Source organism: Pedobacter jeongneungensis, assembly GCF_000633455.1.
GTDB lineage: Bacteria > Bacteroidota > Bacteroidia > Sphingobacteriales > Sphingobacteriaceae > Pedobacter > Pedobacter jeongneungensis_A.
On the sequence record NZ_AYMG01000013.1, the window covers coordinates 230687 to 288357 of the forward strand.

Annotated in this window: 41 protein-coding genes and 1 tRNA gene (2 of these 42 running past the window's edge); 28 read left to right on the top strand and 14 right to left on the bottom strand. The window is 39.4% G+C overall.

Going from position 1 to position 57671, the window contains the following annotated elements:
* Positions 1–674, bottom strand: partial view of an O-antigen ligase family protein gene (locus U859_RS0113095; RefSeq protein ID WP_025143816.1) — the 5' portion only. 931 nt of this gene lie to the left of the window's left edge; only the first 674 of its 1605 coding nucleotides appear in the window; it begins with the start codon at positions 672–674; the stop codon falls past the left edge of the window.
* Positions 675–1199: 525 nt separating this feature from the next.
* On the opposite strand from U859_RS0113095, the gene U859_RS0113105 reads away from it, so the two are divergent.
* The 6 genes from U859_RS0113105 to U859_RS0113130 all read left to right on the top strand — a co-directional run bounded on the left by U859_RS0113105 (position 1200) and on the right by U859_RS0113130 (position 10140).
* The gene (locus tag U859_RS0113105) at positions 1200–1406 is read left to right on the top strand and encodes a helix-turn-helix transcriptional regulator (protein ID WP_025143817.1); all 207 of its coding nucleotides are present in this window, start codon (positions 1200–1202) and stop codon (positions 1404–1406) included.
* A 445-nt stretch (positions 1407–1851) separates the two neighbouring features.
* Complete coding sequence (locus U859_RS0113110; RefSeq protein ID WP_025143818.1) at positions 1852–2571, top strand: ferritin-like domain-containing protein; 720 nt, start codon at positions 1852–1854, stop codon at positions 2569–2571.
* Positions 2572–2580: 9 nt separating this feature from the next.
* Positions 2581–3501 (top strand): ferritin-like domain-containing protein, encoded by a 921-nt coding sequence (locus tag U859_RS0113115; protein ID WP_025143819.1) that lies wholly within the window; start codon positions 2581–2583, stop codon positions 3499–3501.
* A 32-nt stretch (positions 3502–3533) separates the two neighbouring features.
* Entirely contained in the window at positions 3534–6698 is a 3165-nt protein-coding gene (locus tag U859_RS0113120) for a SusC/RagA family TonB-linked outer membrane protein (protein ID WP_025143820.1), read from the top strand.
* Between the two features lie 10 nt (positions 6699–6708).
* On the top strand, positions 6709–8574 hold the full coding sequence (locus tag U859_RS0113125; protein WP_025143821.1) for a RagB/SusD family nutrient uptake outer membrane protein: 1866 nt from the start codon (positions 6709–6711) through the stop codon (positions 8572–8574).
* 93 nt (positions 8575–8667) lie between these two features.
* Positions 8668–10140: a sulfatase family protein gene (locus tag U859_RS0113130; protein ID WP_162799928.1), complete on the top strand. Its 1473-nt coding sequence runs from the start codon at positions 8668–8670 to the stop codon at positions 10138–10140.
* A 112-nt stretch (positions 10141–10252) separates the two neighbouring features.
* On the opposite strand, the gene U859_RS0113135 is transcribed toward U859_RS0113130, so the two are convergent.
* Positions 10253–11437, bottom strand: a complete 1185-nt coding sequence (locus U859_RS0113135; RefSeq protein WP_025143823.1) for a heparin lyase I family protein — start codon at positions 11435–11437, stop codon at positions 10253–10255.
* A 345-nt stretch (positions 11438–11782) separates the two neighbouring features.
* On the opposite strand from U859_RS0113135, the gene U859_RS0113140 reads away from it, so the two are divergent.
* The 10 genes from U859_RS0113140 (at position 11783) to U859_RS0113180 (ending at position 32423) form a co-directional block, all read left to right on the top strand.
* The gene (locus tag U859_RS0113140; protein WP_025143824.1) at positions 11783–14743 is read left to right on the top strand and encodes a polysaccharide lyase family 8 super-sandwich domain-containing protein; all 2961 of its coding nucleotides are present in this window, start codon (positions 11783–11785) and stop codon (positions 14741–14743) included.
* Between the two features lie 79 nt (positions 14744–14822).
* Positions 14823–16025 carry a glycoside hydrolase family 88 protein gene (locus U859_RS0113145; protein ID WP_240183049.1) on the top strand — a complete coding sequence of 401 codons (1203 nt, stop codon included), beginning with the start codon at positions 14823–14825 and terminating at the stop codon, positions 16023–16025.
* A gap of 36 nt (positions 16026–16061) precedes the next feature.
* On the top strand, positions 16062–17387 hold the full coding sequence (locus U859_RS0113150) for a sulfatase-like hydrolase/transferase (RefSeq protein ID WP_025143826.1): 1326 nt from the start codon (positions 16062–16064) through the stop codon (positions 17385–17387).
* A 155-nt stretch (positions 17388–17542) separates the two neighbouring features.
* Positions 17543–18907, top strand: coding sequence for a sulfatase (locus U859_RS0113155; protein ID WP_025143827.1), 1365 nt, complete (start codon positions 17543–17545; stop codon positions 18905–18907).
* Positions 18908–19181: 274 nt separating this feature from the next.
* Positions 19182–19640, top strand: a complete 459-nt coding sequence (gene tnpA / locus U859_RS0113160; protein WP_025143828.1) for an IS200/IS605 family transposase — start codon at positions 19182–19184, stop codon at positions 19638–19640.
* 427 nt (positions 19641–20067) lie between these two features.
* Positions 20068–22380: a DUF4962 domain-containing protein gene (locus U859_RS30425; protein WP_205314393.1), complete on the top strand. Its 2313-nt coding sequence runs from the start codon at positions 20068–20070 to the stop codon at positions 22378–22380.
* A gap of 21 nt (positions 22381–22401) precedes the next feature.
* Positions 22402–22746, top strand: a complete 345-nt coding sequence (locus U859_RS32195; RefSeq protein ID WP_205314394.1) for a hypothetical protein — start codon at positions 22402–22404, stop codon at positions 22744–22746.
* 145 nt (positions 22747–22891) lie between these two features.
* Positions 22892–27022 (top strand): hybrid sensor histidine kinase/response regulator transcription factor, encoded by a 4131-nt coding sequence (locus U859_RS0113170; protein WP_240183050.1) that lies wholly within the window; start codon positions 22892–22894, stop codon positions 27020–27022.
* A gap of 651 nt (positions 27023–27673) precedes the next feature.
* On the top strand, positions 27674–30658 hold the full coding sequence (locus U859_RS0113175) for a SusC/RagA family TonB-linked outer membrane protein (RefSeq protein ID WP_051584699.1): 2985 nt from the start codon (positions 27674–27676) through the stop codon (positions 30656–30658).
* A 4-nt stretch (positions 30659–30662) separates the two neighbouring features.
* Positions 30663–32423, top strand: coding sequence for a RagB/SusD family nutrient uptake outer membrane protein (locus U859_RS0113180; protein ID WP_025143831.1), 1761 nt, complete (start codon positions 30663–30665; stop codon positions 32421–32423).
* 109 nt (positions 32424–32532) lie between these two features.
* Here the strand turns inward: U859_RS0113180 and U859_RS0113185 are convergent, their stop codons facing one another.
* Together U859_RS0113185 and U859_RS0113190 are read right to left on the bottom strand one after the other, a co-directional pair.
* On the bottom strand, positions 32533–32760 hold the full coding sequence (locus tag U859_RS0113185; protein WP_025143832.1) for a cold shock domain-containing protein: 228 nt from the start codon (positions 32758–32760) through the stop codon (positions 32533–32535).
* Between the two features lie 206 nt (positions 32761–32966).
* On the bottom strand, positions 32967–33689 hold the full coding sequence (locus U859_RS0113190) for a class I SAM-dependent methyltransferase (RefSeq protein ID WP_025143833.1): 723 nt from the start codon (positions 33687–33689) through the stop codon (positions 32967–32969).
* Between the two features lie 91 nt (positions 33690–33780).
* Here U859_RS0113190 and U859_RS0113195 point away from each other — a divergent pair, with 91 nt between their 5' ends.
* From U859_RS0113195 to U859_RS0113205, 3 genes are all read left to right on the top strand, one after another.
* Positions 33781–34629 carry a LysR family transcriptional regulator gene (locus tag U859_RS0113195; RefSeq protein ID WP_029985739.1) on the top strand — a complete coding sequence of 283 codons (849 nt, stop codon included), beginning with the start codon at positions 33781–33783 and terminating at the stop codon, positions 34627–34629.
* Between the two features lie 272 nt (positions 34630–34901).
* Complete coding sequence (locus U859_RS0113200; protein WP_025143834.1) at positions 34902–35189, top strand: hypothetical protein; 288 nt, start codon at positions 34902–34904, stop codon at positions 35187–35189.
* Between the two features lie 324 nt (positions 35190–35513).
* Positions 35514–36551 carry a bestrophin family protein gene (locus U859_RS0113205; protein ID WP_025143835.1) on the top strand — a complete coding sequence of 346 codons (1038 nt, stop codon included), beginning with the start codon at positions 35514–35516 and terminating at the stop codon, positions 36549–36551.
* Positions 36552–36664: 113 nt separating this feature from the next.
* On the opposite strand, the gene U859_RS0113210 is transcribed toward U859_RS0113205, so the two are convergent.
* The 5 genes from U859_RS0113210 to U859_RS0113230 form a co-directional block, all read right to left on the bottom strand.
* Positions 36665–38140, bottom strand: a complete 1476-nt coding sequence (locus tag U859_RS0113210) for a redoxin domain-containing protein (protein WP_025143836.1) — start codon at positions 38138–38140, stop codon at positions 36665–36667.
* Positions 38141–38170: 30 nt separating this feature from the next.
* Positions 38171–39544 carry a RagB/SusD family nutrient uptake outer membrane protein gene (locus tag U859_RS0113215; RefSeq protein ID WP_025143837.1) on the bottom strand — a complete coding sequence of 458 codons (1374 nt, stop codon included), beginning with the start codon at positions 39542–39544 and terminating at the stop codon, positions 38171–38173.
* A gap of 10 nt (positions 39545–39554) precedes the next feature.
* Positions 39555–42944, bottom strand: coding sequence for a TonB-dependent receptor (locus U859_RS0113220; RefSeq protein ID WP_051584694.1), 3390 nt, complete (start codon positions 42942–42944; stop codon positions 39555–39557).
* 176 nt (positions 42945–43120) lie between these two features.
* Positions 43121–44146 carry a FecR family protein gene (locus tag U859_RS0113225; protein ID WP_025143839.1) on the bottom strand — a complete coding sequence of 342 codons (1026 nt, stop codon included), beginning with the start codon at positions 44144–44146 and terminating at the stop codon, positions 43121–43123.
* A gap of 93 nt (positions 44147–44239) precedes the next feature.
* Positions 44240–44830 carry an RNA polymerase sigma factor gene (locus U859_RS0113230; protein WP_025143840.1) on the bottom strand — a complete coding sequence of 197 codons (591 nt, stop codon included), beginning with the start codon at positions 44828–44830 and terminating at the stop codon, positions 44240–44242.
* 291 nt (positions 44831–45121) lie between these two features.
* On the opposite strand from U859_RS0113230, the gene U859_RS0113235 reads away from it, so the two are divergent.
* Positions 45122–45337 carry an Lrp/AsnC ligand binding domain-containing protein gene (locus U859_RS0113235; protein WP_262496793.1) on the top strand — a complete coding sequence of 72 codons (216 nt, stop codon included), beginning with the start codon at positions 45122–45124 and terminating at the stop codon, positions 45335–45337.
* Between the two features lie 7 nt (positions 45338–45344).
* Here the strand turns inward: U859_RS0113235 and U859_RS0113240 are convergent.
* Positions 45345–45416 (bottom strand) — tRNA-Arg (locus U859_RS0113240).
* 291 nt (positions 45417–45707) lie between these two features.
* Between U859_RS0113240 and mgtE the strand changes: the two genes are divergently transcribed.
* Positions 45708–47084 carry a magnesium transporter gene (mgtE, locus tag U859_RS0113245; RefSeq protein ID WP_025143842.1) on the top strand — a complete coding sequence of 459 codons (1377 nt, stop codon included), beginning with the start codon at positions 45708–45710 and terminating at the stop codon, positions 47082–47084.
* Between the two features lie 9 nt (positions 47085–47093).
* Positions 47094–47708, top strand: coding sequence for an HAD hydrolase-like protein (locus U859_RS0113250; protein WP_025143843.1), 615 nt, complete (start codon positions 47094–47096; stop codon positions 47706–47708).
* 371 nt (positions 47709–48079) lie between these two features.
* Here U859_RS0113250 and ychF read toward each other — a convergent pair whose 3' ends face one another.
* Complete coding sequence (gene ychF, locus U859_RS0113255; protein ID WP_025143844.1) at positions 48080–49180, bottom strand: redox-regulated ATPase YchF; 1101 nt, start codon at positions 49178–49180, stop codon at positions 48080–48082.
* A 313-nt stretch (positions 49181–49493) separates the two neighbouring features.
* Here ychF and U859_RS0113260 point away from each other — a divergent pair, with 313 nt between their 5' ends.
* Positions 49494–49955 (top strand): hypothetical protein, encoded by a 462-nt coding sequence (locus U859_RS0113260; protein ID WP_025143845.1) that lies wholly within the window; start codon positions 49494–49496, stop codon positions 49953–49955.
* Positions 49956–50026: 71 nt separating this feature from the next.
* On the opposite strand, the gene U859_RS0113265 is transcribed toward U859_RS0113260, so the two are convergent.
* Positions 50027–50350 (bottom strand): DUF3276 family protein, encoded by a 324-nt coding sequence (locus U859_RS0113265; protein ID WP_025143846.1) that lies wholly within the window; start codon positions 50348–50350, stop codon positions 50027–50029.
* A gap of 79 nt (positions 50351–50429) precedes the next feature.
* Entirely contained in the window at positions 50430–52220 is a 1791-nt protein-coding gene (locus tag U859_RS0113270; RefSeq protein ID WP_025143847.1) for an ABC transporter ATP-binding protein, read from the bottom strand.
* A gap of 523 nt (positions 52221–52743) precedes the next feature.
* Between U859_RS0113270 and U859_RS0113275 the strand changes: the two genes are divergently transcribed.
* The 4 genes from U859_RS0113275 (at position 52744) to yajC (ending at position 55683) form a co-directional block, all read left to right on the top strand.
* On the top strand, positions 52744–53832 hold the full coding sequence (locus tag U859_RS0113275) for a Glu/Leu/Phe/Val family dehydrogenase (RefSeq protein ID WP_025143848.1): 1089 nt from the start codon (positions 52744–52746) through the stop codon (positions 53830–53832).
* 50 nt (positions 53833–53882) lie between these two features.
* Positions 53883–54833, top strand: coding sequence for a transcription antitermination factor NusB (gene nusB, locus U859_RS0113280; RefSeq protein ID WP_025143849.1), 951 nt, complete (start codon positions 53883–53885; stop codon positions 54831–54833).
* A 2-nt stretch (positions 54834–54835) separates the two neighbouring features.
* Positions 54836–55294, top strand: a complete 459-nt coding sequence (locus tag U859_RS0113285) for a DUF1573 domain-containing protein (protein ID WP_025143850.1) — start codon at positions 54836–54838, stop codon at positions 55292–55294.
* A gap of 71 nt (positions 55295–55365) precedes the next feature.
* Positions 55366–55683: a preprotein translocase subunit YajC gene (gene yajC / locus U859_RS0113290; protein WP_025143851.1), complete on the top strand. Its 318-nt coding sequence runs from the start codon at positions 55366–55368 to the stop codon at positions 55681–55683.
* A gap of 48 nt (positions 55684–55731) precedes the next feature.
* On the opposite strand, the gene U859_RS0113295 is transcribed toward yajC, so the two are convergent.
* On the bottom strand, positions 55732–56676 hold the full coding sequence (locus tag U859_RS0113295) for an energy transducer TonB (RefSeq protein ID WP_025143852.1): 945 nt from the start codon (positions 56674–56676) through the stop codon (positions 55732–55734).
* Positions 56677–56847: 171 nt separating this feature from the next.
* Here U859_RS0113295 and U859_RS0113300 point away from each other — a divergent pair, with 171 nt between their 5' ends.
* Positions 56848–57671, top strand: the 5' portion of a protein-coding gene (locus tag U859_RS0113300; RefSeq protein WP_025143853.1) for a CdaR family protein. 124 nt of this gene lie beyond the right edge of the window; 824 of the gene's 948 nt are visible here — the first part of the coding sequence; its start codon is at positions 56848–56850; its stop codon lies off the right edge, out of view.

Below are 57671 nucleotides of genomic sequence, written 5' to 3' on the forward strand. Positions count from 1 at the left end.
AACATCTGAAAGCTAACCTTCCATATTAAGATCCTGCCTTGTACGGAAAGTGGGTTTAATTTATACAATTGAAATAGTAGGAAAAGGGTTACGCATAGAATCAAAATTATCATTATCCAGGCGTACCTGTTTTTAATCATTCTTGACCAAGGAACGTAATATATAATAAAAGGCACTGTTGAAGCGATGTAGGCTGCACGTGATGAACTTAGGAATAACGTCACAGCTAAAACAAGAATAAAAATACCTTTGATCCATTTTGACATCTGGATAGGCAAATTCAATGTAATTATAAGGGGGAGAACACTGGCTATAAACCCACCTAAAGATCCCGGGTTAACAAAAAAACCGCTGACGATTCCCAGATTGTTAGATAGTGGTGTAATTCTAAAAAACTGTAATACTACAAGTATCACGTTTGCCAAGGCTACAAAAAGGATTGTGTAGATTACCCCTCGATTCAATCGAGCTGGTCTAGAAGTTATTCTTATTATAATGTAGATGCTGGCATAAGAAATATAGTCATAAAATTGAGTTTGGTCCACAAATGGATAGGAGTCTTTTATTGCACGGCATAAAATATACCCAATAAAAAACATCACATAAATATCAAGAATTTTAATAGAGATTACACCAATTTTAAAAAGCCAAAGAAAGCTAACTATGGCTCCCATTGTAATGCATGTTAAATAAAAGAAAGATCCATGCAGTTGCTTTTCCCATATGTCGCTTCCCAAATTGAATAAAAATGTTGAGGATATGCATGCCGCTAATGCCGCAATACATAAAAATTTTGTAAAGCAAAATGAATCCTTCGTTAGCCCAAGCATTATTATCCTCCAGGTTTCCGCTACATATATGTATTGATAAGTTTAATAAAATGAATGGGTGTAACTGTTTGAAATAAAATTCTTTATGTTAGTTTTTGAATAATTGCATGTTCTCTTATAGAACGCCCCCAACTGGTGATTACATATTACAATTTCATTTCTTTCAGGCCCACATTCTGTTAAAGAAAATTCCCAGCCTCGGTGGTTTCCATATCGTTTAAGCTTAAATTTCTTCTCAACAAAAATGAGTTTAAATCTCTAACCAAAAGTGATACTTTTCTTTACATCACTGATATTATTTTTTACATCAGACACTATTCTTTTATATTTGGAAACATCCCTGACAATATTTTATCATCATGAATAACTATGAATAAAAAATTAGGGAAAACTTTAAAGCGATTTAGACTAAAATCAGGTCTTACACAGCAAGAAGTAGCAGAATTATTATCAGTGAGCAGGCCCACTTACATTAAATGGGAAAACGACTTTGGCTCTCCAAGCTTTCTGCAGGTATATATGCTAATCAGAACCTATAATATTACTTTTGATGATTTTGTAATTGATTTAAAATAATAGTTATAATTCTAATATTAGTATAACAGGCACAATGCAAAAAAGGATATTCTAAAAGCTAGAATATCCTTTTTTTGTGTCAGATAATGTAGGATATTGCTTACAGGGGAACGCAGAATAGTCTGTTTTTACACTTTGCATTAGCTCAAAATGAGCGGAAAAACGGTCAAAAAAGACTGTTTAAAGCACTGTTGTTCAAATTTGATAGTATTTTAAACAAATTTGAAACTCTTTTTCTTTGCCTAATGCTAAATTCGTTACCAGTAGATGAATGGATGGGCGTGAAGAGATCAACGCCTTATATTCCACAATAACCTACAGACTAAACAAACCTGAAAAGGTTTAAAATATTTAACCAATTAATATTAACCAATGGCTGGCACTTAACCAAACCAGTTATCGGTATGCATTGCAACTAACCAAACTTGATAAATCAACTAACACAATGATTAAAAATAATTCTGAGGCAAGCGCTGAAAAAAAGCTTTTTTCAGTTAGCACTATACAGCGAAGGCAATTTTTGCAGCTAACGGGGGCATCTGCATTGGCAATCGGCATCATCGGCTGTAAAAAGGAAGAAACGCCTTCGTTAACACCTTATATTAATACAGATAATACAGTTGATTTTAAAGACGATACTGGTCTGTTAAACTATATTTATGCATTAGAGCAGTTGGAAGCTGCTTTTTATATCAAGGTTGCTGCAGGTTTTCCGGCAAATTTTACCGATTTACAAAAAAAGCTGTTTACCGACATCAAACTCCAGGAAATTGCACACCGCGAATTTTATAAAAGGTTTTTAGGCGCTACAGGGATCGGGACACTTGAACTGGATTTTTCAGGCATCGATTTTACTGATGCGACTTCGGTATTAACGGCAGCCAAAACATTCGAAGATTTAGGCACGGCTGCTTATAATGATGCCATAGTGAGAAGTAAAAACGATTACAATCTGGTTATTTTTAGTCAGATTGCCTCGGTAGAGGCACGTCATGCTGCGGTGGTGCGCAGCCAGATTAATGTTAACCTTTTCGCCGATTTAAATGAACTGGCCGCATTGGGTGCAGTAAACGCCGATGGCCTGGATGTTATTTTATCGCCTGATAAGGTATTGGCTCAGGCCTCGAAATACATCAAAACCAAATTAAATGTGATTAACCTTTAAACTATTGATATGAATATTTTAAATATACTTAATGAAATAGAAAAGGTTGACGGAGAAATTTACGAGCGTTTAAATCCGCGTAGAAGCGCCATTAAAGACTTTTTAAATGTTGGTAAAAAAATATCGATAGCCGCATTGCCTCTGGCCTTAAGTTCGATGTTACAAAAAGCATACGGGCAAACAGCGCCAAATACAGCCGTAATCGACGCGCTTAACCTGGCATTGGTTTTAGAGTACATGGAATTTCAGTTTTATAACAATGCTTTAACCGTTACTCCAAATTTAATACCCGATGCCGATAAACCGGTTATTACGACCTTAAGAGATCATGAACAGGCACATATTAACCTGTTAACCAAAACCATTACCGATTTGGGCGGCACAGCTAAAGCAGTAATGCCTTATGCCAATTTCGATTACACTAAAGTTAATGCCAATGTAAATACCAATTATGGTACATTTTTAAGAACAGCCGTGGTACTGGAAGATCTGGGGGTGAGGGCCTATAAGGGACAAGCTATATCCTTAATTGGCAATAATGCTGTATTATCTGCAGCAGTAAGAATCCATTCGGTAGAAGCCAGGCATTCGGCACAACTGAGGTTAATGGTAAATAAACTTCAGGTTGCAACGCTTAAACAATTGCGCCCATGGATTGGCGTAAGAAGAAATGATGATGGAACAGCTGTTGTGCCCACAACCACCAACGATTCGATGATCGGTGCACTATCACCCGTATATGATAAAGACAGTACAGTAGCCAACAGCGAAACCAAAACGATACAGGCAGGAATGGAGTTAACCGGCATAAATGGTTTTACTGAAATTACCGTTGAACCGGCAGCAGAGTGTTTTGACGAATATTTATTAACGGCAACAGTTAAAACAGCTGCCAATTTATTCATCAAAGCGGCTTTTCAACTCACTTAATAAAAAATTAATTCACTGATAAGGGAAATCACATGAAACGAATTATAATCTTATTCTTATTGCTCAGTACCTGTAAAATACTTTTTGCGCAAGAAGTTATTACTGTAAAAGGAGTGGTAAGAGATGAAACAAATTTACCATTACCTGGGGCTACCGTAAATGAAAAGGGTACAGCCAATACCACCATAACAGGTAACGATGGAGGATTTACCATTAAAGTAAAACCAGGCAGCCGATTGGTTTTTTCTTACCTGGGTACCAAAACGGTAGAACAACAGGTAAACAATAGAACCACCATTAATGCAAAGTTAATAAATGATACCAATAACCTGAACGAGGTTGTGGTTACGGGATACGGACAAACCGTAGCCCGTAAAGATTTAACAGGGGCAATATCATCTATAAAAGGTGATGAACTTGCGAAAGTACCTGTACAAAACATTGCACAGGCTTTGCAAGGCCGTATTGCGGGTATGCAGGTTACCATGGGCAGTGGAGATCCGGGTTCAGAACCTTCTATTAAAATAAGGGGAGGTACTTCTATTACGCAGAGTAATGAGCCTTTATATGTTGTTGATGGGGTACCGCAAACAGAAGGGCTTGCATTTTTGGATCCAACAGATATAGAATCTATTGATGTACTTAAAGACGCTTCTGCAACTGCCATTTATGGTGCACGTGGTGCCAATGGAGTTGTTTTAGTAACCACCAAAAAGATGAAAAGCGGAAAAACGACCATCAGTTACGATGGTTATGTAGGTGCTAAAACGATCAGTAAATATTTACCTGTTTTAGATCCCTACCAATATGTACAATATGTTTATGAAAATGCATTGTCTAATCCAGCCAGGTTAGCTACTTTTCTTAAAACTTATGGTTCCTACGATTCTTTGCAGATCAGGTACGGAAACAGGCCTGGTGTAAACTGGCAAAAGGAAGTAATGGGTAAAACGGTGATGAGCCAATACCATAAGGTTAGCATCAATGGAGGCTCTAATGAAATTAAATATAACCTTTTTTACTCCAAAAATAACAATGATGGTATTTTATTAAATAGCGGGGCAGATAAAGATATCGCCAAACTTACGGTAGTCAACAATATCGGTAGCAAGGCTGTGGTAACCGGTATCGTAAACTATTCCAATCAATTTATTTATGGTACAGGGGGTACCGAAACGGGTGGCAATGCAAGGTTAAGCTTTTTACAGACTTTGCTGCAATACCGCCCTATCAATGGAAAAAATGATAACGATTTAGATCTGCTGGATGATACAACAGATCCATTGGATAATCAAAGTAATCCGGCATTTCAAAGCCCGGTTATCTCGTTAAATTCACGTAAAATCGAACAGTCGATTAAAAGTTTAAATGCCAGTGCAACAGTTAGGTATAGTTTCCTGAAAAATTTAACCTATAACGGCTTGGTGAGTTTCAACAGCCAGACCAATAAAATAAAAACCTTTATCGATGCAACCAATATCCAGGCTATACGCGCTGGTGGTCCAAACGGAGGGATAAGCGATGCGTTAACTAAACGGTTGTCGTACAACAATGTGATTACCTATGCCAATGTTTTTGCAAAAGATCATAAATTCGATGCATCAATTGGGCAAGAGTATATTTATAACTATACAGAGCGGTTTGCGGCCAGCGCAGGCGGTTTTCCGACGGTTAATAATGGTGTCGACGATTTAGGCGCAGGAACAGTAGCCAATTTTCCCAGCTCTTTTGCCGAAGATGATAAATTGTTGTCATTTTTTGCCAGGGCAAATTACGCTTACAAAGGCCGTTATCTCTTTAGTGCTTCAATCAGAAGAGACGGTTCTTCTAAGTTCGGTGATCAGAATGTTTTCGGATACTTTCCCTCAGGTGCATTCGCATGGAAAATTGCTGAAGAGTCTTTTATGAAAAACGTTAAGGCGGTTTCCGACCTGAAGTTAAGGATGAGTTACGGACATTCGGGTAACAACCGCATTGCCAATTATGCTGCTTTGAGTACTTATGTAATGGGCAATTATCCGCTTAATAACAGGATTATTAATACTTTATATCAGGCTAACCTGGCCAATCCGTTTTTAAAATGGGAAACCGTTGTACAGGGTAATATTGGATTGGATGTGGGTTTGTTTAAGCAAAGAATTATGCTTACTGCCGAATTATATGATAACCGTTCGAAAGATTTGCTGTATAATACCAGGATTCCGGCCAGTTCTGGCTTTACTACCCAGCTTCAGAATATTGGTGAAACCTCAAGCAAAGGGATCGAATTGACATTAAGCACGGTTAATATTAAAAACAGCAATTTCTTGTGGAATACAAGTTTCAATATCGCCTTTAACAAAACTAAAGTGCTAAAATTAAGCAATGATGAGAATTCTTTGCTGGTGAATAGTTATAATCCGGCAATTAACGACTATATCGTACAGGTAGGGCAACCTGTTGGTATTATGTATGGCTATATTAACGATGGTCTTTACCAGGTTAATGATTTTAATTACAATACCACAACGGGTACCTATAGTTTAAAAGCCGGGGTGGTTAATAATGGTAATCCGGCACAGCCTGGTTACGCAAAGTATAAGGATATTAGCGGTCCAAATGGTGCACCGGATGGCGTAATCAATGAATTTGACCGTACAGCAATTGGAAACGCCAATCCAAAATTTACGGGTGGTATCAACAATAATTTTAGCTATAAAGGCTTCGATCTGAGTATTTTCTTAGACTTTACTTATGGTAATGATATCCTGAATGGTAATTTCCAGAATAACCTCGGCATATCTGGAGATTTTAACAGCAATCTGGCTTTTCAGGCAGACAGGTGGACAAATGTAAACGCCGCTGGGCAATTGGTAACCAGCCCTGTAGAGCTTGAGGCCTTAAACCGGGGCAAGAATCAAGTGGCTTCAATAGGTGGCACAGTAGGCCGGTTAACAAGTCTCTCGATTGAAGATGGCTCCTTTTTAAGAATAAATAACGTGAGTTTAGGCTATACCATACCTAAAAAATGGCTGAGTAAACTTAGCATTGCCAATGCCCGTTTTTACTTTACGGCATACAACCTGCACGTGTTTACCAACTATTCAGGCTACGATCCGGAAGTTAGCGTAATCAGAAATCCATTAACCCCGGGTGTTGATTTTAGTGCCTATCCAAGAGGTAAATCTTTTGTGGCAGGCTTGAATTTATCACTATAAAAATATAAAAATGAAAACAAAGCTTATTTATATCAGCAAAATGGCATTAGTTGGTTTAATCATACTAACCTCATTTATTTCATGCAAAAAATCGGTAGAAACCACACCATATTCTTCTTTTACATCAGCTAGCATTTTCAAATCCGTTGCTGAGGCCTATTCGGCCACGTTAGGGGTATATGAAACGATGAAAACGCCTGATACTTACGCCTGGTACATTCCGCTGGTGTACGATGCGGATACTGATGTTGAATTTTTAAGTCCCGGAAATACCGTTAACGATTGGAGAGAAGTTTCGCACTACTACTATACGCCAGGGAATTCATTGTTTTACAGTACATGGAGTGCCTTATATAATGGTATAGATCGTGCCAACGTAGTGATTGAGCGCATTCCGCAAATGGATTTATACAACAATGGAACCGAAGCGCAAAAAACAGATTTGAAACGGATGCTGGGCGAAGCTAAATTTCTGCGTGGGTTTTATTACGCCGAACTGGTAAGGCTTTGGGGTGATGTACCCTTCAAAATTAAAAGTTCGGTCACCGGAGATGAATTAAGGTTGCCATTAACAGACCGCTATGAAATTTATGGTCAAATCATCAAAGATATGCAGGAGGCTATTGAAGTTTTACCAGCAACTATTGCAACCGATGAAAGGATAAATAAATTTGGCGCTAAAGCCATGTTGGCGAGGGTAGCCTTGTTTGCCGGTGGATACTCGTTAAGGGCCGATGGAACCATGCAGCGACCTGCTGATTATACCAGGTTTTATCAAATTGCCCAAACGCAGGTAAACGATGTAATTGCTTCAGGACTTTACCAGTTAAATCCAAGCTATAGCCAGGTTTTTAAAAACCAATCTCAGCAAGTTTTCGAGCCAAAGGAAAGTTTGTTCGAAATGTCGTTTTATACCCCTGCAATTACCACCACAAGCAGCTCAAGTTTTGGTTTCTTTAACGGGCCATCAACAGTGGTGGGCGTTTACGGCGGTTCATTATACCGAACTTTTGTACCTGCATCATTTTACACCAGTTTTGCAGATGGAGATTTAAGGCGCGATTTTTCGATAGCAAGATACAGCTTGGATGTTAACGGAAACCGTGTACCCTTATTAACTGCCAGACAGGACGAACAATGGGCACCACAAAAATGGAGCAAAGAATACCAGAAAAACTCATCGCTCGAAAAATCATATACCAATGTAAATTACGTTGCCATGAGGTATGCCGACGTATTGTTAATGAAGGCTGAAATTGATAACGAATTGAACAATGGCCCAACACCTGATGCTTATAATGCGGTTAATACCGTTAGGAGAAGAGCTTTCGGTACCAATACACCGGGCAGTGGCATTAACATTACGCTTGGTGCCGGTGGAACAGGATATACCGCTGCAACAAGCATAACCATTAACGGAGCTGGTACAGATGCCTATGCAGCCCCTGTTATCACATCAGGTAAAATAACAGCCATTACCATACTTAACCAGGGTGGAGGATACACTTCTGTGCCAACAGTCACCATTAATGGTGCAGGTACTGGTGCTACGGCAACTGCAACACTTTTGCCTAAAAAGAATAACAGCGACGCAGATTTGCCTGCCGGCTTAAGTAAAGCGGATTTTTTACAAAGGATCCAAAATGAAAGATCATGGGAACTTTGTTTTGAGGGCATGCGACGTGCAGATTTGATCAGATGGAACCTGTTGGGCGATAAAATAAAAGCTACTCAGGATGCTTTGAAAGCCATTCGCCCTCAATATGCTTATGTTGCAGGTACAAATTTCGTTAAGGGGAAACATGAATTATATCCTTTTCCTCAAAATGAGAAAGATGTTAACAAAAATATAACCAGGCAAAACCCAGGTTTTTAATTAATGCCAGGCTAAAAAATAATCCCGTTTAGTTCTTTCGTAATGATGAAAAAGGTACAACAAAATACAGTCAAGCTGATAATCAGCTTACTTATGGTTTTGTGCATTATTCCAGGTACAGGTGATGCACAACAAAAAGCCAAAACATCTAAAAAACCTAACATTATCATCATTTTGGCTGATGATTTAGGCTATGGAGATTTAAAAAAGCTTAATCCCGATGCGCAGATAGAAACCCCGAATTTGACCCGGTTGGCCAATAACGGTTTAATTTTTACCAATGCGCACACACCCTCTGCAGTATGCACACCTACACGTTATGGTTTATTAACCGGGCGTTACTGTTTCAGAAGCATTTTAAAACAAGGCGTGTTGAGGAGCTTTTCGCCGGCATTGATAGAAGATGACCGGTATACCATTGCCGATGTAGCAAAAAATGCAGGCTATAGCACTGCTGTAATAGGTAAATGGCATTTAGGCATTAACTGGAAGCCAATTGATGCTTCGAAACCTGCAATTTTAAATGCAAATACCGATACTGCAGATGCTACCAACGCAAACTTTAAATTGCCCTATCAAAATGGCCCCCATACCATAGGATTCGATTATAGTTACATCATTCCCGCATCAGCTGATATGGCACCGTATAGCTTTTTCGAAAATGGTTTAAGCGTTGATTACCCTTTTTCTACCGTAGCACCAAGGGATAGCGAAAGAGGTGTTTTTTATAGAGGGGGGTACGCTTCTCCTTCTTTTAAATTTGAAGAAACACTTGATCATTTTATCACCAAAACCAATCAGTATATAGCTGATCAGAGCAAAAAAAATGATCAGCCATTTTTTCTTTATCTCCCGCTTACTTCACCTCACACCCCTTGGTTTCCGGGTGATAAATTTAAAGGCAAATCTGGTGCCGGGCTATATGGCGATTTTGTGATGCATACTGATGATGCGGTTGGCAGGGTGATGCATTGCCTTAATAGTTTAAAATTAACAGAAAATACCATTGTTATTTTTACCTCAGATAATGGAGCCGACTGGCGACCGCAGGACCAGAAAAAATATCCGGCCCACCAAGCCAATTATATCTCCAGAGGACAAAAAGCAGATATATGGGATGGTGGACATCATGTTCCGCTACTCATTAGCTGGCCGGGTAAATTGGCTAAAAATAAAGAGGTTAAAGAAATAATTTGCTTAACTGATTTTATGGCTACACTTGCAGGATTTACCGGACAAAAATTGCCAGAAAATGCCGGACCAGATAGCTTTGATTTTTCCGGATTGATTTTTGGCAATAAAAAAATCTCCCGACCAGATATTATCCATCACTCTATGTACGGCATGTTTGCCATCAGAAAAGACAAATGGAAATTTATCGATGGAAAGGGAAGTGGAGGCTGGTCGGAAAAGAATTTGAAAACGGATATACCCGGACAATTGTATGATATGGAAAAAGATGAAAAAGAAACCACCAACTTATATCATGCATATCCAGAAGTGGTGAGAGAATTAAAACAACTGCTTGATCAGCAAAAAGAGCAGGGATATAGTCTTAAACATTAAGAATAATCATTTATTGGCCTGTTAATCATGTCTTATTTATACAAAAAGCCCGCTCCTTTCAAATTGGAAAAAGCGGGCTTTATTAATTAATTACCTGATCATTAAAAAACAATTATCGTTGGGTTTGCGAGAAACCGGCCATATTTACAACAAATGGCTCAGTACTGCTTGGACGGTAAATTCCGAATTTAAAATAGTAACCGGTAGCATCATTACGGCCAATGTCAACAGATGCGTCAGTTACAATGATATTGTTTTCCAGCTTATCTTCTTTATTCTTATAGCTCCAGGCCACGTTTATTTTTCCAGGAGAAGTTATTTGGTTAAGTGGTCCATTATAGGTACAATAATCAATATCCATCGTGTAAGTAACCCAGGTATCTTTTGGGTAATCGGCAAAGGGAATCTGGAATACATTTGTAGCCACTTTAAATTTTTCCTTAGAGATAACAGGTTGCATTGGCCCAACCCTGGTAATATTAGCACCACTACGGTCATCAATATTAGTAGCCCATTTACGATCTGATGAAACAGAAATATAAAATTTTTTATTGGCAAAGCCCATTTCCATCTGCGGGTCTCCATTGGTATCCATTTTCCATCCATTGCGTTCACCCATTACGTTATTTACTTTTGAATAACCAATGCCGGTATCGAATATCATCGTTTCGCTCTTTGCCAAAAATTCGTCTTTTGTAAGCATAGTCTGTGTGCCATCAGGAGATACTACCAAGGTACGATCGCACATGCCGTGTATTTGTGCGAAAATAGCAGTAGCCTTCTCGTCTGTTGAAGAAGGTATGTATGCAGAAAAAACGTAGCGCCATTTGCTGCCTTGAGGAGAAATACCCTTGCCGTGCTCACTAACAGTAAAAAGTTTTTGATCTTTTATATAATCAGCAGATGAAACACCGGCGTAATTAAGCGCTGTAGCATAGGTATATTGTAGTTCGATACGATCTCTTGTTTTGCCATCCTTCTTAAGCTCAAAGCGATAGGAGTAATTGTTGTTAAAAAGTAAGGTGTTGTCTTTTTGCAGGGCATCAGGATTTTTATTGCCAATGGCCACCCATTGGTTATCTATAATATCGGACATTTTTGCGGTATCCTTTTCTACGAACACCCGGTTTGGAATAGGCAAAAGGGTGAACGACTGAACACCATTTGTGGTAGATGAACCAACCGCTTTACCAAAATTTAGCGCCGGTTCTGGTGCTTTTTTACAGCCCATTGCCGTATACAATGAGATAATGAAAAATAGTTTGGATAATTTTTGATAAGATAATTTAAAGTCCATAATTGTCTGTTTTTTAATAGTTAAACATTTAAATATAGACTTAGTATCTCAGTAAAGGCTTTTGATTTTAGCTAAATAACTTTAACATTTGATGAATGCTGTTTTGTGCTTATTTGGCTGATATTGAGTGTTGTATGTGAAGTAGGGAAATCTTGCTTTACAACAATAAGCTTTTTTCTGTACATCATTCAGTTTTTTCTTAAAAGCACGTATTCATAATAATATTTTGCCTTATTAGTCAAAATTGCAAGTAATTTAAACATCTGTTAAACTGCCTTTAGTAATATGGGGCTAATTTCGTTATCAGTAATAATTGTTTGATTAGTACTAACCAAAAATAACCAAATGAAAAAAATAACAATATTGCTGGTTTTTACACTGCTATTTTCAATGTTTAACAATGCCCGTTCACAGGAAAAAATATTTGCCGGCTATTTTGATATTGAAGCAAATAGCCCCGAAAATACTGAAGTAACGGGGCGGATCCATTTAGAACGGAACAAAGATGTGCTTACGAAGCCCATTCCCAAAAGTTATCAGTTTGCCATTGCCAGCCAAAAAGATAATCTGTTTACCATTAACACCCGGTTTGATCCTGCCGGAAGAATTATGGGTATACTGAGCACCAAACAAAACCTGGACGGAAAGTTTTTGGGCGACCAACAACTCACTGTGGTTTTAAAAGATGGCACCAATCAACTTAATTCTTTTTCCGTAACGGTAAAAGTGGTTAAAGAAACCTTATGGCAAACCTTGTTTAACCGTTATAAAGACAAAACGCTAACTACAGCAAATGGAAGAATGTTTGGGCGTAAAAAACCGACAGATGCCCAGGTTGAAAAAACCATTGCAAGTTTAGAATCGACAAATGGCGAATTTACCCAATATAGCTTTTACCATAAAAATCCTGCAGCTTATAAACCCGCAGGCAAAAGTATAGAATACGATTGGGAAGCTGTTTCAAACAATATTGGAGGTTTGGGTTATGCCTATGCCACCTCAAAAAAATATGGGCCTGAAGGAAATGCTGCGGACAGGGAAAAGTTAAAAAAAGCACTTTACAATGCCATTATCGCTTATACCGAAGCCATTCCGGTAGAGGGAAAAGATGTAATTATAGATGGAAAACCAATAGGTAATTGTACGGGCGATGGATTTTCTAACTTAAAACTGCACAACCTTCTCGAAGAGCAGGTGGTAACCCACCAGTGGGTAATCTCTGATGCACTGATTGTCCCGGTGATACATTTAATGCCCAAAATAATTGCAGAAATGAAGCAAGGCGATAAACAGGCCGAACGTGTATACTATGATCTGGTACGCTTTTTTCAAACCGCCATGGCAGAAGTAGCCAATAGAAGAGCTGTAAATGATCCATCCGAGCGATGGGGAAAAATTACCGATACGTTACGTTCATCGGGTGCATGGGGCGATGCCAACCTGGGGCACCGTAGCCGGATGATGCTGGCATTACCAATTATCTGGGCCGATTATAATCGCCCAATGACCTATGTACAATACTGGTACAGCGATTATTATAAAGATCAGCCTTTTAAGGGGATGAGCTTTTCGCCGGGATGGAGCCCGAACGGGGTGGTGGCTGATGTAGCTCGCTGGATGACAAAGTACAAAGTACCGGCACACCAGTATGTACAATCTGGTTTTCAGCCAGACGGTACAGTATCACATCATATTGCTAATGCTACAGATGCGGCCATGGTTGCATATGGTTTCGAGTGGTTAACCGATGCTTTGGCAGGCTTTGCCCAGTTTAAAAATACCGATTTTAAGCTGCCTAATAGTGCTTATCAGTTTCCGGCAGATCGATTGGAAAGCGTATATCCTAAGATAATTTATAAAAACAGGTTCGATTTTTTAATTAGCGGAAGGTCTTATGGTGAGGATCTGCAAAAATTTGTTACCCAAACTTACCTGCAAGCAATTAAAGATTTGAAAACTTCGGAAAGTGACAACACAAAAATCAATAATCAATCTGCACTTGATGATATCTACAAAAAAATCAAAAGCAATAATCACGAATACTCAGGTACCGATGCCTATTGGGTTAACGAATTTTTGGTACACCGCCGTGGCGAAAATGAAAAACCCTTTTATGTATCGTTAAAATTAAAATCAAAACGTACAGTAGGGGCCGAAGATTTTGGAACCGTCCGCAGATCGTGGTATGCAGGTTATGGTATTCTTCCGCTCAAAATTAAAGGTGATGAATATTCGGAAAAAGTACTGGCTAATTTAGATTGGCATGCTTTACCCGGCCTAACCGAAGAATGGCGCAGCGATGCTATTCCCGGCGGGCATGCGCAGGCATCATTACCTGGCAATAATGAGGTGGCGGGCGTTACAGCCGACGGGCAATCGGGCGTCGGGATTTATCAGCATTTACCGGGCGAAACCTACAGTTCTGCCACGGCTCAAAAAAGTTATTTTTTCATTGCCGATAAAATTATTGCTCAAGGCAACCAGATCAAACGCTTTCGCCCGGGACAGCAAAAAGAGATCATCACCACCGTTGATCAATCTGCGTTTTTGCAACCTTTAACGGTTTTTGCCAATGGTAAAACCGAAATTATTGAACCCTCGCAATCTGTTGATCTTGTTTTTGAAAGCAATCAGCCCATCTGGTTACAAACGGGCGATAAAGGATACATCATTTATCCTGAAGGGAAACAACATATAGTAATCAAAACAGGTGCTAAAATCAACATCACCGATCCGGCAAATGCCAATAAAACACCGGGTTACATTGTAGCAATCAATCATGGTTTTGAACCGGTTGCTGATCAGGGTTATACCTATTTCCTGGTGCCCAATGTTACTGCCAATGATATGCCTGCTGTTCTGAGCCGTTATGCGAAAGATATCCAGTTGAAAAAAGATGGAGAGGCTCATGGCGTATATGCCCGTGAGGATAAGACCTGGCAAACAGCATTTTTTAAGGACGCCACAATTACGGTTGGGGGTTTAACGGTTAAAGCAGAAGCACCGGCACTGATGATACTAAAAGATAATGGAAGCAGCTGGAAACTCACCATGAGCAATCCATCGCCATCGATCGATAAAGAACAATTGGTATTGCATCTTTCACAGGCCTTAAAACCCGGGAAATATGCCTATAAACTGGGCGGTATTTATCCGCGCGATGGGGAATATGTAACCATTACCGCCGAAGGCAAAGGCAGTAAAATTGTAGCCGAACTGGCCGATAAAAGGGATGAATCCTTTTATAACTACCAGGCTGCTTTATACAATGCGGCACCAATAAGTATTGAAATCCCTAAATTGTAAATAAGGATTAATAAAACAGTTTCCGGTGGGCAAAAACACTTACCGCTAAGGGGCTATGCCATAAAATTTACCTATAGAAATGATGAGTAAACATAAAATTCTTTTTGCATCAATGGTGATGCTGATGCTGGCAATTGGCATTGTAACCTCGGTACGTGCCCAAACGCTCAGCGATGAAAAAATCGCTTCGATTTTTGCCCTCGAAAAAATATACCTGAACCGGGCTTTTGATACTGTAAAAAAAACACATAAAATACCCCGTTCCATTGAAAAAGGCTTCCAGCCGATTACCGATTGGACGAGTGGTTATTATCCTGGCAATTTATGGTTGACTTACGAGTTTACAAAAGATAAAGAAATACTGGAAAAAGCAAAATATACCACTGCACTGGTAGAAGCTAATAAACACTTTAGCACTGATCATGATATTGGTTTCATGATCTATTGCAGTTATGGTAATGGCTACCGTTTAACTCATGATCCAAAATATAAAGCCGTAATTATAGAGGCCTCAAAAACAGCCATTAAAAGGTATAATCCAGTGGTAAAATCCATCATGTCGTGGAACCCGGATGAGAAACGCGATTGGAAATTCCCGGTGATTATTGATAACATGATGAACCTTGAACTGTTATTGAATGCCACGAAATTTACAGGCGACAGTACTTATTATCAAGTAGCTGTACAGCACAGTAACACCACTATGAAAAACCAGTACCGGGCCGATTACAGCTGCTCGCACGTGGTAGATTATAATCCTGCTAACGGCCAGATGCGTAAACGCGATTGGAACAATGGCAACAGCGATCCGGCTACGGCAGCCTGGAGCCGCGGACAGAGCTGGGGATTATATGGCTTTAGTTTTATGTATCAATATACCCGTAAAAAGGAATATTTAAATCAGGCAGAAAATATTGCCAGCTACATTTTAAACAATCCGAATATGCCAAAAGACATGGTGCCTTACTGGGATTATAATGTGCCAAAATACCCTACAGTTAAAGATGCCTCAGCGGCAGCTTTACTGGCTTCTGCTTTGATGCAACTGGCAACGCTTTCGCCCAAAAACGGGAAAAAATATTTTAACGCAGGGCAGAAAATCCTGTTGAGCCTGGCTTCTTCAAAATATTTAAACGAAAGCGGTAAAGGCATTTATTTATTGAAACATGCTACCGGTAATTATTTAAGAAAATCGGAAGTAGATGGCGGTTTAATTTACGCCGATTATTATTTTTTAGAGGCTCTGTTGAAGTATCAGAAATTGAAGGGAAAATTTAATTAACGTAGGCGTATTCATTAAAATCAGCTAGAAATTAAGATGTTAAAAAAAATATATAAAGGTGTATCTGCACTGTTGCTGTTTGCTGCCTTGCAGTCGTCCGTGTTTGCACAGAAAAAGCCAAATGTAATTGTTGTGCTTACCGATGATATGGGCTATAGTGATCTTTCCTGTTACGGCAATCCGTTAATTAATACCCCATTTATTGATGGGATGGCGCGGAAGGGTGTTTTAGCCACCAATTTTGTCACTACATCACCCACATGCTCACCCTCACGGGCCTCCTTAATTACAGGCCGGTATTGTACCCGCACCGATCTGGTTTGGCCGGTTGGTCCGGGCGAAAAACCCTGTTTAAAAGATGCTGAGATAACCATTGCCGAAATGCTGAAACCTGCTGGTTATAGAACGGCCTGCATAGGCAAATGGCACATGGGCGATTATGGTACAGCGTTGCCCAATAAGCAAGGTTTTGATCTGTTTTATGGCATGTTGTATAGTCACGATTACCGTGCCCCTTATGTGCAAACCGATACCGTAATCAAAATTTTTAGAAATACCCGGCCGGAGATTTATAAACCAGAAGATACCACACTTACCGATTTATACACCAAAGAGAGTATTAAATTTGTAAATGCATCCGCCAAGGAAAAAAAGCCCTTTTTTTTATACCTTACCTATAACATGCCGCACTTACCGGTGGGTTTGGCAGCTAAGAAAAATGGTTTGCACTCTGCCGGAGGCGCATTGGGCAATGTAATTGAGGATATGGACGGAGCAATGGCCAAACTTTGGAAAATCCTCGAAAAAAACGGACAGGCGGATAATACCATTTTTATTTTTACCAGTGATAATGGCCCTTGGCTAAATGCGCCAAAAAGGATGTTTGAGGATGGAATTACCCAGCCTTACCACATTGGCACGGCAGGTATTTTTAAAGGTTCGAAAGGGATATCTTACGAAGCCGGACATCGTGTACCTTTTATTGTTTATTATAAAGGCCATACGCTTAACAATGGGGTAATCAGAACACCTTTATCCAATATTGATATTTTGCCTACCATTGCCGACTGGGTGCAGGTAAAATTGCCCGCCAATACATTGGATGGAGAATCAATTAAAAATGTTTTAAGCATTAAAGGTTATAATAAGCCACATCAGCCCATTTATTATGTAAACCGTGTTTTAGAAGGGGTAAAAGACGGCGACTGGAAATTAAGGGTAACGGTTAGCGAAGGGAAAAAATTAAATGAGCTGTATAATCTTTCTGAAGATCCTGCAGAGCGCGTAAACTTATACGATAATCCGGTTTACCAGGCACAGCAAAAACATTTGATCAAACTATTAGCACAATATCCAGGTTAATGAGCTGCTTTTAATAATATGACTTTTGATCCCAACCGATAAGGATATCGCATGATATTTACTGTTTTTCATCAAAATTGAATCTATTTTAACCATATTCTAAACTTGTTATAAGTAGGGATGGCTAAATTCGTTATCCGAAACGATTCGAAAATATGAAGTATATCATCCTGTTCCAGTTGCTTTTGTTAACCGCAATAGCCAATGCTCAAAATGGTAATAAGCCAAACATCCTGATCATTATGACCGATCAGCAAACGGCAGAAGCGATGAGCATTGCAGGGAATAAAGAGCTAAATACCCCGGCTATGGATAAACTGGCTAATAATGGAATCAGGTTTACCAAAGCTTACTGTGCACAACCTTTATGTACCCCATCGCGCACAGCGATTTTTAGTGGCAAAATGCCATTCGAAACAGGTTTTGTAGGCAATGCACCCGAAAAAGATGGCCAATGGCCTGATAGTTTATTAATGATGGGCAAGATTTTCCAGAACGGGGGTTATCAAACAGGTTATGTAGGAAAATGGCATCTGCCCTTACCTGCTACAAAAATCAGTCAGCACGGATTTGAGTATATCCAGAATACTAATTTTCTCGATTATAACGATGCGGGTACACCGGCTTATTGTGCGCGTTTTATCAAGGAAAATAAAGACAAACCCTTTTTGTTAGTGGCATCGTTTTTAAACCCTCACGATATCTGTGAATGGGCCAGAGGCGAAAGCTTAAAGATGGATTTACTGGCCGATGCGCCTCCTGCAGATCAATGCCCGCCATTGCCTGCCAATTGGAAAATTCCGGCTAATGAACCTCAGATTGTGCGCGAGCAACAAAAAAAAGTGGGTTTGCGCACTTATCCATCCGTTAACTATAGTCCTGAAAAATGGCGACAATACCGCTGGGCTTACAACCGCCTGGTAGAAAAAGTAGATGGTTATATTGAAATGGTATTGGCCTCATTAAAAAAGTATGGAGTAGAAAAAAATACGATCATCATTTTTACAGCCGACCATGGCGATGGTTATGCGGGCCATAGCTGGAACCAGAAACAGATTTTATACGAAGAAGCTTCAAAAGTACCTTTTATCATTTCGAAATTAGGAGAGTGGAAAGGGCGTACCGACGATATGCTGGTATGTAACGGTACCGATATGATCCCAACAATTTGCGGTTTGGCCGGCATACAAAAACCACGTTATTTAAAGGGAATAGACATTAGTAAGAAACTGGCAGAACCCAATAAAAACCTGCGCGATACGCTGGTAATCGAAACCGATTTTGCGGATAATGAGGACCTGCTGGGCATTAATGGACGTGCGGTAATTACGAAAGATTTTAAATACATCGTTTATAATAAGGGGGAGCAAAAAGAACAATTATTTGATTTGACCAAAGACCCCGGAGAAATGAATAACCTAGCCGTAAATGCGGCTTATAAAAAGAAACTGATAACAATGAGGGCTTATTTAAAACAATGGTGCAAAACGAATGGGGATCAGTTTACAGCCGGGTTATAGGTTTGGAAGGGATTAAGAAATTTGAAATCTCTTGCATTGTTATAGTGGAAAAATCATATCCCCAAGCCCTGTAAGGGTGAAATTTGAACAAACTACTTAGCCCTGTAGGGGCGATATTATGGTAAATAATAAACCCACTGCGCTCAGCCCTGTAGGGGCGACATTATGATAAATAAATAAACTTACTGCGCTCAGCCCCGTAGGGGCGACATTATGATAAAATAAATAAACTTACTGCGCTCAGCCCCGTAGGGGCGACATTATGATATAAAAAATGGCAAATACGTATTCACAAATTTCGATACACGCAGTGTTTGCTGTAAAAGGCAGACAGAATTTGATTGTAAAGCCGTGGAGGGATGAGCTGCACAAATACATTACAAGTATTATTTCAGCAAATGGAGCAAAGTCTTTAGCTGTGGGAGGCTGGTTAGATCATGTTCATATTTTTTTCGGGATGCCAGTTACCACCTGCATTTCTGATTTTATGGCGATTGTAAAAGCCAGTAGTAGCAAATGGATTAACGAACAGGGATTTGTTACAGGTAAATTTAGTTGGCAAGCGGGTTATGGCGCTTTTTCGTATGCCAAGAGTCAAAGAGATAATGTAATTAATTACATCATTAATCAAGAAGAGCATCATAGAAAGAAAACCTTCAAAGATGAATATTTAAAAATGTTAACAGATTTTGATGTAGAATACGATGGCAGATATCTGTTTGAATTTATCTAGCCATAATGTCGCCCCGCTGGGGCTTAAGGAGGCGGATGTTTTGTTATACCATAATGTCGGCTCTAACGAGCCTTGCAATTTATATCGGGAGAGAATCTGTTAAAGTAGATTTCGCTAATATGATTTAAAATAAAGATGAATATGCGTGAGGGATAGCAGCGAAAAGCCCGGATCCCGATTCTTCATCGGGAGAGGACTTGAAGCGAATAGCCCGACCCGCAGGGGCACGCCCGGATAAAAAGAGAAAAACCCACGGCGAGGGAAGTAAATTAAGGGTTTTTAACCACAGATATGCACAGATAAACACGGATTTTTATATCTGTTTGTATCCTTTTTATCTGTAGTTAATCATGATTACCTGCGCCGGAGCATTAACTTAATGACATTGGGCACGCCAAATAAAAAGAAAAGAACTGAACCACAAAGAATGAAGAAAATAATTATCCCAATCTTAACACTACTTTCACTAAATGTTGTAGCTCAACAGCAGCCTGGCGTGATCAGATTAACCGCCGACAAACTGCATGCACGGGTACGCGAATGGCCTTACCCAATAAATGGCATTACGGTGCCTACCAATGCGCCAGCTTTATTGTGGCCGGGTACCAATGGTAAAAATATGGTAACGCCAATGGAAAGCGGTAGCGAGGTACCCGAAGATCCGAATATTGGGAACGTGCGTTACAAGGTAGTATTGGCGAGTGATAAAGATTTTAAAAACGATTTAACAGAAAGCGAGGAGCAGCGTTGGGCGGTTTATCCTTTACACAAAGCCTTAAAACCCGGTAAATGGTATTGGAAGTATGGCTATGCGCTAAAAGGGGCAAAACAGTGGTCATGGTCGCCAACCTATAATTTTGTGGTGGATGGAAAATATGCCAGTGAAAAGGTATCACCACCCGTAAACGAGGTTTTAAAACGCAACCAGGGGGCACACCCGTTATTGTGGGATATGAATAGGATAGGGGATGATTTTTACCGCAATAACCTCGAAAATCCGGAAGCGAAAAAGTTTATTGCTTTTGCCGAAAAACTGATGAAAGAACCTTTGCCAACCGAAAAACCACAGCGGATTATTGACACCACGGGGAAAAATAACCGGGAAAAGAAAATTATCATCGAACGCATGTACCATGGTTTTGGCGATGCCGTGGGCACACCTGTGCGTAACCTTTGCATTGCTTATCAACTCACCAGAGACAAGCGTTTTATACTCGATGCTAAACGCAGGGCACTTAATATCGCCAAAATGGATCCTAACGGACTGGCCACAGGCGATGATTTTACAAGCGGAGCGGTATTGGAAGCCCTGGGCTGGTTTTACGATGCTGGTTATGCTTTTTTAGATCAGCAGGAGAAAGAACTGTTTAAAAACATCATTACCACCAGGGCTAAACGGGTTTACGACCATTTGCCCAACCGTTTCGAACTGCATGTAAGCGATAACCACGTATGGCAGATTACCCTGCGCAACTTAGCCATTGCTACGGTTGCGGTAGTGAACGAAGTACCCGAAGCCAAAGAATGGTTAACCTATATGTACGAAGTATGGTCGGCTCGTTTTCCGGTATTGGGTACAACCGACGGCGGCTGGCATGAGGGAAATGGTTATTTCAGGGTTAATTTTAAATCGATTATTTACCTTTCGCAAATGTTCGGCGATTTTAGCGGTGTAGATTATTTTAAATTGCCCTGGATGCAGAATTTACCTTATTATATGTTGTACACACACCCTAATAATGCCGCATCTACGGCTATTGGCGATATGTGGGAGAATATCCCTGACGTAGTAAAAGGCGAAGCATGGTTTGCTGATGCACTTACTTTCAGAATGAACAATCCTTACCTAAACTGGTATGTAAATGCAATAAAGACGAGCCATCCCGATTATTTCCGAGGAACAGATGATTACCTTTTATTCCGCCTGTTAAATTATAAACCAGACCGCAAATTGCCAGTTTTATCGCCCGAAAAACTGCCTAAAAGCCGCGATTTTGCTGATGTGGGTGTAGTAGCCATGCACGAGGATTTGGCAAATGCGGATAAAACCTTAAGCAGTTACCTGTTTAGCAGTCCATTTGGTTCATCAGGTCATGGGCATGCTTCGCAAAATGCTTTTACCATTAATTATAAAGGAAAGGTATTGTTTGGTGGAAGCGGCTATTACAGCAATTTTAGTGATAAACATAATTTATTGTATTACCGCAGTTCAAAAGCATATAACACCATTCTGGCCGATAGTTTAAACCAAAAAATTGGCGAAGAAGGTTATGGCTGGATTCCGAGGGCAATTACCGGACAGCACATTCAATACGCCCTGGGCGATGCCAGCAAGGCTTATGGCGAAATTAAAAGTGAATTTTGGCTGGATCGCTTTAAGCAGATCAATTTAGTGCCAAATAAGGCGAATGGTTATGGCGAAAGTGGTGTAACCCTGTACCGCAGGCATATGCTTCAATTAGAAGGTGGTTATATTTTATTATACGATGAATTGGAAGCCAACAAAGCTGTAAAATGGACCACACAATTCCATGCGCCATATTATACCATCGAAGCACAACCCACCAATAACACCAATGAACAGCATTTTGCCTTAAAAACAGATTTAGGCAATGTAAATGCCGCCGTATTTGCCAATAGCACTTTAGGCTTAAATGTGCACAACAAATTTTACGAAACTGCGGTGAACTGGAACAAGGTAACCAATGATGAAGGAAAAATTAAAGATTTTGTCGACTAATGGCATGCCGGCATTACCTCGTTGCCGGCACAAAAATTTAGGTTTTTTACCATCATTCAGGTTAAAGATGGCAAAACAGAAGTCATCAAAACGCTATCAGCTAAAAGCGGACTCACTCATTTACAGCTAGGTGATTGGGATATTCAGGTACAGCTGGATGGTAATAAAAAAGCGGTATTACAGGTTTTTGGCAAACTGGCTAATGCCTTGTTCAATTATGGCGATTTACCGGTCAGTTTTAATGGGCAGGCTTACAAACCCCAACTAACAGGTAGTTCTACCTTATTAGAAATGAAAGGAACAAAACTGGATAAACAGGAAGTAGTGGATAAATTACCGGATGTTGTCCTTTATGATAAAGAATAATTTAAACCAATTTTAAAATAAATGTAAATTATAGAGGATTTTTAGTGTAGTAATAGGCTGTTGGGAACCGTAATGCAATAAGCTTTAAGATTCCCGCCTGCGCGGGATCCGATAGCTATCGGATGACGACTGCAATATACTCGAGATGACAACGAAAATTATTAAATTTGAAAAACGTATGTTTCAAAAAACAACCCTAAAAATATTAAATATAACCAGCAGTAATTACCGCTGGCTGGCTGTTTTTGTAACCTTCACCTCCCTTATTTTTATTGGGAGCCATGCGCATGCGCAATTAGAAGAACGTTATTTTCGTAATATTTCGGTTGATAAAGGATTATCGCAAAGCACGGTTTTTTCCATTAAACAAGATACCTTGGGCTTTATCTGGATGGCCACACAGGACGGGCTTAACCGTTACGACAGCAAGGGTTTCAAAGTTTACCGTCCAGTAAAATCAGATCCTAAAAGTTTACAGTCTTACTATACCCGTACCCTTTTTATCGATCATAAAGGCAGTTTATGGGTAGGCGGAAACCAGGGCGTAAGCTGTTACAACTATACTACAGATGGCTTTACCAATTACAAACTGCCCCGTAGTCTTGGCGAATGGTATGTTTCTTCCATTACTGAAGATCCTCAGCATAATATATGGGTTACTTCTGTAGTAGGTGGTATTTTTAAACTGGCTGCGGGCGAATCGCAGTTTAAACAGGTTAATTACGACTCGTTTAATACCGGCATCAAAAGAGTTGTTTATATTGGTAGCTGGAAACAGACCATTTTAATCGGTACCGAAGTTGGGCTTTTTAAAATGACCGGCGCCAAAAACAAACTGGTTAAAATTGATTTAGGAACCGATAAACCGCCCATTAACGACGTGTATATCGATGGAGATGTGTTTTGGGTCGCTACTGAGGGGAAGGGGCTTATCCGGTATCATTTCGAGACCGGCGAAAAAAACGTTTTTCTACATTCGCCCGGTGTTAAAAGCATAGCAGATAACAATATCCGTTGCGTTGGAAAAGATACCGATGGGAATATCTGGCTTGGAACTTTTAAAGGTTTATCCATCTTAAACCTGAATAATAATACGTTAGAAAACTATTTTCACCAGGTTTCTCAACCTTATACCATCAGCCAGAATTCGGTCCGTTGTTTTTTTAAGGATAAACAGAATGGCATCTGGCTTGGAACTTTTTACGGTGGGGTTAATTATTACCATAAAAACGATATCAAATTTAACCTGCTCAGTCAGAATACAGGCCGGCTTTCGTTAAATGACGAAGTGGTCAGCGCGATTAAAGAAGACGCTAAAGGTAATTTTTGGATCGGGACCAATGATAAAGGCCTTAACTATTGGAACAGGGCCACCAATACCATCAGCTATTTTTCAAACAACGAAAATAACCCCAATAGCTTAAGTACAAACAACATTAAAGCCATCGCTTTTGATAACGATCAGAACCTTTTGGTGGGGACACATAACGGTGGATTGAACATCTTAAATCCGAATACAGGAAACGTAAAACGGTACCGCCATAACGAGAACGACCCCAACAGTATTGCCGGCGATCTCGTTTATGGCATCTTAAAAGATTATAAAAACAGGATCTGGATCGGTACACGTTCTGGCCTGGATGAGTTTAATCCAAAAAGTCAGACTTTTACACACATCCATTTAGACAGGGCTGGCAAAAGGCCAGGTTCTGATGATATCACTTATCTTTTTGAAGATACTAAACACCAGATATGGATTGGTTCGACCAACGGAATTACTCTTTTTTATCCGGATAATGTGCTGTTTGGCAATGATATCAATAGTCAGTTAAAAGAAGAAGTAATTACCTGCATTACAGAAGATAAAAAAGGCAGGATCTGGATCGGTTCGAGGGAAGGATTAATTTTGTATGATGAAAATGAGGAATCATTTATTACCTATAAAAACCAAAAGGATTTTATAAAAGGTACCATTTATGGTTTGCAGCCCGATAATGAAGGGAATATTTGGGTTTCTACCAATAGGGGCCTTATCCGTTTCAATCCGGATACCAAAACCTCGCAGGTTTTTGATGAATCAGATGGCCTGCAGAACAATCAGTTTAACGATTATGCTTTTTGCAAGGCAAAAGATGGAATGTTACTTTTCGGTGGGATAAAAGGCCTTTCTTATTTTTATCCATCAATGGTTAACCAGCAGCAGCTCAGCCTAAACCTTACTTTTACGGGCCTGGAGGTTTTTAATAAATCTGTTGCTGCGGGCGACGGGACCGATATTTTACAGGGATATATCGATCAGGTAGGCAAGCTGGAGCTTGGCACAGAGTTTAAACAGTTTAGTATCCTGTTCAATACCTTTAATTACATCTCGGCTAACCGCACCCAATATTATTATAAGTTGGAAGGGATTGATAACATTTGGCAGCAAACGAATGAACTTAAGGTGAGTTACAACAATCTCCCTTCGGGGAAGTACACTTTTCTAATTAAAGCAGTAGGTCCAAATGGAGAAATTAGCCCGGTTAGACGGTTAAAAATTGCAATTTTACCCCCCTGGTACCGTACTTTATGGTTTTACCTGGTGCTGTTTGTGGTGCTTGGTGTAGCTTCATACCTTGGCTATAAAATTATTGCCGAACGGATTAAAGCCCTGCAACAATTAAAGCTGGAGCGGATTGAAAAAGAGCGGGTGAGGGACATTAACCAGGTGAAGATGGATTTTTTCACCAACGTATCGCACGAGCTGAGGACGCCCTTAACGCTGATTTTGGCACCATTGGAAGAATTATTGAAGCTGCCGCAGGTAGATAAAAGCCTGAAAAAGAAATACGACCTAATGCTGATCAATGCCAAAAGGCTTTACAACCTGGTTGATCAGCTGTTCGAATTCAGGAAAACCGAAATGGGCACCCGGCAGCTTAAAGTAGATAAAAGTGACATTGTGAGCTTTGTACACGAGATTTACGAGTCATTTAGGCCGCTTTCAGAAAAAAACAACATCAGTTATACCTTTCATTCAACAGAGGCAAAACTTTCTTTCTATTTTGATAAAGATGCCATGGAGAAGATTTTGTTCAACCTCTTATCCAATGCATTTAAATACACTGTGGCCAACCAGAAAATCAATATCGAACTGATTAAACAGAACGATAACATTCTGATCAAGGTAGCCGACACGGGTGTTGGTATTGCTGAGCAGGATTTATCAAAAGTATTCGACCGGTTTTATCAGGTAAATAACCGCGAAATGAACCTAGGCTCTGGTGTGGGCTTGGCTTTTACCAAAAGTTTGGTAGAGCTGCATCATGGTCATATAACGGCACAAAGCGCAAAAGGACAGGGCAGTGTGTTTACGGTAACCATCCCCATTTCGGATGAAGTGTACCGCAATCATATCAACACCGAAACCAAAATGTACGAATTGTCCATTGTACCCGATCAGGCTGCTCCGGCAGAAGATATTGCGGTTTGGGAAGAGAATAAGTTAATACCAGATGAAGAAAATACCTCTGTAACCAAACTTTTGATTGTAGATGATAACGAAGAAATTATCGCTTACCTTCAGGAATATTTTAGCAAACTGTATCAGGTTGCCGTTGCCTATAATGGGCAAATGGCACTTGAAATGCTCGAAATAGAACAATACGATATCATTATCAGCGACGTGATGATGCCCGAACTGGATGGACTGCATTTTTGTAAACGCGTAAAACAAAATATCAATACCTCGCATATTCCTTTAATGCTGTTAACCGCCAGAAACGAAACCAGTCAGCAGATAAAGGGTTTGGAAATGGGCGCCGATGATTATATCACAAAGCCATTTTCTACCAGTTTATTGGCTGCCAAAGTGGCTAACCTGCTTCGCTCGCGAAAACGCTTAAAAGAGCATTATTCTACCAGAAAAGAAATGGTACCCGAAAATATTGCTTTTAATACCCTTGATGAAGAATTTTTAAAGCAGGCCATCGCCATCGTAGAAGAACACCTTGCAGATTCCGAATTTTCGGTTGATAAATTTAGCCGTGCAATAGGCATGAGCCGTTCTAACCTCTATTTAAAATTTAAAGCCATTACCGGCGAATCGGCAACCGATTTTATCAAGCGGATCCGTTTTAATAAAGCAGTAGAGCTGATGCAGAGCAAGCGTTATACTATTGCGCAAATTACGTATATGTGCGGCTTTAACTCGCCTTCGTACTTTTCTACTGCCTTTAAACAACACTATGGCTGTATGCCCAGCGAATACCTGGCACGAGCCGATGAAATCAAATAATAGGCTGTTTCTCGCTGATTAACATAGTATTAAGTCATTATCCTAATGATGTGTCTCGCCGATCATAAAAGTCGCTTTCTTACATCGTCATCGTTTGTATTATACGATGCGCACAATCACCATAAACCATAGTAGTAAGATTGCTTCATCCAATGAAAAATTGGCTTCGCAATGACGATCCATCTATACTAATCCTCATTACTTATTTTCTTTAGTAAAAAAACCACTAAAAATCCCCTCTTAATAACCGTCTAAGCCAAATTTGTTTTCATCCTTGGTCTGTGTCCTCACAGACCAATAAATCATGTTGTTTTTGAAATTTTTTCTTTAAAAAACAGATACCAACCAATTTTTCAACTGGCTTTTTAAAATTAATTTAACAGATTTTGCTATAACCCAAAAGCGATTTAATTCATTTTAATAATCTTATTATGAGGTATTTGAGCCATATTTATTTCGGGCTTATCGTATAAAATCGTCCCCTCAGATTTAACAATTTAATAATCTAAAAAGTTAATACTGCTTACATCAAAAGAACATCTTTGTGCGATTTCTATTAAAACGATTTCCCAAACCAAACACTTACGATTTATTATTATGCAAGGACTTTATTCTATTAAATTCCGGTTACCGCAGCATCTTTTCCAGAAGATGTTATTATCTGCGTTACTGATGGTTTCGGCATTTGCCGTTTCCGCGCAGCAAACCGGCCGCACGGTAAGCGGACGTGTTACCGACGAGACCAATCAGGCCCTTACAGGTGCCACAGTAAAAGAACAGAACAGCAGCAATGCGGTTTCTACCGACGCCAAGGGCGCTTTTAAACTGAACAATGTAAAAGGTAAAACCCTTGAGGTTTCTTTTATTGGTTACAAAACCAAACTGGTTCCTGCAAGTGGAGATGTAGTGAACGTCAGTCTCGAACCCGATGCCTCGATGATGGATGAGGTAATGGTGGTGGGCTACGGTAAACAGGCCAAGAAGGACGTTACCGGTGCGGTTACCCAACTCGATGCGGCAAACTTCAGGCAGGGTGTTGTTACCTCTGCCGATAACCTGTTACAGGGCAAGATTGCCGGTGTAAGGGTGGTGGCCAGCAGTGGTGAGCCTGGTGGTGGTGTGGATGTAACCATCCGCGGTACTGGTTCAATCCGCAGTGGCAGTACGCCACTCTTCGTGGTTGATGGAGTGCCTTTAACCAACGACGATGTGAGCCCGGGCGGCTCCAATGTGGGTTTTGGTTCATCAAAAGCCAAAAACCCTTTAAATTTCCTGAACACCAGCGATATCGAATCCATCTCGGTACTGAAAGATGCCTCTGCGGCAGCAATATACGGCGCCCGCGGTTCGAACGGTGTGGTAATTGTAACCACCAAAAAAGGCAAGTCGGGCCAGGGCAGTTTTACCTACGACTCTTACCTGGGCCTTTCAACTATTGCGCATAAGCTCGACCTGCTGAATGCCGACGAATACCGTGCGGCAATCAAAGACAAATCATTCGACCACGGCGGCAATACCGACTGGCAGGACGTGATTTACCGCCAGGCAAAAACTTTAAATAACTCGGTATCCTTCTCAAAGGCCACCAATACAGGCAACTACTATGTTTCGGCAGCGCAGATGGACCAGGAGGGTATCGTGAAAAACAGTGAGTTTAAACGTACCTCGGCCAGGATTAATGCATCTGAATCTTTTCTTGACGATAAACGCCTGAAGATCGGTATCAACCTAACCGGTAGCGAAACCCGCGATGACGGTGTACCTACCAGCGACGACGGCGGATCGAACGGGCAGCTGATCATCCAGGCACTAATGTCTAACCCGACCCGTTCGGTGTACGATAACAACGGCAACTTCACTAACTTCAATGCCAACGCGCACTATAACCCGGCTTATCTGCTGGATATTTACCGCGATCGTACCCGCACTTTAAGGGTATTGGGTAATATGGATGTATCCTTCAGGATCGTAAAAGGATTAGAGTACAAGTTCAATTTAGGCCTCGACCGTTCGGTTGGCGAGCGTAATACCACCATTTTCCCCAACATAACAGATCTTAATCCAACTGGAAGATATGTACAGACCAACCTCGATTCGAAGAGTACTTTGATGGAGCACTACCTGAACTATAACCTGCTTGCAGGTAAACACAAAATTGATGCTGTTGCTGGTTTCTCCTATCAAAAATTTGAAAGGGGAGGTACTGGTTTTAGTATGATTGGTTTAGCCAGCAAGAATACCGGTGTTCTGCCTGAGAATAATCCGGGTTATGCCGGTACACAAAATGGTGTAACGGGTTTTGCACAGATTAACGAGTTGCAATCGTATTTCTCGAGGGTGAATTATGCCTACGACAATAAATACCTTTTTACCGCATCGGTACGTGCTGATGGTTCGACTCGTTTCGGCGAAAACAACAAATACGGTTACTTTCCTTCATTCGCGCTGGGCTGGAACATTGCCCAGGAAGATTTCCTGAAGACAATTCCTGTTGTAAACGAACTGAAACTGAGGGCAAGCTGGGGCCAAACCGGTAATCAGGAGGTACAGAACAAACTTACCAAGGCCAGTTATGCACTCTCGCCTGCTCAAGGTTACTACCTCAACAACGATCTTACATTGGTAAATGGTATCAATGTGATCAGGACACCAAATCCTGATCTGAAATGGGAGGTGGTTACGCAATATAATGTGGGACTTGACTTTGAACTTTTTAAAGGCAAACTTTACGGTACGCTTGACTATTTCAACAAAACCACAACCGATGCCATTCTCAACATTCCCGCACCGGTGCTAAGCCCTACAAATGATATCTGGGTAAACCTTGATGGAAATTATGGTGGTAAGATCGTGAACAAGGGTTTTGAATTTATGCTTGGCTCAAAACTGATCAGTAATGGTAAATTTAACTGGAGTGTTGATGTAAACGGTGCTACGCTCAACAACAAGGTAAAAGACCTTCCCATTTCGGAGATCACTTCGGGTACCATTTCGGGTCCGGGCCTTTCGGGCGTAACAGCCAATATCTATAGGAATGGCTATGCCGCCGGCTCTTTCTACATGTGGGAGCATATTGGCTTCGATAGCAAAGGCAACAATATCTTTAGAGACGTGAACGGCGATGGGGTGATCGACAACAATGATAAGGTGGTTTTTCAAGGCGCCATTCCTACTTTTACCTACGGACTGAACAGCCAGATGACCTATGGGAACTTCGACTTCTCATTCTCGATTATCGGGCAAAAGGGTGGTTATCTCGTGAATAACACAGGGCTGAACGCACTGAACATCAATAATCTTGCATCAGACAGGAACGTGTCAAAACATTATTTCGACATGGGCGCCAATCCGGCCAACCCGCCACAACTGTCGTCGCTGTACCTGGAGAAATCCGATTTCATCAGACTGAACTCGGTACGCCTGGGTTATAACATCAAAGTGAAACAGCTGAGCTGGTTACAGGGGCTGGGCCTTTATGTTACCGGACAGAACCTGTTCACCATTACCAATTACAGCGGTTACGATCCATTGATCAACAGCCCGAAGGCAGTGAATGGTAACCAGTCGATTGGTATCGATTATACCAGTTACCCAACAGCACGTACAATTATCTTTGGTGCCACCTTAAAATTATAACAAAATGAAAAGCTATTACATATTCAATATAAAAAACATTATGCTGCTTGCTACTGCGCTCGTTTTTACTGGCTGTACCAAGCTCGACGAAAAAGTGCTTGATGAAGTACTGGGCAGTAGTGCTTCCAACCCTGCAGGCGCACTAACAGCGGCATATAGCCGTTTGGGAGAAGGTACCTTTGTAGATCATGGTGCAGTTTTTTCATTACAGGAATATACTACCGACGAGGCTATTTTGCCCACACGCGGGAGTGATTGGGGTGACGGGGGCAAATGGCGCTCGATGCACGAGTTTACCTGGGCGCCCAATAATCCAATCGTTACCGATAACTGGAACATGTTAACTAACGGGATCACCAGATCATTAACAGCGATCAAGGAGGTAACCAATAGCAGTATCCCGCAAAAGACGCTTTACCTTGCCGAGGCAAAAGGTTTATTGGCCTTTTATACCTATACCACACTCGATCTTTTCGGGCAGGCGCCTTACCGCGACCCGATGGATGAGAAAGCTCCATTGGAGATGAAACAGGGTGCCACGGCGATTGATGAACTCATTCTGCAGGTAGAAGCCCTGATTCCCAATCTTGCCCCTCTTGGTGAGCAATCTACCCATAACGGCAGGTTTACCAAAGAGGCTGCCTACGGTTTGTTGGCAAACATGTACCTTAACCGTGCGGTTTTTAAAGACCGTTATGCGGCAAGTTTCAACTTCAACGAAAAATCAGTAAATACGGCCGAAACGGATATGGATAAGGTGATCAGTTATACCTCGTTATTAATCAACTCGGGTAAATTCAGCTTGCTGAGCAACTATTTCGACAACTTTGCGATCAAGAACTCTGGCGGCAAGGAGCTGATTTTTGTGGTGGTACAGAAGATCGATTACCTGCGTAATGGCTCGAACTCCTTCGCTTATGTTTGCGTGGAGCGTAATCAAAAACCTTCGCCGGCCAACAGGGGTACCAATGCCGCCTGTATCAGTCCGCAGTTTTATGCCAGCTGGGACGGCAACCACGACGACCCTAGGTTTACACAGAAATACCAGTATGCCGACGGTACCTGGTTCACCAACGATGGCCCGGGAAGTGTACCGGCCACCGATATCGTGCCGAAGAGCAACAACCTGCCCTGGTTCCACTTCAACAGAGGGATTATGGTGGGCCAACAATATGGGCCAAAGCTAACCACTGGAGGTGGTTTTGAAATGACTGCCGATGGCAGGATCAAGGTTTCGGAACTGGTAATGGAGAAAAGCACTTCTACAAAGATGGATTTTACACCAGAACTTAACTTCTCTAATCCAACACAGGCGGTGTTTGCACAGAACGAGATCAACCGCGGTGCACGCTGTTTTAAATACGAGTTCGACCCCGAGCTGGATAACGGAACAAGCAATGTAGATATTCCGCTGATCCGTTTGGGTGCCATTTACACCATGCGTGCCGAGGCCTATTTTCGCAAGGGGATGGTAGCAGAGGCAATGGCCGATATTAACATGTTACGTACTTCAAGAAAACGTGAAGCTTATTACGGCAGCACTGCTGGTACACCGATCACCTCGCTCAACGAGGCCACATTATATAAGGAAATTGCTTATGAAACGTATTGGGAACTGTTAAGACGCCCGCAAATGATCCGTTTCGGGAAATATGAACTGCCTTTTAGTGCCAAACCGACCACTCAACCCTTCAGGAGGATTTTTCCGATCCCGCAGGCAACGCTTGATGTAACCAAATCAATTAAGCAGAACCAGGGGTATTAATAAGGTTAAGTCTTTTTGACCAATCCTTAAATAAGGAAACATTTAATTTTAAACAGTAGTAAGCATCAGCTTGCTACTGTTTTTTGTTTTTGTAGTATGAATTAATGTTTTACTGTTGCATACCAGATAGGTTCATCTCCTTTCTTTTAAACATTTGTTGGACATCAGAAGCAACCAGGCCATCAGACCCGAGAATAATCTGGAAATTTACCAGATCCCCGGCGTTGATATCACTTTGTATAAGCTCAAGATCAAAAAAAATGTCCTGCCCATTTTCATCTTCGATAAAACCTTTTCCTAAAAACGGATCAATATGTGTAATAACACCTTTTCTCATAACTAACTTGTTTGATAAGTAAACACGATAAATGTTAATGTGAATATAACAAGTTTGTTACATTTGTACAAAGGTTTATTCTGTTTTAAATTTTCTTCATGATTAATTCATGTTCCGTGGCAGAATGTAGTAAAAAGCATATACAAGAATTAGAATTCTTTAATCTATCAAAGATATTCTTTTGCAGTGAGCGCGTTAATCACCCACTATTTTATCGCACCAAACGCTGCGAAATATGAATTTTTATGCAGAATCTCCGTAACCTTAAATCCTACTTTTTGCAACAGCGCCAACTGGTAATTTAAAGAACGTGGTGTATCCTCGTATGCAATATAATCGAATACCTTTTGTTTATATTCAGGGCCGCCAAGTGTTTCCAAATAAGCACCATAGTGATCCTGAAAAAGCTGGTCAATCAAAGGCGAATCATGTGCTATCAGGTCCGAAATCCAGATGCTGCCCCCAGGTTTTAAAGCCTTATAAACTTTTGTAAATACGAGTTCCCAATCTGCATCTGTACGTAAATGATGAAAAGTTGCAGCCGCAAATATAATATCGAAATGATTATCCGTTAGCTCCAGGTTGCGCATATCATCCTGTATAATCGTTATTTCTCCGTTGGTTTGTGTCGAAACGCGTTTTTTTGCACGTTCAAGCATCGGCAAGCTAAGATCATTTAATGTGCAGTTAAGGTCTGGAATTTTGCTCAACATTTTTAAGGTGTAATTGCCTGCTCCACAACCAATATCTAACAGTTCTTTGGCGTTTGGGTTAATGTATTTTGCTGCAGCGGTGCAAAGCTCCATGGCTAGGGGTGCATCAATAGTGGTCTGCTGACCGCTTTCGAGGTTTGAAAAACGTTCTACATCATGATCAAACCTGGCTTTAATTTCTTCATTTGTTGCTTTCTGCGAATAATCTGTATCCATATTTTATTTTTTTTGATAAAGTTAAGCTTGTTGATCATATTTGTAAAATATCAATTTTTGCATATATTGATACTTATTAAGTATTATAATTATGGAACTCAGACATCTCTTATATTTTAAAACCGTAGCAGAAGAGCTTCATTTTACCAAAGCGGCAAGCAAACTTTTTATTTCACAACCACCTTTAAGCCGGCAGATTAAAGAACTCGAAGAAGAACTTCAGGTACAGTTATTTCAACGCAGTAACAAACAGGTAACCTTAACCGATGCCGGGAAATACTTTAAGGCTGAGGTGGATGCCTTATTTGCCAAACTCGAAGAAAGCAAAGAAGTGCTGCGTAAAATACATGATGGGGTAAGCGGCGAATTAAAAATCGGTTACATCAGTTCTGTTTATCAATCGCACCTTGCCGAAATTTTAAAGTCAATGCAAAAAGAATTCCCTTATCTAAAAACCAGTTTGTTCGAGGTACCCACACTTACGCAGATCAAAGAACTGGAGGAGGGGAGACTTGATGTTGGCATTTTACGGGCACCCGTACTATCCGAAAAATTAAAAGTAGAATCTTTGTTTTTTGATCCCTTTGTGGTGGTGATTCCTTATACAGATCAGCAGTTTTCGAAAGAAGCATTTGCCAATTTTTTAAAAAAGAGTCCATTTATCTTTTTTAATAAGGATTTTGCTCCGCAGTACAATCAAAAACTGATCGAAATTTGCCAAAGAATGGGTTTTACACCTGATATTACCCATGAAGCCAATAATGTGCATTCGATATTACAACTGGTAGAAGCAGGACTGGGCGTATCGATCTTACCTTCATCGTTAAAAGAGCAATATGCACAATTGAAAGTATCTTTTATCACACTTAATGATATTCCTGTGAATACAGAAGTGGTGCTGGCTTATAAAGAATCCAATAAAAATCCTGCGTTAGAGTGATTTATCGGGCATTATAGGGAAAACAGGTTTTAGATTGATCCATGATAACCAATTTACTAGAAAGGTCGTCATCCGATAGCTATCGGATCTCGCGTAGGCGGGAATCTTAAAACTATTGTATTAAGATTATTCACAAGTTTTCATTATTTCAAAGGTATTCATGAAGATTGCATAGTTCCCAATCAACCTGGGAGCTATCGGGTTGGGAATGACGATTTCCCGTGATTATATGACTTGATTCACAAATCCTAATCCCTTAATTTAGCGCTTCCATGAAAAATATAATAGAATTTAGAGCATCCCTCAGTTCATCACATCCTGACGCCAATCTTTCGGTTCAATTGAAAGCACTTTGGTATGATGGCAAAGGAGATTGGCACAAAGCCCATCAACAGGTCGACCATTTAAACGACCGTGCCTCTGCGCAAGTTCATGCATACCTTCACCGCAAAGAAGGCGATCTCTGGAACGCTGGCTACTGGTATAACAGGGCAGAAGAGCAAATGCCAAGTTTCACGCTCGAAGAGGAGTGGGAAAAGCTGGTATTAAAGTTCTTATAGTTCAAAATATTCTTTTCTTACTCCATTTGCTTTCCACTATAAAGCTTTTTACTTAACATGAAGTCTGGGCATTAAATTTTCTGAAAGATTTCTTCATTCATCTTTAAGTGTTTTTACTATAGCACAAATGATCTTTATGGAGCGATTTACAGCATTTATAGCACATTTATGCCTGCTTAACTATTCTCTATTTCGATAAAATACGATTAACCTATTTTTAGTACTGCAAATATTCGGATAAAAATGAATGCGGATTCCCGGCCTGCAAAAAGCTTTGGATACGTTTCTTACTAGTTTGAATAAATACAAAGAAGCGGATAGGTTATGTATATTAATAAAAATTTTAATTTCCGGGGATTGATGGAATTCGCCGGCCGACACCTGATTTGGCTGGCTTTATGGTCGGGTATTGCCGTATTTATGTATAAATACCTGCATATAAAATGGGTCGCTATTCCATTATCATCAGTAGCCATTGTAGGTACTGCTGTTGCTTTTTATATTGGTTTCAAGAATAACCAGGCTTACGACCGGCTTTGGGAAGCGCGTAAAATATGGGGTTCTATAGTAAATGGCAGCAGGGCATGGGGAGCAAACCTGCGGGCTTATGTTGGCAACCAGTTTCGTAAGGAGGCGTTATCGGAGCCGGAAATAAACGATATCGTAAAAACGCTTGTGTACCGTCACATCGCCTGGCTTTACGAATTACGTAGTGAGCTTTTGGCACCAACTTCGTGGGAACATATTAACCAGAGTGTGCAAATCGCCAAGCTTACCAGGCGGCGGATACAGAATCATGGTATTGGCTTATTGGAGGGAGAGTATGATGAAAACCAGTTAAGCATACACCTGCAGGCCGGAGAGTACGACGATTTGATTAAATGTACCAACATAGCCACGCAGATTATAGATAGACAATCTCAACAGCTGAAACAGTTAAGAGCGCAGGATCTGATTGACGATTTTCGCCAAATAGAGCTGCAAAAAATCCTGAACGATTTTTTTGAGCAGCAGGGTAAGGCCGAGCGCATTAAAAAATTTCCATTGCCCCGTCAGTACGGGAGTGCTAGTTTGCTGTTTCTATCCATTTTTATTTTTCTGCTGCCCTTTGGTCTGGTAGCAGAGTTTGATAGGCTGGGTGCCTATGGAACCTGGCTGGCTGTACCGGTAATTACCCTTATTGGCTGGCTCTTTGTGATGATGGAGCTGGTTGGTGATTATTCCGAAAACCCTTTTGAAGGACTCCCAAATGATATTCCCATGCTTTCATTGTGCCGTACCATCGAAATTGATCTCAAAGAAATGATTAAAGATCAGGATATACCATTGCCTATTAAGCCCAAAAAGGGCGTGTTGATGTAAAGGTCGATTTTGCTTAAAGGAATCAGTATGCTCGGTCTCATTAAAACAAAAAATCGCATTTAGCAAACTTAAATTTAGCGCTAAATGCGATTAAGAAAGATTGTAGTTTGGTATTATCCTTTTCTGGCCATATCAATCATCATCGATATTTCATCTACAGCAGCTTCGTTACTGCCATCGAAGCCCATTAAATTGAATCTGATATTTCCCTGAGGATCAATTACAAATTTTGAAGGAATTCCATTCACTTTATAATCACTCACCACTTTGTTTATTTTCGTTTCAGGATCTTTGGTATCCATTAACACTTCGAATTTATAATTTTGAGATTTGATGTAATCACCTGCATCCTTGATTGGTGTAGCTGTTTTTTCCCAGGTATGAATAAACAGGAATTTTACAGTTGGATCATCTTTATATTTATTTACAGCCATTTGCATAGCAGGAAAAGAGGCTTTGCACGGACCGCACCAGGTGGCCCAGAAATCTAAGATTACTGTTTTTCCTTTTAAACTGCTTAAGGTAACCTGTTTGCCATCCAGGTCAGTTAAAGTGAAATCTATCGCTTGTTTTTTAACCATTTCCTTATTTAATTTTTGCTGAAGATTGGCGATGATACCCTTTCTGATTTCTGCTGCATATTGGTCGAAACCGGCATCGCTGCCTTTCACCTTTATATAAAGTGTTTTAAAGGTTGCACTCATTTCATCATTGGCCTTGCCTGATTTTACGGCTTCCTCCAATTTGGCATAAGCTTCCTGGTTTCTGTTTAAGGCCATCAAAATTTTGGCATATTGGAAATTAGACCTTGGTGATGCTGTTTTTGGATTAGTAGATGCTAACGCTGCATACTTTAATGCCTCATTGTAGTTTTTTTGTTCGAAAAGAATGCCTGCATACGTCATGGTTAAACCTGGATAGCCTGAAGCTGCAAATTTTGATGAATTTTCATCCGGTAATTTTCCGTCATAATAAACTTTAGCGCTTTCCATTGCTTTTTTATAGTAAATAGAAGCATTTTTCAGATCCCCGTTTTTGTAAAAAGTTTCTGCTAAACTTCCGTAGCCATTTCCTTTCCAAAAATCTACCTGAAGCTTGTTCGCATATTCAATGGCCTTTGCAGTATTTTTTTTCTCGGCATATCCGTTTGCAATTGAATTTACTACGTAATCATAAACGATTAAATCTTCACCACCATCTTTATTTGGTGGAAATTTTTTAACCCATTTCTGATATGCTTTTTCTTTTTCTTCAACAGTTTTGAGTGGGTAAATTTCATCGCTGGCCACTTTACTTCTTGCCCTTGATCCTGTTGGGAATTTTACAACTTCGTTTTCCAATAAAGAATCGGTAGCCTTTTGGTTTTTTAAGCGGTAATAGTAGTTAATGGCAATATCCATTTCCTTTTCGCTATTCGAAGCCGCAAGTGTTTTAAGCTTTGCATTTAAGAGTTCCCTGTCTGTAGGATTTGTTGACGCAATTAATTTATCTAAATATAATTTAGTGGTATCTGCCGGTTTGGTTTGTGCCATTAATTGCCCTGATGCTACGATCAGTGCAAATGTTCCGATGATTTGTAATGCTTTCATTTTACTTAATTAAGTTTATTGTCGGTCTAATTAATTATAGCCTGGGTTTTGTGTCAAATTGGTATTGATGATGATTTGGGCCTGTGGAATCGGATATAAAGCTGAAGTTGTTTTCCAGGTAGTCGGTCTTAAAGCACCCAGAACAGCATTGGCACGATCCGTTCTTTTTAAATCGAACCAGCGGTGTCCCCATTCGCCAAATAATTCTACCTTTCGCTCCTGTTCGATAGCTGTTAACATTTGCGGCTGTGTTAAAGTTGTACTCACACCTGTTAAGCCAGCGCGGGTTCTCACGGCATCTAAATCCGTTTTTGCACCGGTAAGGTTGTTTTGTTGCGCCCTTGCTTCAGCACGGATTAAATATTGTTCTGCAAATCTTAAAGCCACATTGTATTCATTTCCGGTTCCCGAAGCTACTTTGTACTTTGTAATGCCATAATAAGTTTTGCCGGCAATGGTTTTAGGCGTTACCCAGTTTGTTCTTCGTAAATCTGTAGTGCTTTCGAAGCTTAAATAAGTGGCATCCGCCAGAGAAAATACAGGAATAGATGTTGCAGTTGTAACATAATTGGCACCAAAGGTAGAAAACCCATTTATAGTAGCAATTTGCCAGATAATTTCATTACTGTTATTAACAAATGATATATCCGGACTTGGCAAACTATAAACGCCTGAGCCAATTACCTGGGTAGCTTGTATTTCAGCATTGGCATAATCTTTTTGATAAAGATAAACACGGGCTAAAAGTGCTGCTGCTGCATATTTGTTAATTCTACCTCTAAACGTTCCAACATAAGCAGTTGGTAATAGTGTTTGAGCTTCGGCTAAATCTTTGATGATTTGTGCATAAATCTGAGCAGACGGGGTGCGTGGAAGTGTTGCATTCTCGAAAGCAGCATAATCATCTTTTAATGGTAAAGGAATATCTCCATAAAGGTTTACCAAATAAAAGTAAGCGTAAGCCCTCATAAACTTAGCCTCACCCAGGAGCTGATTTTTTACCGAAGGTGTTAAGGTTGTTGAAGCGCTGATACCACTAATCGCGTTGTTTGTGTTTTTGATCAGACCGTAGGTGTTTGCCCAAACATTGCTAACAGAACTATTAGTTGTGGTTAGGGCGTTATTTACAAACTCTTGATAAGCAGCATCAACACCGTTATACTGAAGATCATCGGCAGAAATACCAGAGAAAAAACTAAAATTGCCTATGCTTGATGTGGTCACATTGTTTGAATAAAGTCCTAACACAACACTTTGTGCTGTGGCGTCAGTTTTGAAAGCATCTTCGAACAAAATCTGTGTAGGAGGCGCTCCTAACTCTACAAACTTTTTGCATGATGAAACAGCTAAGGCCACTCCAAGGATCAATATTTTATAAATAGAATTTTTATATACTTTTTTCATGTTTTTTAGATTAGAATGAACAGTTAACACCAAATACTATTGTTCTTAATGGAGGTAGAACCTGTCCGATTACACCTGTTCCCAATCCCGAAGGCCCTCCCTGAACTGTGGTTTCAGTATCCAGAATGTATTTATTCTTTGCCCATGTGTACAAATTCTGTCCCTGAACGAAAACACTTGCGTTAGAAATTTTTACATGCCTGAGCCATTCTTGCGGAAGCGTATAAGAGAAATTAACTGATCTCAGCTTTAAATAAGATGCATCGCCATACACTGCATCAGAGGAGGTAAATAAGTTGTAAGATGATGCTATTGCTGTTCCAGCTGTTGCAGAAGAACCTGGGATATTTGCGTTGGTGTTAGTTGGCGTCCACCTGTCCAACCAATAATCATTTTGATTGGCAAAAGTACCAGGTCTTGTATTTACTATTTGTGTTACACCAAAACGATGGTTAAACTGAAAGAAAATACCCAATTCAAAACCTTTGTAAGTAAATGTATTATTAAAGCCTCCAAAAAATGGCGTTCCTAGATCAGCCACATAACGATCGTTGATATTAATGATACCATTGCCATCCCTGTCTTCATACATTGCAGTTCCATTTGCAGGGTTTACACCTAAATAATAGTACAGCCTGAAAAGATTTATCGATTCACCTACTACATAACTGGATGCAGAGAACGACTTATCAAGATCGGGGAATTCAAGCAGCTTATTATCCGTGAAGGTAAAGTTTACATTGGTTTTCCAGGTAAAATCCTTACTCACTATGTTTGTGCTGTTAAGCTCTAATTCTAATCCTTTATTCTGAATTAAGGCAGGTAAATTTGCCTGATAGGAATTGTATCCACTTTGTGTTGCTAAGGCATTAAAAGCAATCTGGTCAGAAGATCGGTTTCTGTAATAGTTTGCGGTAAATGAAATCCGATCTTTCAGGAAACCTAAATCAATCGCAAATTCTAATTTTTTAGTGGTTTCCCATTTAATGTCTTCGTTTGGTATTGTAGTAACGGTAGTTGCTGCATTTCCCAAATAGGTGGTTGTACTAGAGTATAACGGAAGGTAGATAAAGTTAGAAATCTGGTCGTTCCCGGTAGTGCCAAAACTTCCCCTTAATTTACCAAAACTCAGGAAAGGGAGATTGTCTTTTACAAAATCTTCCTGTGTAAATACCCATCCCGCACCAATCGCACCAAAATTTCCAAAACGGTTCGCTGGACCAAATCTTGATGAACCATCTCGTCTAAAAGTTGCATTGATAAGGTATTTTTCATTCCAGTCATAGTTTAACTTGGCAAAAACAGCATTGTATTTATATTTAACAATGTTGTTGTAATTAACAGTGGTAGTACCTGCTGCACCCAATGTACCTAAAAGCGCTTCGTTGCTATAGTTTGAGCCCAAAAGAGATAATCCATTAGAGGTGTTTTGCTGAAAACTCGTACCAATTAATGCGGTTAACTTTCCCTGACCGATTGTTTTAACATAATCTAATGTTGGTTCTATGATCCAGTTCTGTGCATTGAGATTAGTGAAAACTGCAGAGCTGGTTGGGTTGTTTGCTGGATTTTGAGATGATGCAGGTGTAGTTGCAGTTTGCTCTAATCTGGTGTTTGTATAACCGAAATTTACTTTAGCTGTTAATTCAGGTGTGATTTTATATTGCAGATTTGAATTTGCAATCAAGTTGTTCGTTACACCATTATATCTTCTCAGTAAACTTGCTAACGGATTTGTGAAACCTGTAACCCAAGCCAATTTACCTGCAGCATCATAGAGTGGTAGGTTGGGGGGGAAGCTATATACCGACGAAAGATCGGAAGTTGGGATGTTGGTATTGTCATTAGAATAACTTACCGAAAATGACGCATTGAACTTTTTGTTTTGCGAACTGTGATCAAGGTTTAATCTTGAAGAAAATCGCTTTGAAGCATTATCACCCAAAAATACGGTACTTTCTCTGCGATAGGCAGAATTAAAGAAAAAGCGGGTCTGATCATTACCTCCCGACATTGAGCCCTGGATTTCGTTTACATGCCCTCTGTTTCCGATCAGCAACTTTTGGAAATCTGTCCCGTTGTTTTGATCCCAAACTGTTAAATCGGGTGCATTTGTAGAATTTGGGGTAACGCCATCGTTTTGGAAAGCTTCTTTTCTTAAGGTCAGATATTGCTGAAGATCTAGCGTAGGGATAAAGCGGTTAACTTCTGTAAAACCAGTGTTCAGGTTCAGGCCAATTTTAACTTTTCCCGATTTCCCTTTTTTAGTGGTAATTAATACTACGCCATTTGCACCTCTCGATCCGTAAATAGAGGTTGCATCAGCATCTTTCAAAATATCTATGCGCTCAATATCTGATGGATTAATCATTCCAAAAGGACTGATTCCCCCACTCGCACCAGATGTTCCGAAAGCATTTAAGTTATCAGTTGCTGGTGAGCCTCCGTTAAAATTGGTAAAGGGAACACCGTCAATTACATACAAAGGAATTCCGCCTGATGATAAGGAGTTTTGCCCGCGGATCTGTACTTGTACGGCTCCTCCGGGTACGCCATTATTTTGTGCAATTAATACACCCGACATTCTGCCCGATAAGGCTGCCAATGGGTTGCCTACGGGTTGTTTTTCGATCTCTTTCGCGGTGATTGAGGCTACAGAACCAGTGCTGGTTTTGCGGGTAGTGGTGCCGTAACCAATAATCTGCACTTCGTTTAAACTGCCGGCTTCGGGTACTAAAGCTATTTTAAGCGCCGGGGTTTTGTCGTCAACTGCAATTTCTCTGGTTACATAACCAATATAGCTGAAAATAATGGTGATGCCATTTCCGCTGGGTACCGTAATCCCAAAATGCCCATACTGATCAGACGCAGTGCTGAACATTTTATCGCCCTTTATACGGATAGATACGCCCGGAAGCGGATCACCGATTTCATCAGTTACCATTCCGGTTAAACGGATATCTTTCACGGTTTCGGCTGTAGTTGGTAAAGACTGTTTCGAAATCAGGATTTTATTGTCTACCTGAATAAAAGTTAATCCCGTTCCTTTTAAAATAATGTCTAAGGTTTCTTTAACGGTTCTTTCGCTAAGTGGAAGATTTACGGTTTTAAGGTTCTTGAGTTCATTGTTGCGGTATAAAAACCTGAACTGGCTGTTCTGTTCGATTTTTTTAATCGCTGACGCTATCGTTTCATCATTTACTTCCAAAGAAATTTTTACCTGTTGTGCCGATTGAGCTTTTAAATCAATTGCAAATAAACATTGTAGAGAGGCGGATAATACGATAGCAATAATTAAGCTGATACGCATAAGCTGACGAATTAAATATCGTGTGTGGGATGATGCAGTGAAGAAAACATATTTCTTCCTGCCCTCTGCCGATTGTGCAGAAAAATACATAATTTTAAATGTTTTAAATGAATCCTAGAAAATTGTTTAAACACGTTGATACAGTTAGCGCTGTATCAACAGCCTACTCCTTGTTTAGCGACAAGGAGTTTTTTATTCATTTAAATTCGCAGCTGGTAATTTTTTTTCATGTTGTTTGGTTTAGTTGGTTAATTGATTACTTCATGTTATTCACATCCTCCGCCTTTGATGGTTATTCCGCTGGCGTTGGTTTGGTACTGTGCATTGTTATAGGAGCAGATGATTTTAAGGATCTCCTCAAGCGATTCTCCTTTTAAAAAAGTTGCCGTAAACCTGCATTTTTTTGCCAGGTCGTTACTGAAAGTAATTGGCGTATTAAATTTTTTCGAAAGCACCTGTGTAGCTTCCTCCATCGAAATATCATCGAAAAAAAGATCACTTTCCTGCCATTGTACAATGTTTTTAGCAATAACCTTTGTAAGGTTCGATTTTTTGTAATCTTTGTTGAAAACGATCTGTTGGTTGGGTGTTAAAATACCGAGTGTGGCGTTATTATTCAATACACCCACTTTTCCGCGGGTAACCGTAACCTCTATGTTTTTATCGGTATCGTAAGCTTTTATATTAAATGCAGTGCCTAAAACGGTTGTTCTAAGTTTGCCGGTATAAACGGTAAAAGTCTTTTTATCATCATGTTTAATGTCGAAATATCCTTCTCCAATTAAAGTAACAGCCCTTCTTGGCCCAAAAACTTTAGGGTAAACCAATGAACTGTTGCTGTTTAAAATAACGGTACTGCCATCGGGCAAGGTTATTTTTTGGTGTTCTTTATAGGTTTTGGCCGTGATCGATTCTACAGCATGTTCTATCAGATTTACAGCCACATCGTTATTGGCAAATTCTGCCTGTTTTTGTGAACGCTTATTCATTAAAAGTGCAGCAAGCCCGATAACGAAAATTGCGGCGGCCCAACCTAACCATCGCAGCGTTAATTTGGGCCTTTTTACGGCGGGCCTAATATTTGACGAAAAAACCTTATCCAATATGGCCTCCGCCTTATTTTTACTCATTTCAATTTCTTCGCTTTTTTTCCAGAAATTATCCATGATGATATCTAATATATCCGAATCATCTGAGGTTTTTACGATTTCCATAAATTCCTGTAACTCTGACCGAGTACAGGTTTTATTAACATATTGCTGAAATAAATAGGCTGATCTATCTTGTTCCATTTTGTTTGGTTTTAAGCGTCATCAGTAGATGATCTGAACGCACTATATAAACATGACAAGTGAAATCGGGAAAGGAGGTAGTGAAAAATGAAATTATTTTAAAAAAAATAATAAAAGGGGGGCAGCTATTACCTCATCGTGGGTTGAAAGGTAGTTTTTAATCGCTTTTACTGCATCTCTTAGGTGGGTTTTTACAGTTAAAGGAGAAATATTAAGCTGATTTGCGACATCTTTTTGTTTTAATCCCTCAATATTGCATAAATTGTAGATTAATTTTTGTTGCGGAGGAAGTTTTTCAATTGCAGCCTCTAATAATCTTTTGGTTTCGCGGAATTGAATGGTGTTTTCAGTGCTTAGATCAATTTCTGTGGTATCTAAATTTGCAATTTGATGGCTTTTTTGTGTTAAAGCGATTTTTTTTAATGCATTGAGCGTTTCATTTTTAACGATCGTTCTCAAAAAACCGCCAAAATTATCAATGTTGATTATAGTTTCTCTTTTGATCCAAAGTTTGATAAAAACATCCTGAACAATTTCTTCTGCCGAAGTATCAACCTGAAGGATGGCATAAGCATAACCATACACTTTATTCCTGTAGAAATTGAAAAGACTGCCGAAAGCCTGTTGATCTCCATTGGCAATTTTTGCCAGGATCAACTTTTCATCCGCCAGTTCCTTTTGCATAGGGCTAATATATCAATTAAACTTAATTTATATACTTAATTACACACTTGGGAGTTGTTTTTACATGTTTTTGAGAATGTTGTACTTGTTATTTTACAGGGCAATATTAATTAAGAGGCTTGCTTAATGGGTATGCCATCCAGTATTGTGATCAATTAATTATTAACTAAATTAAATGAAACAGTTTTCTACAACTCTAGGCTATTTTTTTCTATTTAGATGTGGCTAATCCACCTTCTTAATTTTTTTTTGTAATTGGAAGCCTAAGGAATATATTACAGCAAATAGCTAATAGAATTTGAAACCGAGATCTCTAAGTTTAGTGAAGTGATGAAATGCCTGCAGATGATGGGTGCGCATGATTTTATCCTTCGCATTGCAACCAGGGATATATACGCTTATCATCAGTTTTTAAGGAATAAGTTGGCAACACTACCGAATATTACAACTGTTCAAAGCTACTTTGTACTTTCAGAACCTAAAAGCAAGACCGCTTATCCTTTGTAGAAAAATGTGCTCCCGACGAGATTCGAACTCATATCGATGGTACCGGAAACCATAATTCTATCCATTGAACTACGGGAGCAAGGCTGCAAATATAGAAAAATCAAATACATTTCATCGAAATATAAAGGCAAATTTTAACCAATAATCCGATCTTAAATTCGCTACCGCTTAACCTGATGTTTTTTATGTTAAAAAATGATTAAATCATTGCCTAAACATTCCTGCAGGTTGGGTTTATGCATTCATATTTTTAAATTCGGCTGTTCGGTTCACGGTTTTTAAGTGCTTAGGTTGGCTTTTTAAGAAATAAAAATGCACCTTTGCGAACCGTTAATAGAGGTTTAGGCATGTAATAAATTAAATTTGGTGTATGGAAGAAATGGTTGTGGAAGAAATTCAGGAACTGCTTGAAAAAGAGAATGATAAAGCTTTAAAACAATATCTCGATCAACTGAATATTTCGGATGTTGAAGAACTGATTGATGAACTTCCACAATATGCGGCTAAATTTATCGAAACCCTATCCCTTAACAGGGCTGTAAACGTATTCAGGATCCTGGATTTCCCTACCCAGGAGCGTATCATTAAAAAACTTTCGGGCAATAAACTGAACCAGATCATCAAAGATCTGCCACCAGATGACCGTACAGCACTTTTTAGTGAGTTAAAAGGTGATGTGGTAAAAAAGATGATTACCCTTTTACCGCCCGAAGAACGTAAAGAATCCCTTGCACTTTTAGGTTATAAAGAAGATAGTATCGGTCGTTTAATGACGCCCGATTACATCGCCGTAAAACCTGAATGGTCTATTACCCGTGTTTTGGCGCACATCAGGCGCTATGGCAAAAACTCCGAAACCATCGATGTAGTTTACGTCATTAATAAAGATGGAGTATTGTTGGATGACATCAGGATCAGGGAGGTTTTATTGGCCGATCCGGAAGCCATTATCGGCGAATTAACCGACAAACGTTTTATTGCACTTAAAGCCAACGATCCGCAGGAAGACGCAATCAACATCTTCAGGATGAATAATCGTGTAGCTTTGCCTGTAGTGGATGAAAATAATATCCTGTTGGGTATCGTTACAGTTGATGATATTTTATGGATCGCCAACGAAGAATATACAGAAGATATGCACAAAATAGGGGGTACCGAAGCCCTGGATGAGCCCTATCTTGATATTCCGATCCTTAAACTTGTAAAAAAACGTGCAGGTTGGCTTATTGTACTATTTTTAGGCGAAATGTTAACAGCAACCGCCATGCAGCATTTCGAAATTGAGCTCGAAAAGGCAGTGGTTTTATCATTGTTTATTCCATTGATTATGAGTAGTGGTGGTAATAGCGGTTCGCAGGCCTCTACATTGATTATTCAGGCAATGGCCCTGGGCGAAGTAACCATAGCCGAGTGGTGGCGCGTAATGCGTCGCGAGTTGGTATCAGGTGCTTTACTTGGCATTATTTTAGGTACAATTGGTTTTATCCGTATTGTTACCTGGCAAGAATTACATCTTTACAATTACGGACCGCATTGGTTTTTAATTGCCACAACCATATTTTTCACCCTGGTTGGTATTGTGTTATGGGGTAGTTTAATCGGTTCTATGATGCCTATTATTCTGAAAAAACTGAAACTCGACCCGGCCACTTCATCAGCGCCATTTGTAGCAACCATGGTAGATGTAACCGGGATTGTAATCTATTTTAGTGTTGCCGTATTAATTTTAAAAGGCGTATTACTTTAAACCTAAACCATGCAAAAGAAAATTACCACACTTTTTACCGATATCGGAGGCGTTTTATTAACCAACGGCTGGGATAGGCACGCAAGGGGAGAAGCTTCTGTGCTTTTCAACCTCGATTCTGTTGACCTGGAAGAACGCCACCACCTTACTTTCGACACTTATGAAGTGGGTAAACTTACCCTTGACGAATATTTAGAACGTATTGTTTTCTTCGAAGAACGCAGCTTTAGTTATGATGACTTTAAGGAATTCATGTTTAAAAAATCACTTCCATATCCCGAAATGATCCAGCTCATCTGTGAGCTTAAAAAGAAATATAACCTTAAAGTAGCCGTAATCAGTAATGAAGGTAGAGAATTAAATCAATACCGGATCAATACCTTTAAACTGAATGAATTTGTCGATTTCTTTGTCTCATCCAGTTTTGTGCATTTCCGCAAGCCAGATGCCGATATTTTTAAAGTAGCCATCGATATTTCGCAAAGTGATGTAGAAACCAGTTTGTATATTGATGATAGAATGTTATTTGTACAGGTTGCCGAGGGTTTAGGCTTAAGAGGCATTCATCACAGCAGCTACGAGGATACAAAAACCCAATTAGCCGCTTATGGATTGGAGGTTTAACGGTAAAATCGTCATCTACTACCAACAAACTTAATAAGCGCCATCATCTCGATCCGATAGTTATTTAAACTTTGACAATCTTTATAAAGCATAATGCCAAAAGATTGTCAAAGTAAGTGTCGGTTCGCTACACGCTGCTACCATTGACAAACTCCAATAAAAGGTGTCGTCATCTCGACTGTAGCGTAGCGAAATGGAGAGATCTACCTCGAGATAGATTTCTCGGCTTCGTTGCACTCCGCTCGAAATGACGTTTTGCAAGAGTAATTTTTCGTGTAAATCTGTGCATCTGTGGCCAAAAAATCATGGCAAAAGCTCTATAACAAAAAAGCCACTCGTAAGAGTGGCTCTGTGTAATTTATATTTAGGAATTAAACATTAAACCTGAAGTGCATAATGTCGCCATCTTCCACTACATAAGTTTTTCCTTCTACGCCAAGCTTACCCGCATCTTTACAGGCATTTTCAGAACCTAAGGTTACGAAATCGTTGTATTTAATCACTTCAGCGCGGATAAAACCTTTTTCAAAATCAGTGTGGATTACACCTGCAGCCTGTGGTGCTGTAAAACCTTTAGTAATGGTCCAAGCTCTAACCTCTTGCACACCAGCAGTAAAGTAGGTATAAAGGTTCAATAACTTATAAGCCGCGCGGATCAGTTTATTTACACCCGATTCAGTTAAACCTAAATCAGCTAAAAACTCCTGACGCTCTTCATAGCTTTCCAGTTCAGCAATTTCTGATTCGATTTTAGCAGAGATTACCAAAACCTCAGCATTTTCATCAGCAACATTTGCCTTTACCAGATCTACATACTTATTGCCATTAATTACTGAAGCTTCATCAACATTACAAACGTACATTACCGGTTTTTGGGTAAGTAAGCCTAAATCTTCGATAAAATCAAAATCATCCTGGGCCAATGGTGCAGTACGGATAGATTTACCGCTTTCTAAATGAGATTTAACTACTGTTAAAATTTCATAAGTACGTTTAGCATCCTTATCGCCGCCGGTTTTAGCCATTTTTTCTACCTTTTGGATGCGTTTATCAACCGTATCCAAATCTTTAAGCTGTAACTCTGTATCGATAATTTCCCTATCACGGATAGGATCAACAGAACCATCAACGTGGATTACGTTTCCATCATCGAAGCAGCGTAAAACGTGGATAATAGCATTTGTAGCACGGATATTCCCTAAAAACTGGTTTCCCAGGCCTTCGCCTTTCGATGCACCTTTTACCAATCCGGCTATGTCTACAATCTCGATTGTATTTGGTTGTACCTTATTCGGTTTAACCAACTCAGCAAGCTTGGTCAAACGATCATCTGGAACCGTAATTACGCCAACATTGGGCTCAATAGTACAAAAGGGAAAGTTTGCTGCCTGCGCTTTTGCATTTGATAAACAGTTAAAAAGAGTCGATTTCCCAACATTTGGTAAACCAACTATACCACATTGTAATGCCATTATTTATTAGTCTTTATTTCTTAGTTTTTAGGTTATTGGTCCATAGTCTTATAGTCAATAGCCATGTGTTTCATTTTTGAGCTTTATTCGTGTATTTTGGCTATCATCCATCAAACCTTCACATCTCACATCTCACATCTCACATCTCACATCTCACATCTCACATCTCACATCTCACATCTCACATCTCACATCTCACATCTCACATCTCAATTTCCGCGCAAAGATAAGCTTTTAAAACCTTTATTTAAACCCTTGCTATTGTATCAAATCTATATTTTATCTATGTTTAGCCGAAAATACAGATACGTAAATGAAAGATTTTGAAAAAGAAGTGCCTCAGGAAGTAAAATTAATCGTTACCGAAGAAATGCGGAGCTACTTTTACGATATGAGTAAATGGGCCCGGTTTTTGTCGGTTGTGGGTTTTGTTATCTCGGCATTTTTAACTTTAGGTTCATTCGGGATAGGGGCTGCAGTAACTGCTAATCCGGCAATGCTCAATCAATTAGGCCCATTAGCTGGCATCGGCGCTACTGGGATTACCATATTTTATCTGTTGTTGGCTTTGTTCTTTTTTTACCCAAGTTTATTGCTGTTCCGTTTTTCTACAAAAGGTAAACAGGGAATTTTGTTCGGCGATCAGGAAAATTTAAACGATGCTATTGCCCATATAAAATCGCTTTTTAAATTTTGGGGAGTACTCACCATTATACTTATTGCCAGTTATTTCTTGTTACTATTGGCGGTGCTTACAAGTGGAGGCATAAAATAAAATATTACGCATACAAAAAAGCCTCCCGATTTTTTAAAATCAGGAGGCTTTTTTTATTGAAATTATATTACTTAGAAAGTAAAATCGTCGTTTGTTCTGGTGCTATGTTCTCCATTTTCTGAATATTCATAACGTTTTTCAACCACATCCTGATGGGTTTTGATATAATCAACAGTTTCGTTTAATCCTTCTGCAAATTTTTCAAAATCTTCTTTATATAAAAAGATTTTATGTTTTACAAACACACCGTCTTCTAATCTTTTCTTGCTCTCGGTAACTGTTAAATAATAATCACCCGATCTAGTAGCCTTCACGTCGAAGAAATAAGTTCTCTTACCTGCTCTTACTTTCTTTGAAAAAACTTCTTCTCTTTCCTTGTTGTCGAATTCTCCCATGGTTGGTATTGATGTTGGTTTTTGGTTTCGGTAAATATAAAGCAAATATTTAAAGTTCAAAATACAATTTTAATACAATTTAAATAGTTCGCGTTTCCTCCTCCAAAAGTTGATTATTATAAAGCTCCGTATAACTGCCGTTTAGGTTAAGTAATTCATTGTGTGTGCCTTGTTCGATGATTTTTCCATTATCAAGCACTAAAATCTTATCCGCATTTTTAATCGTCGAAATCCGGTGAGCAATTAAAATACTGGTTTTTCCGGCCATGATTTTACCCAGGTTTTGCAGGATTTCTTCCTCCGTTTTGGTGTCGACAGCCGAAAGACAGTCATCAAATATCAAAATCTTTGGCGATTTGATTAGTGCGCGGGCAATAGAAACCCTTTGTTTTTGTCCTCCTGAAAGGGTAATACCACGTTCACCAAGCATGGTTTCGAACTTTTCTTCAAAATCAATGATATTGGTATAAACCGAAGCATTTTTAGCTGCGGTATACACTTCTTCATCCGTAACCGTGTCCAAACCAAAGGCAATGTTGTTTTTTATCGTGTCCGAAAACAGGAAGACTTCCTGTGGAACAAAACCGATCTGATTACGGTAATCTTTCAAATTAAGATCTTTGATATTCTTCCCATCTACATCAATTGCACCATTTTCTACATCATACATCCGCATCATCAGGTTGGCCAATGTCGATTTTCCTGAGCCTGTTTTTCCGATAATGGCTACAAATTCGCCGCTGTTGATCTCAAAACTAACCTCTTTTAAAGCTTCAATACCCGTATCCGGATAGGTAAAACTTACTTTATCAAATTTAATATTACCCGATAAAGTCCTTTCTTCGGTTTCTTTTGATTGGATATCTGATGGAATATCTAAAAATTCGTTAATCCTTTTTTGCGAAGCTGCAGCCCTTTGGATCAGTGAGGTAACCCAGCCCAGCATCGTTACCGGAAAGGTTAACTGGTTAATGTAAATGATAAATTCGGCAATGTTCCCTGCGGTAATACTGCCGTTCATCACCTGAATGCCTCCTATATATATGGTTAAAATCGTACTCAGGCCAATTAATAAAAGCATGGTAGGGTAGAACAGTGCCGATACTTTAACCAAACTCATCGAGTCTTTTTTATAATCGTTGCTCTGGATTTCGAACATATTCCGGGTGTAATCTTCACGGACATAAGATTTGATGATCCTGATACCCGAAAAACGTTCCTGCACAAAACTGGATAGATCTGACAAACGTTCCTGTATTTTTCCGCTTTTTTTAAAGATGAGCGTGTTTACATAGTAGATAATTACCACTAAAAAGGGGAGTGGTAATAAACAATAAATGGCCAGTTTGGAGTTTACATCAAACATCGACCAGATAATAAGCACTGATAGCACAAAAGTGTTAATAGTGTACATAATCGCCGGACCTACATACATTCTAACGCGATTTACATCTTCTGTGGCGCGGTTCATTAAATCGCCCGTATTGTTCCGGCGGTAAAAACCGAGGCTAAGCTCCTGGTAATGCTGATAAATATCATTTTTCATATCAAATTCGATATGCCTCGACATTAAAATGATCGTTTGCCGCATAAAGAATAAGAATAATCCCCTCAATAAGTAAAGGGCAATAACCAAAAGGCCGAAATATAAAAGGTTGCTGCTAAAAATATCGTAAATAATCGACTGGCGATCGAAGCCATGAAAAAGGTTAAAAATCTGAATGTTTTCGGTAATCAAATCAACGGCATAACCGATCACTTGTGCCGGTACAACACCAAAAATGTTAGAAATCACCACGAAAATACTTCCGGGAATAATCCACCATTTGTATTTAAGAAAGTACTTGTTTAATCGGCTCAGATGTTTCATGTTGTACAAACTTAGATAATTTTGTTATTTCATGACGCATATTTATCTATTCGGGCCTAAGCTTTAAAAAATAATGACACTTAGGGATGTAAAAGGGAAGATGTGGTATGGAAGATGTAGGATAACTAAGCTGTTCCCGGTGACTTAGGTGGTCAATCATTATATTGAAAAGCAAGGTTCGGTACTTATGGGTTATTTCAGCCCTGCTATCGCTTCAAGTCCTCTCCCGATGCTAATTTAGTGCCGGTTCATCGGTAAAGAATCGGGATGCGGGCTTTCCGCTTTATCAGGTTTATTTAACATTAGCCTGTAGATTTTGTCATCCTGAGGCACGAAGGATCTTTTTGTTCCAGGCATCGGTTCATGTCTCCACGAACCAACATTCTTTCCTAAATAATACTTTTTTTAAACTTATAACTTTGTTTATTTAATACTGTCCGAATTAATTTTGTTATAGTTTCGTTAAATACGTGTAATAATGGTTTTTTATTTTAATTTTGCAGCAGGTTAGCCGAACGTTAATATGCCAGCAAATTCTCCGTCAGATTCATCAATTTTAGATCAATTAAGTGCTTATGGGCACAAAAAATTGGTTTTCTGTAATGATCCAGATACAGGATTAAAAGCAATTATTGCCATACACGATACTACTTTAGGCCCTGCTTTAGGCGGAACACGGATGTGGAGTTATTCTACCGAAAGCGAAGCCCTGGAAGATGCCCTTCGTTTATCACGCGGAATGACCTATAAAGCAGCCATTACAGGTTTAAATCTTGGTGGTGGAAAAGGCGTAATCATTGGCGATTCGAGAAAAGATAAAACAGAAACTTTAATGCGCAGCTATGGCAGGTTTATTAAAAACCTGAATGGCGAATTTATTACGGCTGAAGAAATGGGAACCAATACACGCGATATGGAATATATCCGTATGGAAACCACTCATGTTACCGGTGTTCCCGAATCAATCGGTGGTGCAGGTAATCCAGCTCCTTTTACTGCGCAGGGCGTTTATTTAGGTATAAAAGCAAGTGTTAAAGAAGTTTTTGGTACCGATATGCTAGCGGGTAGAACGATAGTGGTACAAGGTATTGGTAATGTTGGCGAGCACCTGGTTGCGCTGTTAAGAAAAGAAAATGCCGAAGTACTGATCAGCGACATTAATCAGGAGCAATTAACTTACGTTGCAAGGAAATATAAAGCTAAACCGATAGAAGCAGATAAAATTTTTACTACCGACGCTGATGTGTATGCTCCATGTGCCATGGGTGCTACCGTAAACAACAAAACCATCGAAAAAATGAAATTTGCAATTATTGCAGGTTCAGCAAACAATCAGTTAAAAGATGAGCTTTTAGATAGCGAATTGCTATTGAAAAAAGGAATTTTATTTGCTCCGGATTACTTAATTAATGCCGGCGGATTGATTTCCTGCTACTCTGAACTAACTGGTTTTGGTAAAAAACGCACGGTACAGCTTACCGAAAATATTTATGATGCTACCCGTAGTGTAATTAAATTAAGCAAAGCCGAAAACATTTCAACAAATATTGCCGCAAACCAGATTGCCGAAAAACGGATTGCGGATGTTAAAAAAATTAAATCGTCATATTAAATCATAATTATTAAAACAGGTTTTAAAAAACCACACTCGTTCTTACATTCATGTTAAACAGAAGGCACTTAAGAATCAAAGCTTTGCAAAACATTTTTGCATGGCACATGGCAGACAAAAAAGACATTAAAGGTGATTTGAAAACTTTAATGCAAAGTATCGATAGCGTGTACGAAATGTACATCTGGATGCTCTCTTTAATGGTAGAAGTTACCGAATTTACTGCTAACGACGCGGCAGAACGCGCAAACAAATTCATTAAAACAGCAGAGGATATCAATCCTAACATGAAATTGCTACACAATAAGTTTAGCATTTTATTGCAGCAGAATCCAGAATATGTATCTGCAATTAAAAAGTACAAAGTAGATTGGGGTTTCGATCCGGAAATCCGTAAAACAGTGTACAATTCGTTAAAAGCATCAAAAGAATATGCTGATTATCTTGCTGATCCAAACGAAAGTTTAGAATCATCAAAAGACATTATCAAATACATTTTCAGGAAAATCATCTTAAAAAACCAGGCCATTTTGCAGGTTTTTGAAGAAAAATTTATCAACTGGCAGGTAGATCATGAAGTGATGAAGGGTATGGTGGCTAAAACCCTGAAAAACTTTACTTTCGACGATCCATTTAAAAACAAACTGACCGAAATTAGTGCCGACTGGGTTGAGGATAGCAAATTTGTACAGGATCTTTTTGTACATACCTTACAAAATGATGCCAAATATCAGGAAATGATTGCCGACAGAACTAAAAACTGGGAATCGGAGCGTATTGCACTTATGGATACCATTTTGATGAAAATGGCCATCTGCGAGTTGCTAAATTTCCCATCTATTCCGGTTAAAGTTACTATCAACGAGTATTTGGAGCTATCAAAAGATTACAGTACACCGAAGAGTAATTCATTTATAAACGGTATTTTAGACAAAATTTTAGGCGATCTTAAGAAAAACAACACCATTAAGAAGATTGGCCGTGGTTTAATCGAAGAATAAAAATGAAAAGAACATTTATCCTGGCTATCGCTGCACTTTCATTTGCAGCCTGCCGCAATGCAAATAATCAGACATCCGAAACTAAATCAACAGTTTCTGTAGGTAACGATACTTCAAAAACAGCTAAAGTAGCCCCTGCAGATGCACCGGTGATTGTTTTTGAACGCGATATTTACGATTTCGGTAAAATAGAACAGGGTGAAAAAGTAAAACACGATTTCAAACTTAAAAATACAGGAAAAACCCCTCTTGTTGTTAGTAATGCAACAGCAACATGTGGTTGCACTGTTCCTCAAGTACCAGGTTCACCTATATTACCTGGTAAAGAAGGTATTATCAGTGTAGTTTTTAACAGCGAAGGCAAAATGGGCATGCAGGATAAAGTGGTAACCATTACATCAAATGCAAACCCTACAGTTTCTACTGTTCATTTAGTAGGAGAGGTACTTGCCAAAAAATAATTTGGTTGATGGTTAAATGCGATAATGCATCAATCATCAACTATTTCAAAACACAAACAAATAAATAAGAAATGACATCAACAGTAATTTTACAGGCAGCAGGAGGATTTGATCCAAGACAATTAATCATGTTTGGAGCAATTGCACTGGTATTCTACTTTTTTATGATCCGCCCTCAGCTTAAAAAAGCTAAAGACCATAAAAAATTAATCAGTGAGTTGAAAAAAGGAGATAAAATTGTAACCACAGCAGGTATTCACGGCCGTATTGCCGATTTGAATGATACAACTTTTTTGATCGAGGTTGAAGGTGGTGTTAAAATCCGTTTCGATAAGTCGGCAGTTTCTTTGGATGCAACAAAAGCAACCGTAGTAACACCTAAAGCTTAGTAGTCAAAAAAAACAAAAAAAGCCATCCTAAGGGGTGGCTTTTTTTGTTTAGCGCTGAGCCAAATTGATGTTGATGTTATATTTTACCCTTACCGGAATACCATGTTGCTTTCCCGGGATCCATTTAGGGCATTCATTTAAAACCCTCACGGCTTCTTCCTGCGTACCGTAGCCCAGACTGTTTTTGAACTCATAATCGGTCAGCCTGCCATCTTTTTCCACTACGAAAGAGATATATAACTTACCATTTACCTGATTTCTTTGTGCTTCAGCAGGGAATCTGTAATTCCGGGCCAGATATTTATAAAATTCGGAAATGCCCCCCTTAAATTCAGGTTGTTGCTCCATTTTGTCATATTGTATCTGTTTTCCATCCGCCAATGTACTTGTACCAGATTTGAAAATGCCGTTCTCGTAAACTTCTTCATAACTGGCTTTGTTACCTGTCCCTTTCCAGATTCCGTCTTTATACCCATTATGGTAATTTCCTTCTTCCGTAAGCCCGCCTTTATCAGTTTTTTTGTAAAGTCCATTGCCATCTTTGATAAACTGATTACCTAAGGAATCTATTCCGGTCATCCATCTTCGCTGTAGCTTACTCGGATGATCAGCCTGTCCTTCATACTGAAAAACATTCTCAAGTTTCCCATTGTCGTAGAAATAAGAACATTCGCCAACCAGCACACCGTTTTTGAAATTAACTTTTGAGGTAAGAATACCCTGTTTATTATAACCTTGAAATATACCTTCATAAACAATATTGGGTTCAAATTTCGAAATGGTTGCCAAAGTCTTTTCCTTATTATCCGGATAAAACTCATATAGGTGATATATGGATGGAGTATCTGTTTCTTCAATTACCCTTCTGTAATCATAATTGTTTTTATTCTCCGTAATCATGCCTTTTTTGAAATAAGTAACCATTGTTCTTTTCTGGGCATAGGTGCTGAAGAATAAAGTGATTATAATAAGCGTTAAAATATATTTTTTCATAACTTGTTTTATCTACTACGAATATAGTTATCTGATGTGATTTCAATGAAATTAGTGCAATAATTTATCAATAAACGGATTAGTTTTTGAGCGGCTATTTAGTTTTGTTACATTTGACGTGATTGTTGTAAAGAATAAAATTTTTTGCACTCGTTTATTTTACATTGCGCTATGCCCTTCATCAGATTAACGAAGATTGAAAAAAGACGTGTATTTAGCTTATTAGCCTGCTTGCTGCTGGCCGTAGCTGCATGGCTTTTTATGGCATTGAACAACAAATATATTTATGTAGCCAAAACAGTTTTGGTTTTTAAAAATGCGCCTACCAAAAGGGCATTTTATCCTTTACAGTCTGATACGATAGATCTACAGGTGGAAGGAACAGGCTGGCAATTATTATTTGCCAGGTTAAGGATTAGTCCGCCTTCCGTTTCTGTTAATTTAGGCCAGCTCAATTCTAAAGATTTTATTGTTTTTTCCGATCAGTTGTTCAATATCAACAGGCAACTGGAAAGTACACAAAAAGTAATTTCAGTTAAACCCGATACCCTCTATTTCGATTTTACCAAACGTGTGGTGAAAAAGGTTCCCGTAAAACTGATCGATAAACTGGGTTTTGCCAAACAATACGGTATTGCGAGCGAGATTATCCTCAATCCAAAATATGTTAAAGTGGCCGGCCCGACAGAAGAGCTGGCTAAAATTAAGTTTTGGCCAACCGATACCTTAAAACTCGATAAAATGCAGAACAGTAGCACTACCAGAGTAGCGTTACAACACAGTATTCATAAAAATGTGAGTATTTATCCCTCATCTGTGGAAGTTAGACTGCCTGTTGATGAATTTACAGAGAAAACGATCGAAGTCCCTTTAAAAGTAATCAATAACAGGAATTATAACAGCATAAAACTCTATCCTAAAAAGGTAAAAGTTTCATTTTTGGTGGCATTAAGTAATTACGACCAGGTGGATGAAAGTTTTATTACTGCCATTGT

Excerpts from the sequence above, each read along its gene's own strand:
- U859_RS0113105 (WP_025143817.1), top strand. The coding sequence starts at position 1,200 with ATGAATAAAAAATTAGGGAAAACTTTAAAGCGATTTAGACTAAAATCA.
- U859_RS0113110 (WP_025143818.1), top strand. The coding sequence starts at position 1,852 with ATGATTAAAAATAATTCTGAGGCAAGCGCTGAAAAAAAGCTTTTTTCA.
- U859_RS0113115 (WP_025143819.1), top strand. The coding sequence starts at position 2,581 with ATGAATATTTTAAATATACTTAATGAAATAGAAAAGGTTGACGGAGAA.
- U859_RS0113120 (WP_025143820.1), top strand. The coding sequence starts at position 3,534 with ATGAAACGAATTATAATCTTATTCTTATTGCTCAGTACCTGTAAAATA.
- U859_RS0113125 (WP_025143821.1), top strand. The coding sequence starts at position 6,709 with ATGAAAACAAAGCTTATTTATATCAGCAAAATGGCATTAGTTGGTTTA.
- U859_RS0113130 (WP_162799928.1), top strand. The coding sequence starts at position 8,668 with ATGGTTTTGTGCATTATTCCAGGTACAGGTGATGCACAACAAAAAGCC.
- U859_RS0113135 (WP_025143823.1), bottom strand. The coding sequence starts at position 11,437 with ATGGACTTTAAATTATCTTATCAAAAATTATCCAAACTATTTTTCATT.
- U859_RS0113140 (WP_025143824.1), top strand. The coding sequence starts at position 11,783 with ATGAAAAAAATAACAATATTGCTGGTTTTTACACTGCTATTTTCAATG.
- U859_RS0113145 (WP_240183049.1), top strand. The coding sequence starts at position 14,823 with ATGATGAGTAAACATAAAATTCTTTTTGCATCAATGGTGATGCTGATG.
- U859_RS0113150 (WP_025143826.1), top strand. The coding sequence starts at position 16,062 with ATGTTAAAAAAAATATATAAAGGTGTATCTGCACTGTTGCTGTTTGCT.
- U859_RS0113155 (WP_025143827.1), top strand. The coding sequence starts at position 17,543 with ATGAAGTATATCATCCTGTTCCAGTTGCTTTTGTTAACCGCAATAGCC.
- tnpA (WP_025143828.1), top strand. The coding sequence starts at position 19,182 with ATGGCAAATACGTATTCACAAATTTCGATACACGCAGTGTTTGCTGTA.
- U859_RS30425 (WP_205314393.1), top strand. The coding sequence starts at position 20,068 with ATGAAGAAAATAATTATCCCAATCTTAACACTACTTTCACTAAATGTT.
- U859_RS0113170 (WP_240183050.1), top strand. The coding sequence starts at position 22,892 with ATGACAACGAAAATTATTAAATTTGAAAAACGTATGTTTCAAAAAACA.
- U859_RS0113175 (WP_051584699.1), top strand. The coding sequence starts at position 27,674 with ATGTTATTATCTGCGTTACTGATGGTTTCGGCATTTGCCGTTTCCGCG.
- U859_RS0113180 (WP_025143831.1), top strand. The coding sequence starts at position 30,663 with ATGAAAAGCTATTACATATTCAATATAAAAAACATTATGCTGCTTGCT.
- U859_RS0113185 (WP_025143832.1), bottom strand. The coding sequence starts at position 32,760 with ATGAGAAAAGGTGTTATTACACATATTGATCCGTTTTTAGGAAAAGGT.
- U859_RS0113190 (WP_025143833.1), bottom strand. The coding sequence starts at position 33,689 with ATGGATACAGATTATTCGCAGAAAGCAACAAATGAAGAAATTAAAGCC.
- U859_RS0113195 (WP_029985739.1), top strand. The coding sequence starts at position 33,781 with ATGGAACTCAGACATCTCTTATATTTTAAAACCGTAGCAGAAGAGCTT.
- U859_RS0113200 (WP_025143834.1), top strand. The coding sequence starts at position 34,902 with ATGAAAAATATAATAGAATTTAGAGCATCCCTCAGTTCATCACATCCT.
- U859_RS0113205 (WP_025143835.1), top strand. The coding sequence starts at position 35,514 with ATGTATATTAATAAAAATTTTAATTTCCGGGGATTGATGGAATTCGCC.
- U859_RS0113210 (WP_025143836.1), bottom strand. The coding sequence starts at position 38,140 with ATGAAAGCATTACAAATCATCGGAACATTTGCACTGATCGTAGCATCA.
- U859_RS0113215 (WP_025143837.1), bottom strand. The coding sequence starts at position 39,544 with ATGAAAAAAGTATATAAAAATTCTATTTATAAAATATTGATCCTTGGA.
- U859_RS0113220 (WP_051584694.1), bottom strand. The coding sequence starts at position 42,944 with ATGTATTTTTCTGCACAATCGGCAGAGGGCAGGAAGAAATATGTTTTC.
- U859_RS0113225 (WP_025143839.1), bottom strand. The coding sequence starts at position 44,146 with ATGGAACAAGATAGATCAGCCTATTTATTTCAGCAATATGTTAATAAA.
- U859_RS0113230 (WP_025143840.1), bottom strand. The coding sequence starts at position 44,830 with ATGCAAAAGGAACTGGCGGATGAAAAGTTGATCCTGGCAAAAATTGCC.
- mgtE (WP_025143842.1), top strand. The coding sequence starts at position 45,708 with ATGGAAGAAATGGTTGTGGAAGAAATTCAGGAACTGCTTGAAAAAGAG.
- U859_RS0113250 (WP_025143843.1), top strand. The coding sequence starts at position 47,094 with ATGCAAAAGAAAATTACCACACTTTTTACCGATATCGGAGGCGTTTTA.
- ychF (WP_025143844.1), bottom strand. The coding sequence starts at position 49,180 with ATGGCATTACAATGTGGTATAGTTGGTTTACCAAATGTTGGGAAATCG.
- U859_RS0113260 (WP_025143845.1), top strand. The coding sequence starts at position 49,494 with ATGAAAGATTTTGAAAAAGAAGTGCCTCAGGAAGTAAAATTAATCGTT.
- U859_RS0113265 (WP_025143846.1), bottom strand. The coding sequence starts at position 50,350 with ATGGGAGAATTCGACAACAAGGAAAGAGAAGAAGTTTTTTCAAAGAAA.
- U859_RS0113270 (WP_025143847.1), bottom strand. The coding sequence starts at position 52,220 with ATGAAACATCTGAGCCGATTAAACAAGTACTTTCTTAAATACAAATGG.
- U859_RS0113275 (WP_025143848.1), top strand. The coding sequence starts at position 52,744 with ATGCCAGCAAATTCTCCGTCAGATTCATCAATTTTAGATCAATTAAGT.
- nusB (WP_025143849.1), top strand. The coding sequence starts at position 53,883 with ATGTTAAACAGAAGGCACTTAAGAATCAAAGCTTTGCAAAACATTTTT.
- U859_RS0113285 (WP_025143850.1), top strand. The coding sequence starts at position 54,836 with ATGAAAAGAACATTTATCCTGGCTATCGCTGCACTTTCATTTGCAGCC.
- yajC (WP_025143851.1), top strand. The coding sequence starts at position 55,366 with ATGACATCAACAGTAATTTTACAGGCAGCAGGAGGATTTGATCCAAGA.
- U859_RS0113295 (WP_025143852.1), bottom strand. The coding sequence starts at position 56,676 with ATGAAAAAATATATTTTAACGCTTATTATAATCACTTTATTCTTCAGC.